The 47,236-nt window shown below is 67.2% G+C and carries 41 protein-coding genes; 23 read left to right on the top strand and 18 right to left on the bottom strand.

Translation table 11 applies throughout. From position 1 onward, the window contains the following. Positions 1 to 186: 186 nt before the first annotated feature. Positions 187 to 1,014: an inositol monophosphatase family protein gene (locus tag ACI2JH_RS17270; protein ID WP_042615229.1), complete on the bottom strand. Its 828-nt coding sequence runs from the start codon at positions 1,012 to 1,014 to the stop codon at positions 187 to 189. A gap of 115 nt (positions 1,015 to 1,129) precedes the next feature. Here ACI2JH_RS17270 and ACI2JH_RS17265 point away from each other — a divergent pair, with 115 nt between their 5' ends. From ACI2JH_RS17265 to ACI2JH_RS17255, 3 genes are all read left to right on the top strand, one after another. Beyond that, a complete protein-coding gene (locus ACI2JH_RS17265; protein WP_042615228.1) occupies positions 1,130 to 1,894 on the top strand; it encodes an RNA methyltransferase in 765 nt (254 codons plus the stop codon). A 78-nt stretch (positions 1,895 to 1,972) separates the two neighbouring features. Beyond that, complete coding sequence (locus ACI2JH_RS17260; RefSeq protein WP_182656814.1) at positions 1,973 to 2,905, top strand: phosphate/phosphite/phosphonate ABC transporter substrate-binding protein; 933 nt, start codon at positions 1,973 to 1,975, stop codon at positions 2,903 to 2,905. Next, positions 2,902 to 5,034 (top strand): bifunctional diguanylate cyclase/phosphodiesterase, encoded by a 2,133-nt coding sequence (locus ACI2JH_RS17255; protein WP_101098524.1) that lies wholly within the window; start codon positions 2,902 to 2,904, stop codon positions 5,032 to 5,034. The genes ACI2JH_RS17260 and ACI2JH_RS17255 overlap by 4 nt, the downstream gene beginning before the upstream one ends. Positions 5,035 to 5,041: 7 nt before the next feature. Here ACI2JH_RS17255 and epmB read toward each other — a convergent pair whose 3' ends face one another. Continuing rightward, a complete protein-coding gene (epmB, locus tag ACI2JH_RS17250) occupies positions 5,042 to 6,046 on the bottom strand; it encodes an EF-P beta-lysylation protein EpmB (RefSeq protein WP_198551436.1) in 1,005 nt (334 codons plus the stop codon). Between the two features lie 120 nt (positions 6,047 to 6,166). On the opposite strand from epmB, the gene efp reads away from it, so the two are divergent. From efp to ACI2JH_RS17225, 5 genes are all read left to right on the top strand, one after another. Next, positions 6,167 to 6,733: an elongation factor P gene (efp, locus tag ACI2JH_RS17245; RefSeq protein WP_101098522.1), complete on the top strand. Its 567-nt coding sequence runs from the start codon at positions 6,167 to 6,169 to the stop codon at positions 6,731 to 6,733. Positions 6,734 to 6,850: 117 nt separating this feature from the next. Then, positions 6,851 to 8,194, top strand: a complete 1,344-nt coding sequence (locus ACI2JH_RS17240; protein WP_101098521.1) for a TRZ/ATZ family hydrolase — start codon at positions 6,851 to 6,853, stop codon at positions 8,192 to 8,194. A 42-nt stretch (positions 8,195 to 8,236) separates the two neighbouring features. Continuing rightward, positions 8,237 to 8,953, top strand: coding sequence for a bifunctional 2-polyprenyl-6-hydroxyphenol methylase/3-demethylubiquinol 3-O-methyltransferase UbiG (gene ubiG, locus ACI2JH_RS17235; RefSeq protein WP_349999884.1), 717 nt, complete (start codon positions 8,237 to 8,239; stop codon positions 8,951 to 8,953). Continuing rightward, the gene (locus tag ACI2JH_RS17230) at positions 8,950 to 9,645 is read left to right on the top strand and encodes a phosphoglycolate phosphatase (RefSeq protein WP_404736793.1); all 696 of its coding nucleotides are present in this window, start codon (positions 8,950 to 8,952) and stop codon (positions 9,643 to 9,645) included. Before ubiG ends, ACI2JH_RS17230 begins: the two co-directional genes overlap by 4 nt. 10 nt (positions 9,646 to 9,655) lie before the next feature. Beyond that, a complete protein-coding gene (locus tag ACI2JH_RS17225; RefSeq protein WP_404736792.1) occupies positions 9,656 to 10,360 on the top strand; it encodes a phytoene/squalene synthase family protein in 705 nt (234 codons plus the stop codon). Positions 10,361 to 10,526: 166 nt separating this feature from the next. On the opposite strand, the gene ACI2JH_RS17220 is transcribed toward ACI2JH_RS17225, so the two are convergent. From ACI2JH_RS17220 to yidD, 3 genes are read right to left on the bottom strand one after another with little or no spacing between them, the layout of a single operon-like run. After that, positions 10,527 to 11,366, bottom strand: coding sequence for a peptidoglycan DD-metalloendopeptidase family protein (locus ACI2JH_RS17220; RefSeq protein ID WP_404736791.1), 840 nt, complete (start codon positions 11,364 to 11,366; stop codon positions 10,527 to 10,529). Continuing rightward, a complete protein-coding gene (locus ACI2JH_RS17215; RefSeq protein ID WP_404736790.1) occupies positions 11,366 to 12,712 on the bottom strand; it encodes a dihydroorotase in 1,347 nt (448 codons plus the stop codon). The genes ACI2JH_RS17220 and ACI2JH_RS17215 overlap by 1 nt, the downstream gene beginning before the upstream one ends. Position 12,713: 1 nt before the next feature. After that, positions 12,714 to 12,968, bottom strand: a complete 255-nt coding sequence (gene yidD, locus ACI2JH_RS17210) for a membrane protein insertion efficiency factor YidD (protein ID WP_042615209.1) — start codon at positions 12,966 to 12,968, stop codon at positions 12,714 to 12,716. Between the two features lie 370 nt (positions 12,969 to 13,338). On the opposite strand from yidD, the gene dksA reads away from it, so the two are divergent. Continuing rightward, positions 13,339 to 14,619, top strand: a complete 1,281-nt coding sequence (gene dksA / locus ACI2JH_RS17205; protein ID WP_404736789.1) for an RNA polymerase-binding protein DksA — start codon at positions 13,339 to 13,341, stop codon at positions 14,617 to 14,619. 122 nt (positions 14,620 to 14,741) lie between these two features. On the opposite strand, the gene ACI2JH_RS17200 is transcribed toward dksA, so the two are convergent. Genes ACI2JH_RS17200 through ccmA form a run of 9 tightly spaced genes read right to left on the bottom strand, consistent with a single transcriptional unit; the run spans position 14,742 to position 21,517 of the window. Continuing rightward, positions 14,742 to 15,746: a tetratricopeptide repeat protein gene (locus ACI2JH_RS17200; protein WP_404736788.1), complete on the bottom strand. Its 1,005-nt coding sequence runs from the start codon at positions 15,744 to 15,746 to the stop codon at positions 14,742 to 14,744. Beyond that, on the bottom strand, positions 15,743 to 16,174 hold the full coding sequence (locus ACI2JH_RS17195) for a cytochrome c-type biogenesis protein (protein WP_101098529.1): 432 nt from the start codon (positions 16,172 to 16,174) through the stop codon (positions 15,743 to 15,745). The genes ACI2JH_RS17200 and ACI2JH_RS17195 overlap by 4 nt, the downstream gene beginning before the upstream one ends. A gap of 37 nt (positions 16,175 to 16,211) precedes the next feature. Further along, a complete protein-coding gene (locus tag ACI2JH_RS17190) occupies positions 16,212 to 16,829 on the bottom strand; it encodes a DsbE family thiol:disulfide interchange protein (RefSeq protein WP_042615204.1) in 618 nt (205 codons plus the stop codon). 14 nt (positions 16,830 to 16,843) lie between these two features. After that, positions 16,844 to 18,763, bottom strand: coding sequence for a heme lyase CcmF/NrfE family subunit (locus ACI2JH_RS17185; protein WP_101098513.1), 1,920 nt, complete (start codon positions 18,761 to 18,763; stop codon positions 16,844 to 16,846). Next, positions 18,764 to 19,225 carry a cytochrome c maturation protein CcmE gene (ccmE, locus tag ACI2JH_RS17180; RefSeq protein WP_101098512.1) on the bottom strand — a complete coding sequence of 154 codons (462 nt, stop codon included), beginning with the start codon at positions 19,223 to 19,225 and terminating at the stop codon, positions 18,764 to 18,766. After that, entirely contained in the window at positions 19,222 to 19,407 is a 186-nt protein-coding gene (gene ccmD / locus ACI2JH_RS17175; protein WP_101098511.1) for a heme exporter protein CcmD, read from the bottom strand. Before ccmD ends, ccmE begins: the two co-directional genes overlap by 4 nt. After that, a complete protein-coding gene (locus ACI2JH_RS17170) occupies positions 19,404 to 20,153 on the bottom strand; it encodes a heme ABC transporter permease (protein WP_182656726.1) in 750 nt (249 codons plus the stop codon). Before ACI2JH_RS17170 ends, ccmD begins: the two co-directional genes overlap by 4 nt. Before the next feature lie 33 nt (positions 20,154 to 20,186). Then, a complete protein-coding gene (gene ccmB, locus ACI2JH_RS17165) occupies positions 20,187 to 20,882 on the bottom strand; it encodes a heme exporter protein CcmB (RefSeq protein ID WP_101098509.1) in 696 nt (231 codons plus the stop codon). After that, a complete protein-coding gene (ccmA, locus tag ACI2JH_RS17160; RefSeq protein ID WP_101098508.1) occupies positions 20,879 to 21,517 on the bottom strand; it encodes a heme ABC exporter ATP-binding protein CcmA in 639 nt (212 codons plus the stop codon). Before ccmA ends, ccmB begins: the two co-directional genes overlap by 4 nt. Positions 21,518 to 21,766: 249 nt before the next feature. Between ccmA and ACI2JH_RS17155 the strand changes: the two genes are divergently transcribed. The 3 genes from ACI2JH_RS17155 to ACI2JH_RS17145 all read left to right on the top strand — a co-directional run bounded on the left by ACI2JH_RS17155 (position 21,767) and on the right by ACI2JH_RS17145 (position 24,267). Beyond that, the gene (locus tag ACI2JH_RS17155) at positions 21,767 to 22,915 is read left to right on the top strand and encodes a pyridoxal phosphate-dependent aminotransferase (RefSeq protein ID WP_404736787.1); all 1,149 of its coding nucleotides are present in this window, start codon (positions 21,767 to 21,769) and stop codon (positions 22,913 to 22,915) included. Beyond that, positions 22,912 to 23,739 (top strand): amidohydrolase, encoded by an 828-nt coding sequence (locus ACI2JH_RS17150; RefSeq protein WP_101098506.1) that lies wholly within the window; start codon positions 22,912 to 22,914, stop codon positions 23,737 to 23,739. Before ACI2JH_RS17155 ends, ACI2JH_RS17150 begins: the two co-directional genes overlap by 4 nt. Positions 23,740 to 23,829: 90 nt before the next feature. Continuing rightward, the gene (locus tag ACI2JH_RS17145; RefSeq protein WP_182656729.1) at positions 23,830 to 24,267 is read left to right on the top strand and encodes a hypothetical protein; all 438 of its coding nucleotides are present in this window, start codon (positions 23,830 to 23,832) and stop codon (positions 24,265 to 24,267) included. Positions 24,268 to 24,382: 115 nt separating this feature from the next. On the opposite strand, the gene ACI2JH_RS17140 is transcribed toward ACI2JH_RS17145, so the two are convergent. Genes ACI2JH_RS17140 through ACI2JH_RS17130 form a run of 3 tightly spaced genes read right to left on the bottom strand, consistent with a single transcriptional unit; the run spans position 24,383 to position 27,882 of the window. Continuing rightward, a complete protein-coding gene (locus ACI2JH_RS17140; protein WP_404736786.1) occupies positions 24,383 to 26,062 on the bottom strand; it encodes a pseudouridine synthase in 1,680 nt (559 codons plus the stop codon). Continuing rightward, a complete protein-coding gene (gene scpB / locus ACI2JH_RS17135) occupies positions 26,055 to 26,963 on the bottom strand; it encodes an SMC-Scp complex subunit ScpB (RefSeq protein WP_101098503.1) in 909 nt (302 codons plus the stop codon). The genes ACI2JH_RS17140 and scpB overlap by 8 nt, the downstream gene beginning before the upstream one ends. Positions 26,964 to 26,976: 13 nt before the next feature. After that, positions 26,977 to 27,882 carry a segregation and condensation protein A gene (locus ACI2JH_RS17130; protein ID WP_404736785.1) on the bottom strand — a complete coding sequence of 302 codons (906 nt, stop codon included), beginning with the start codon at positions 27,880 to 27,882 and terminating at the stop codon, positions 26,977 to 26,979. Between the two features lie 369 nt (positions 27,883 to 28,251). Here ACI2JH_RS17130 and ACI2JH_RS17125 point away from each other — a divergent pair, with 369 nt between their 5' ends. The 10 genes from ACI2JH_RS17125 to ACI2JH_RS17080 all read left to right on the top strand — a co-directional run bounded on the left by ACI2JH_RS17125 (position 28,252) and on the right by ACI2JH_RS17080 (position 42,194). Beyond that, positions 28,252 to 28,551 (top strand): YciI family protein, encoded by a 300-nt coding sequence (locus ACI2JH_RS17125; protein ID WP_404736784.1) that lies wholly within the window; start codon positions 28,252 to 28,254, stop codon positions 28,549 to 28,551. Continuing rightward, a complete protein-coding gene (locus ACI2JH_RS17120; RefSeq protein ID WP_042615190.1) occupies positions 28,548 to 28,826 on the top strand; it encodes a BolA family transcriptional regulator in 279 nt (92 codons plus the stop codon). Before ACI2JH_RS17125 ends, ACI2JH_RS17120 begins: the two co-directional genes overlap by 4 nt. A gap of 147 nt (positions 28,827 to 28,973) precedes the next feature. Continuing rightward, positions 28,974 to 30,038: a LacI family DNA-binding transcriptional regulator gene (locus ACI2JH_RS17115; protein WP_042615189.1), complete on the top strand. Its 1,065-nt coding sequence runs from the start codon at positions 28,974 to 28,976 to the stop codon at positions 30,036 to 30,038. A 76-nt stretch (positions 30,039 to 30,114) separates the two neighbouring features. Then, the gene (locus ACI2JH_RS17110) at positions 30,115 to 33,177 is read left to right on the top strand and encodes a TonB-dependent receptor domain-containing protein (protein WP_404736783.1); all 3,063 of its coding nucleotides are present in this window, start codon (positions 30,115 to 30,117) and stop codon (positions 33,175 to 33,177) included. Positions 33,178 to 33,413: 236 nt separating this feature from the next. Then, positions 33,414 to 35,018 (top strand): glucoamylase family protein, encoded by a 1,605-nt coding sequence (locus tag ACI2JH_RS17105; protein ID WP_404736782.1) that lies wholly within the window; start codon positions 33,414 to 33,416, stop codon positions 35,016 to 35,018. 40 nt (positions 35,019 to 35,058) lie between these two features. Continuing rightward, positions 35,059 to 36,357: a sugar ABC transporter substrate-binding protein gene (locus tag ACI2JH_RS17100; protein ID WP_404736795.1), complete on the top strand. Its 1,299-nt coding sequence runs from the start codon at positions 35,059 to 35,061 to the stop codon at positions 36,355 to 36,357. After that, on the top strand, positions 36,354 to 37,235 hold the full coding sequence (locus ACI2JH_RS17095) for a carbohydrate ABC transporter permease (RefSeq protein WP_057506835.1): 882 nt from the start codon (positions 36,354 to 36,356) through the stop codon (positions 37,233 to 37,235). Before ACI2JH_RS17100 ends, ACI2JH_RS17095 begins: the two co-directional genes overlap by 4 nt. Beyond that, positions 37,232 to 38,068, top strand: a complete 837-nt coding sequence (locus ACI2JH_RS17090; RefSeq protein WP_042615044.1) for a carbohydrate ABC transporter permease — start codon at positions 37,232 to 37,234, stop codon at positions 38,066 to 38,068. Before ACI2JH_RS17095 ends, ACI2JH_RS17090 begins: the two co-directional genes overlap by 4 nt. Before the next feature lie 26 nt (positions 38,069 to 38,094). Further along, positions 38,095 to 41,232 (top strand): discoidin domain-containing protein, encoded by a 3,138-nt coding sequence (locus tag ACI2JH_RS17085; protein WP_404736794.1) that lies wholly within the window; start codon positions 38,095 to 38,097, stop codon positions 41,230 to 41,232. Positions 41,233 to 41,279: 47 nt separating this feature from the next. Then, positions 41,280 to 42,194: an endonuclease/exonuclease/phosphatase family protein gene (locus ACI2JH_RS17080; protein ID WP_372487503.1), complete on the top strand. Its 915-nt coding sequence runs from the start codon at positions 41,280 to 41,282 to the stop codon at positions 42,192 to 42,194. 156 nt (positions 42,195 to 42,350) lie between these two features. Here ACI2JH_RS17080 and ACI2JH_RS17075 read toward each other — a convergent pair whose 3' ends face one another. Then, complete coding sequence (locus ACI2JH_RS17075) at positions 42,351 to 45,719, bottom strand: ribonuclease E/G (RefSeq protein ID WP_404736781.1); 3,369 nt, start codon at positions 45,717 to 45,719, stop codon at positions 42,351 to 42,353. A gap of 407 nt (positions 45,720 to 46,126) precedes the next feature. Here ACI2JH_RS17075 and ACI2JH_RS17070 point away from each other — a divergent pair, with 407 nt between their 5' ends. Beyond that, positions 46,127 to 47,101, top strand: a complete 975-nt coding sequence (locus ACI2JH_RS17070) for an RluA family pseudouridine synthase (protein WP_404736780.1) — start codon at positions 46,127 to 46,129, stop codon at positions 47,099 to 47,101. The last annotated feature ends 135 nt before the right edge of the window (positions 47,102 to 47,236 follow it).

Here is a 47,236-nt window from a genome sequence, read left to right as displayed (position 1 = left end):
GGCTGTGCAGGACCGTCTTTTCGCATGGATGCGAAAAGCGAGCCTACAGGGACGTACTTGCGGCGTGTCCTGCACAGCCACCCCGCCCCGCCAACACGCAGCCCTGCACGCTTTTGACGTTGACGTTGCTCCAGAAAGCAGAACGGCGCCCGCAGGCGCCGTCCGATCAACCGGGTTCAAGCGAAATCAGAACTTCGCGTCGAACTCGGCGGCGTAGCCGGTGTTGACCAGTACCTTCTGCAGTGACTCGGCCACCTTCAGGTTGCCCGCCACCACTTGATGGTTTTCCGGGCCGCGGTTGTCCATCCGGCCCAGCGTGGCGCCCTTGTAATCGCAGACCTTGCCGCCGGCTTCGCGCACCAGCAGGATGCCAGCGGCGATGTCCCAGGACTTCACCCCGGCCTCGAAGTAGGCGTCGGCGCGGCCACAGGCCACGTAGGCCAGGTCCAGCGCCGCCGAGCCGGTGCGACGCACGTCTTCAGCCTGCACCAGCAGCGTATCCACCGCCTTCAGCTGGGCGCTGGCGCGGGCGCGCTCGCGCGGGGCGAAGCCGGTGTGGATCATCGTGCCTTCCAGATCCTTGCGGTCCGACACGCGGATGCGGCGGTCGTTGAACACTGCGCCAGCACCACGGCTGGCGGTGAACAGTTCATTGCGCAGCGGATCGAAGATCACCGCATCGGTCGGCTCGCCGTTCTCCACCAGCGCGATGGATACGCAGTAGTGCGGGAAACCGCGCAGGTAGTTGCTGGTGCCGTCCAGCGGATCGATCACCCACATGTAGCGGTTGGCACCCTGGGTGCCACCTTCTTCGCCGATCACCCCGTATTCCGGGTAGGCGCGCTTGAGTTCCTTGACGATGACCTTTTCCGCATCCGCATCGACCTCGCTCGCATAGTCCATGCGGCCTTTCTGCACCACGTTGAGCGCCTCGAGCTTGTTGATGTTGCGCAACAACACATTGCCGGCGAGGCGGGCGGCCTTGACCATGACGGTGACGGCGGGTTTCTGCATGGCGGTAGCTCCCGGGAGGGCAGAGGGGGGATCGGCGGGGGAAAAGAGCAGGTCCGGCGCAGTGGCCGGCCGCACAGTTTACCATTGCAGGCCGTCCAGCTCGACTACCGCGTTCATGTCCGATCCATCCATAGCTTCCCGTATCCGTTTCGTCCTGGTCGGAACCCAGCATCCCGGCAACATGGGCGCCGCCGCGCGTGCCATGAAAACCATGGGCCTGGCCCGGCTGGTGCTGGTTGCCCCGGAAAAGCCGCTGGACGAAGATGCCTTCCGGCGTTCGGCCGGCGCCGAAGACGTGCTGGGCGACGCGCCGGTAGTGGCGACCCTGGCCGATGCCGTGGCCGACTGCACCCTCGTGCTGGGCTGCACCGCGCGTGCGCGCCGGGTGCAGCTGGAAGAACTGCTGCCCACCGTGGCCGCCGCCCGGGTCGCGGCCAAGGCGGCCGAAGGCGCCGAAGTGGCGATCGTGTTCGGTCGTGAGCGCACCGGCCTGACCAACGAAGAGCTGCAGCTGTGCCATGCCGCGGTGCATATCCCGTCCGATCCGGCGTTCAGCTCGTTGAACCTGGCCGCAGCGGTGCAGGTGCTGGCTTACGAAGTGCGCATGCGCCTGCTGGGCGATGCCGCCACGCCGGTGGCCGAGCCGGGGCTGCGTGAACAGCCGGCCAGCCATGAGCAGATGGAAAGCTTCTTCGGCCAGCTGGGCGAGACCCTGGACGAGATAGAATTCCACAAGGGCCGGGCGCCGGAATCGGCGATGCGCAAACTGCGCCGCCTGTTCCTGCGCAGCGAACCCAGCGAGCAGGAAGTGCGGCTGCTGCGTGGGATCCTGGCCGACGCCCAGCGGATGGCCAGGATTGCGCACGGCGACAAAAAATAGCCTGACGCAGTTCTCACTTTTTCGGGTAGTCTTTCCCTTACATGACGGGGGAACATCGTGAACGCTTGGCTGGGACGCATGCAGTGGGGACTGCTGGGCCTGGCGTGCCTGCTGATGGCAGGTGCGTGCATGGCGGCGTCGCCGGCGTCCAGCAGTGGGCGCGCCGACCAGCGTCACGTGCTGGTGCTCGGCCGCATCAGCGATGACCCCAGGGCCCACTACGCGCAGCTGCAGCCGTTGCTGGACTATGTCGTGGCCCACATGCACGACCTGGGGATCACCGAAGGCCGCGTATTGATGGCGCGCGATGCGCAGCAGATGGCCAGCTACCTGCGTCGCGGGCGCGTTGACTGGGTCACCGAAACGGCCAGCACCGCAGTGGCGCTGGGCCAGCGCGCCGATGCGCGTCCGCTGCTGCTGACCGAGCGCAGCGGGGTGCGCGAGTACCACAGCGTGTTCTTCGTGCGCCGGCAGAGCCAGCTGCACCAGTTGGCCGACCTGCGCGGGCATACCCTGGCCCTGCAGAATTCGGCCTCCACCAGCGCCTATCTGGTGCCGGCCATGACCCTGCTGGAGAACGGCCTGGTGCCGCAGATCCTGCAGGAGCCCGATGACACGCCGACCGCCGATGCGGTCGGTTACGTGTTCGCGCGCACCGAACTGAACATCGCCACCTTCGTGCAGAAGGGCATGGTCGATGCGGGCGCGGTGAGCAGCGTGGACTGGGACGACGAACGCCGGGTGCCTCCTTCCTTCAAGCATGATCTGCGGGTCATCCATCGCACTGCGCCGTATCCGCGTGCAGTGGAGGTGGTGCGCGCGGACCTGGATCGGCGCGTGCGCGATCGCCTGCAGCAGGTGTTGCTGGACGCCGCGCAGGATCCGCAGGCGAAGGATGCGTTGGCACGCTTTTTTGGTACATCCGGCTTCCATCGCGTTGATGCGCGGATGCTGCAGCGGCTGGATGATTTGAAACGAGGACTGGTACGCGTGCGGATGGAAGTGGAATGAAGCGCCTGGGCTTGGGATCGGGAATGCAGGCGCGCTTCGTGCTGGCGATGGGCGGGGCGATGCTGGTGGTGGTGGCCATCCTGGCAGTGCTGCTGGGACGGCAGGCGGCGACGCAGCGGGAAGTGACCCGGCTCAGTGGCACGGTGATCCACGAACTGTTCGACCGCAGCATGCGCAGCCGCGGTGAAACGATGGCCCGTGAACTGGCCGATGCGCTGTCCAATCCGCTGTACTACAACGACCTGGAGCAGGTCGGGTCGCTGGTGCGCAACGTCTCGCGGCAACGTGCGGTGGGTTACGTGCTGGTGTTCGATGCCAAGGGCCGCCTGCTGCACGACGGGTCGGTCGGGGTGCCGGACTATGGGCGTGCGATGACCGATCCGCTCGCTGCCAGGGCGGTGGCCGCCAAGGGTGCGCTGGTGCAGGAATCGCCCAAGGTGCTTGAGAACAGCATGCCGATCCTGGTCGGCAACCAGCGCCTGGGCGGGGTGCGCGTGGGCATTTCGTTGAAGGACGTGCAGGTGCTGGAGGCGCAGGCCAGCCAGACCCTGGCGCAGCGGCTGGAACAGGTCGGCACCCGCCATCTTGGCTGGTTGCTGCTGATGCTGGCCTTGCTGGTGGCGATCGGGGTGGCGGTGGTGCTGTACGTGCAGCGCACCCTGGTCACGCCGATCCGTGGGCTGGCGATGGCGGCGCGGCAGATCGAGGCCGGTGACTACCAGGTGCCACTGCGCGAGAACCATCGCGATGACGAAGTCGGCGAGCTGGTGCGTGCCTTCGCGCGGATGCGCGATGCCATCGCCCGGCATGACCGCGAAGTGCGGCACATGGCCTATACCGATGCACTGACCGGCTTGACCAATCGGCTGGCGTTCCGCGAGGCGCTCGACCATCGGCTGATGGCGGCGCGCGCTTCGGGCCACCAGTTGGCGTTGCTGTTTGCCGACATGGATGATTTCAAGCGGGTCAACGACACGCTGGGCCACGAAGCCGGCGATGAGGCGCTGCTGCAGTTCGTGCAGCGCATCAGCGAGGCGGTGGCCACGGCGGGCGGCGACGAGGCCCTGCTGGCGCGTTTCGGCGGCGACGAATTCGTGATCCTGCTGGCTGAAGGCGATGTCGCCGCGCAGGCGCGCGAGCTGGCCGACCTGCTGGTGCGCGAGCTGGGCAAGCCGCTGCGCGTCCAGGGCCGCGAGCTGTTCCTCGGGGCTTCGATTGGCGTCACCCTGTTCCCCGATGATGCCGCCGATGCGACCACCCTGTTGAAGAACGGCGACATCGCCATGTACCAGGCCAAGATGGCCGGCAAGAACTGCCATCGTTACTACAGCCGGGCCATGGACCACGCGGTGGAGCGCCGCGTGCACATGGAGCAGGAGCTGCGCGGTGCCTGGGAACGCGGCGAGCTGCGGCTGGCCTACCAGCCGATCTTCCGCACCCGCGACCGGCGCATGGTCGGGGTGGAAGTGCTGTTGCGCTGGCAGCACCCCACGCTGGGCACGATCCCGCCGTCGGTGTTCATCGAAGTGGCCGAGCAGAGTGGGTTGATCGAAGTGATAGGCCCCAAGGTGCTGCGCGCGGCCTGCATGGAGGCCGCGCAGTGGCCGCGCAATATCGACGGCGAGGGCCTGTTCGTGTCGGTCAACGTGTCATCCCGGCAGCTGCGCGGCGGCGAACTGCCGGACCTGGTGGCGCAGTGCCTGCACGAGTCCGGGCTACCGGCTTCGCGCCTGCACCTGGAGCTGACCGAAACCGCAGTGATCGGCGATGAGATGCTGGCCGCGCAGCTGCTGGACAAGCTGCACCGCACCGGCGTGAAGGTCTGGCTGGATGACTTCGGTACCGGGTTCTCCGGGCTCAGCCACCTGCGCCAGGTGCCGGTGGACGGGGTGAAGATCGACAAGAGTTTCGTCGCTGACATGCAACGCGACCCGGATGACCTGGCACTGACCACCGCGATCATCGCCATGGCCCACGCGCTGGGCATCACCGTGGTGGCTGAAGGCATCGAACAGGAAGTGCAGTTCGACCTGCTCAGCCAGCGCGGCTGTGACCTGGCCCAGGGCTACTGGCTGAGCCACCCGGTCACCGCCACCGCGGTGGTGCAGATGATCGAATCCGGCGCCTGATTTCCCGCTACACAGGGCGCTTGCTGGGGTCGCCGGGAAGTTCGCGGACCAGTTTGGGGACCAGGTAGCCGGACAGGCGCGCGGTCAGTGCGGCGATCAGGGCCTTGGCCGTTGCATCGTCCACTTCGAAGTGGGCCACGCCCTCCACGCGATCCAGCTGGTAGAGGTAGTAGGGCATCACGCCGGCGGCGAAGCTGCGTTCGCTCAGCGCCGCCAGGGCGTCTTCGCTGTCGTTGACCCCGCGCAGCAGCACTGCCTGGTTCAGCAGCTGCGCGCCGGCCGCGCGCAGCCGCGCCAATGCAGCATCCACGCTGGCATCGAACTCATTGGCATGGTTGGCGTGGATCACGAAGGCCAGCGGCCACGGCAGGCTGCCCAGCCAGGCCACGAGGTCTTCGTCAACGCGCTCGGGCAGCACCACCGGAAGGCGGCTGTGGATGCGCAGTCGGCGCAGGTGCGGGATGGCGCGCAGGGCATCGGTCAGCTCCACCAGCTTGTGCGTGGCCAGTGACAGCGGATCCCCACCGGACAGGATCACTTCGTCGATGCCCGGGTCTTCGGCGATGGCCCGCACCGCGTCCTGCCAGCCCCCCTTGGCGGCGTTTTCGGTGCCGTAGTCGAAGTGGCGGCGGAAGCAGTAACGGCAGTTGATCGCGCAGCTGCCGGTGGTCACCAGCAGCGCGCGGCCACGGTACTTCTGGATGACCCCGGTGGCCTTCTTTGCCGCGCCGTCGCCGACCGCATCCAGGCTGAAACCAGGCACCTGGCGCATTTCGGCGTCGATCGGGAGCACCTGGCGCAGCAGCGGATCGTGCGGGTCGCCATGCCGCATGCGGGCCACGAACCCTTCCGGGACGCGCTGTGCGAACTGCTGCAGGGCCGCCTCCGAAACGCCCAGCGCCGCAGGCTCCAGCCCGAGCCGTGACAGCAGTTCGGCCGGGTCGCGTATCGCCTGGCGCCAGAGCTGCTGCCAGCGGGCGGAAACGGGGCGGTGAGCGGCGGAGAGCTGCATGGACAGGGGGCCTGCGGTTATCATGGGGGCATAAATCAGTGCCCACCGTCCTGCGGTGGGCTTTCCATTCTATCCGGCTCGCCGCGCATGCGGCGGTTTCGCCATTTGAGGAGCTTGAGCATGGCCACTGCGGGCATGAACGATGTCAAGAACGGGATGAAGATCCTGGTCAACAATGAACCGGCCGTCATCTCGGAAACCGAGTTCATCAAGCCGGGCAAGGGCCAGGCCTTCACCCGCGTGCGCTACCGCTTCATCAAGTCCGGCCGTACCGTGGAAATGACCATGAAGGCCACCGATGACGTCGAAGTGGCCGACGTTGTCGATACCAACATGAACTACATGTACAGCGACGGCGAGTACTGGCACTTCATGGACCCCGAATCCTTCGAGCAGGTGCAGGCCGACAAGGCCGGCATGGGCGGCGCGGAGAAGTGGCTGAAGGGCGAGGAGTCCTGCATCGTGACCCTGTGGAACGGCTCGCCGATCTTCGTGCAGCCGCCGAACTTCGTTGAGCTGAAGATCACCGAAACCGATCCGGGCGTGCGCGGTGACACCTCCGGCGGCGGCGGCAAGCCGGCCACGCTGGAAACCGGCGCGGTGGTCCGCGTTCCGCTGTTCGTGAACCAGGACGAGATCATCAAGGTCGACACCCGCTCGGGCGAATACTCCGCGCGCGTAAAGTAATCCGGCGCAGCCGGATTACGGTAGGGACGGCCGCTGGCCGTCCGCTCCCGGCGTTACGTGGGGCCGGCCGATGGCCGTCTCCACGGCCGACCCGCCGCCCCCGCCAAGTGAGTCCGCATGACCGACACCGCACGCACCCCCGAAGCCTGTGACCTGCTGATCGAAGCCGGTTACGTGGTCCCGATAGAGCCGCATGCGGTGGTGCTGGAAGACCATGCCGTGGCCGTGCGCAATGGCGAGATCATCGCGGTCCTGCCGCGCAGCCAGGCGCGCGAGCGCTTCAATGCCGCACAGGTGGTCAGCCGACCCGAGGCCGCGCTGATGCCGGGCCTGGTCAATGCCCACACCCACAACCCGATGACCCTGCTGCGCGGGGTGGCCGACGACCTGCCGCTGATGACGTGGCTGCAGCAGCATATCTGGCCGGTGGAAGCGGCGGTGATCGGGCCCGAATTCGTGGCCGACGGCACCACACTGGCGATCGCCGAGATGCTGCGTGGCGGCACTACCTGCGCCAACGAAAACTACTTCTTCGGCGACGTGCAGGCAGCGGTCTACAAGAAGCACGGCTTCCGCGCGCTGGTCGGCGCGGTGATCATCGATTTCCCCACCGCCTGGGCGAAGAGTGATGACGAGTACTTCGCCAAGGCCGGCGAGCTGCACGACCAGTGGCGCAACGATCCGCTGATCGGCACCGCGTTCGCTCCGCATGCGCCGTATACGGTCAACGATGCGAACTTCGAGCGCGTGCGCATGCTGTCCGACCAGCTGGACATGCAGGTGCACCTGCACACGCACGAGACCGCGCAGGAGATCAGCGATTCGATCACCCTGCACGGGCAGCGTCCGCTGGCTCGGCTGGATCGCCTCGGCCTGGTCAACGACCGCCTGATCGCCGTGCACATGACCCAGCTGACCGAGGCGGAGATCCACCTGTGCGCCGAGCGCGGCGTCAGCGTGGTGCATTGCCCGGAATCCAACCTCAAGCTGGCGTCCGGCTTCTGCCCGGCCTGCGCGCTGCAGCGCGCCGGGGTGAACCTGGCCATCGGTACCGATGGCTGCGCCAGCAACAACGACCTGGACATGTTCAGCGAAAACCGCACTGCGGCGATCCTGGCCAAGGCCGTGGCCAATGATGCGACCGCACTGGATGCGGCCAGCACGCTGCGCGCGTCCACGCTGGGCGGCGCACGCGCGCTCGGCTTCGGCGAGCGCATCGGTTCGATCGAAGTCGGCAAGCAGGCCGACCTGGTCTGCGTGGACCTGTCCGCGCTGGAGACCCAGCCGCTGCACAACGTGCTGTCGCAGCTGGTATATGCCACCGGTCGCCAGCAGGTGAGCGATGTGTGGATCGCCGGCCAGCCCAAGCTGGTGCAGCGCGAACTGGTCGGCATGGACCTGCCGGGCATCATCGCCAACGCGCGCCAGTGGCGCGAGCGCATCCGTCACGTGCGTGCCTGATCCATCCCATCCGCGCGCCCCCCGGCGCCGCAAGGACACCCCATGAACGCCCCGAATGTTTCTTCCAATTTCGACCAGGCCGAGCTGGACAAGTTCGCCGCCCTGGCCAACCGCTGGTGGGATGCCGACGGTCCGCAGAAGCCGCTGCATGCGCTCAACCCGGTACGCCTGAAGTATGTCGCCGACCGGGCACCACTGCGCGGGCTGCGCGTGCTGGACATCGGCTGCGGTGGCGGCCTGCTCAGCGAGGCGCTGGCCCAGGCCGGTGCCGAAGTAACCGCCATCGACCTGGCGCCGGAGCTGGTCAAGGTGGCGCGCCTGCACGCGCTGGAAAGCGGCGTGAGCGTGGACTACCGGGTACAGGCTGCCGAGGACCTGGCCGCTGAGCAGCCGGAAAGCTACGACGTGGTGACCTGCATGGAGATGCTGGAACACGTGCCGGACCCCGGTGCGATCATCGAGGCCTGCAAGCGGCTGCTCAAGCCCGGCGGCCAACTGTTCCTGTCCACCATCAACCGCACCGCCGCCGCCTTCGCGGTGGCGATCGTGGGCGCCGAGTACGTGGCGCGGCTGCTGCCCAAGGGCACCCACCACTACCAGGAATTCATCACCCCGGCCGAGCTGTCGCGCTGGCTGCGCGAGGCTGACCTGCAGCTGCAGGACGTCAGTGGCATGGCCTACGAGCCATGGCGCAACCGCGCCCGGTTGTCCAGCCGGACGGACATCAACTACCTCGCCCACGCGACCAGGCCGGCATGACCGCAGTGCGCTTCCCGCCCGCGGTGCTGTTCGACCTGGACGGTACCCTGCTGGACAGCGCGCCGGATTTCGTCGCCACCGCCGGCGACATGCTGGCCGCCCGCGGTCGGCCGCCGGTGTCTCTGGAAGTGCTTCGCCCGGTGGTGTCCAAGGGCTCGCGCGCGATGCTGGCCGCTGCCTTCCCGGACCTGCCCGGCGACCAGCGCGATGCGCTGGTTCCGGAGTTCCTGCAGCGCTACGAAGCGCTGATCGGCCGGCATGCAACGCTGTTCGACGGCGTGGCGGGCATGCTCGCCGCGCTGGATGCCGCCGACGTGCGCTGGGGCATCGTCACCAACAAGCCCGAATACCTGGCGCGGCTGATCCTGCCGCAGCACGGCTGGCAGGCACGCTGTGCGGTGCTGGTTGGCGGCGATTCGCTGCCCGAGCGCAAGCCGCACCCGATGCCGCTGCTGCATGCCGCGCAGGCGATCGGCATTGCACCGTGGCAGTGTGTGTACGTCGGCGATGACGAGCGTGACATCATCGCCGCGCGCGCTGCCGGAATGCCTTCGGTTGCCGCATTGTGGGGCTATCGCCTGGCCGAAGACGACCCGGCCAGCTGGAACGCCGATGTCGTGCTGGACGATGCGCACGCGCTGCAGCAGCCCAGCCGCTGGCCGACCCTCCCGGCACCGCCGGTCAAGAATTGAAGGATACGTAGTGAACAGCAGTGCGTTGGACAGCTTCCTGGACAAATGGCGTGCGCGTTGGCCGGAATGGTCGGTGGCCGAGCCGTTCGTGGCGCCGGAGCAGCGTGCGCGCGCGGTGGCGTGGTTTTCGCTGCTGCAGGAATTCGATGACATGCTCAACACCAGCGGCGATCCGCTGCCGGCCGATGCCAAGCTGGCCTGGTGGGGCGAAGAGCTGCGCAGCTGGGCGGGCCAGCGCTCACGCCATCCGCTGGGCCGCGTACTGGAGCCGATCCGCGCGCCGTGGGCGGCACTGGCCGATGCGCTGCCGACGCTGGTGGAGGCGCGTGCGGTGGCCGTGGATGCGGCAGCCGCGCAGCGTGCGTTGACGGTGTTCGCCGAAGCGGTGGCGGCGGTGGAGGCCGTGCTGTTCGATGACAAGCCGCGCACCGGTGGCGGCCGTGCCGTGCTGCTGCAGACGCTGGCGCAGCGGCTTTACGACGCAGGCGTGGCCGGCGTGCCGCGTACGCTGCTGGAGCAGGAGGCCGATGGCGCCTCGCAGCGCTGGGCCGGCGAACTGCTGAAGGACTGGAAGCTGCGCGTTGCCGGCCCCCGCCCGCGACGGATATGGGCGGTGCTGGCGCGTGCACGGCTGCAGGCGCAGGCCAGCGGCAAGCCGATCGAAGCAACGCCGGTGCGCACCTTGTTGCGTGTGTGGTGGGCCGCGCGCGGCTGACGCCCTGGCAGCGCCGACCTATGGTCGGCGAGCGCAGCGGGCCGTGGCCTGATCGATTCCGCCGAGCATGGCTCGGCGCTACCCGCTGGTCCGGGTTGTCGGTAGCGCCGACCCATGGTCGGCGAGCGCAGCGGGTGGTGGGGGACGACCGTTGGTCGTCACCTCCTCACTTCCGTTCCAGCACCAGCAGCGGGTCGATGCGGGTGTCGAACCAGTTCATGCCCCAGTGCAGGTGGGGCCCGGTCGCACGCCCGGTGGCCCCCACCGCGGCAATCACCTGGCCCTGTTCGACCCGATCACCGACCTTGACGTCGATGCGCGACAGGTGCAGGAAGTTCGAGCTCACCCCGAAGCCATGGTCCAGCAGCAGCGTGCCACCGGTGAGATACAGGTCCGGCGCGGCGAAGGTCACCACGCCAGCCGCCGGCGCCTTGACCGGCGTGCCGGTGGGCACGGCGATGTCCATTCCGGAATGGCCCGATCCAGGCTGTCCGTTGTAGACACGGGCATTGCCGAAGCGTCCGCTGATGCGACCCTGCACCGGCCACATGAACGGCTGGGCGAAGTCGGCGCGGTCGTCATCGCGCGCCCGCGCCGCCGTCACCCGGGCCTGTTCGCGCTTTATCCGCTCGGCGATCGCCGGCGGCGGGTTGACCGTCTTCGGCGGCACGCCGTTGACCCGTTCCACCGGCCAGTCACGCGGCGTCACCGCGATCGCGACGCGCTCGCTGCCGCCGTCGGGACGCTGCACTTCAACCTGCAGCGGACCCTTCTCATCGCGACCGATGCCGAACACCACGCTGCCGTAGCCACTCACCCGCAGCGTGCGGCCGCCGTAGCGGACCGTGCTGCCCGCCGGCACCTTGCCGATCACCATCGCGCCCTGCGAGGCGCTGGCGGGGAACACGACGCGGCTGTCGGTGGCCTGTGCGGCGGCCGGGTTCACCGCGCACAGCAGAACGGGCAGGGCGCCGGCGAGGACCGAGGCCAGCAACAGCGCCCGCATCAGCGGTTGAACGCCAGGCGCTGGCCGTTGGCCGCCCCCACGATCTGCGTGCCGTCCCAGGCCAGCTGGCCGTTGATCCAGGTCGATGCGATGCGCGACTGGAACGTAGTGCCTTCGAAGGGCGACCAGCCACACTTGGACAGCACGTCTTCGCGCTTGACGGTGAACGGCTTGTCCTCCACCAGTACCAGGTCGGCGAAGTAGCCCTCGCGCAGGTAGCCGCGTTCGGCCACGTCGAACAACTGCGCCGGCGCGTGGGCGAATTTCTGCACCACCCGGGCGATGTCCAGCTTGCCTTCGTGCACCAGCTCCAGCGCAGCGGTCAGCGCGTACTGCACCAGCGGCAGGCCGGACGGGGCCTGTGCGTACGGCTTCTGCTTTTCTTCCCAGGTGTGCGGGGCATGGTCGGTGGCGAGCACGTCGATGATGTCTTCCACCAGCGCGGCGGTCAGCGCCTCGCGGTCAGCCACGTCCTTGATCGCCGGATTGCACTTGATCAGGTTGCCCAGGCGCGCGTAATCGGTCCGATCAAAGCGCAGGAAATGGATGCAGGTTTCAGCGGTGATCTGCTTGCGGCTGCCATCGGCACGGATCAACGGGCCGCGCTCGAACAGGGCCAGTTCGTCGGCGGTGGAAATGTGCAGCACGTGCAGGCGGGTGCCGTGCCTGCGCGCCAGCGAAACCGCAAGTTCCGACGACTTCAGGCACGCCTGGCGCGAGCGGATGTCCGGATGTTGCTCCGCGCTCAGCGTGTCGCCGTATTGCGCCTGGTACTGCTTCATCAGCGCGTCGATCATCGGCGTGTCTTCGCAGTGCGTGATGATGGGAGTTGGCGCGTCGCGGAAGATCGCGTCCAGCGTTTGCGGGTTGTCGACCAGCATGTTGCCGGTGGAGGCACCCATGAACACCTTGATGCCAGGCGCGGCCTTCGGATCAAGGCGCTGGATGTGTTCGAGGTTGTCGTTGCTGGCGCCCATGTAGAAGCCGTAATTCGCACGCGCGCGGCCAGCAGCGGAATCGTACTTGGCCTGCAGGGCGTCGGCGTTCAGCGTCGGCGGATTGGTGTTGGGCATGTCCATGAAGGTGGTCAGGCCCCCGGCCACGGCGGCCGCCGATTCGGTGGCGATGTCGCCCTTCTGGGTCAGGCCGGGCTCGCGGAAGTGCACCTGGTCATCGATCATGCCGGGCAACAGCCAGCGCCCTGCGGCATCGACCACCTGCTCGCCATCGCGCGCGGCCAGGCCGCTTTCGATGCGGGCGATGCGGCCGTTCTCGATGCGCAGGTCGGCATCGAAGACGCGTCCTTCGTTGACCAAGCGGGCGTTGGTAATCAGCGTGGAAGGCATGTCAGTGGTTTCCTTTGCAGCGGCAGGCGGGATCTTCGGTGCGCTCGGGCACTGGATCGAATCCGCCAGGATGGAAGGGATGGCAGCGGCCGATACGGCGCACGGCGAGCCAGCTGCCACGCAGCGGACCGTGGCCGGCGATGGCCTGCATGGCATATTCGGAACAGCTGGGGACAAAGCGGCAGCGCGGCCCGAGCAGCGGGCTGATGAAGCGCTTGTAGAAGCGCAGCAGGGCGATGAGCAGGTGGGAGATCACTCGTTCATAGTAGAACGAGTGCCCGCTGTTGGGGTGAATCGCGGCGGCATGGCAGCGCTGCCCGTAAAACCCGACGGAACGGCCGTCGCCCATTCAGTGGGAGCCCGTGGGCTACATGGTTGGCAGCGGCGCATATTTGTCGCAGGATGGGGCGTTGGCTGCCGCACGCGTCCTGCGCCGCAGCCATGTCGGCGGCATGGCTGCCGACCAGGTTCCGTGCCGCGCAGCAGGTGATGCGGGTCCCGGGCAAGCCACGGCCTTGTTTTACAACGGTTGTGTGTGCGTCCTGTCACGCGGTTGCTGCAGTCGGCCGGGTAGGCTATAAAGGCCCGCTTTCCCGGGCCCCGGGGAATCCAAGGAAGAGCGTTTCGTGGCTGCTAAAAAATCTGCAAAAAAGGCCGTCAAGGCCGCCAAGAAGTCCGCCAGCCCTGTTGCGAAGAAGACGGCGGCCAAGTCTGTAGCCAGCAAGCCGGCCAAGCCGGTGGCCAAGGCAACGGGGAAGACAACGGCCAGGACGGCCACGGCGAAGAAGGCGCCGGCAGCGAAAGCGCCCGCGAAGAAAGCGCCGGTGAAGAAGGTCGCGGCCAAGAAGGTCGCGGTGACCAGGGCACCGGCGAAGAAGGTCGTCGCCAAGAAGACGGCGGTCACCAAGGCAGCGGCGAAGAAAGCGCCGGCCAAGGTCGCCAGCAAGCCGGCCAAGGCCGCTGCGAAGCCGGCCAAGCCGGTTGCCAAACCGGCTGGCAAGGTCGCAAAGAAGCCCGTGGCCAAGCCGGCCCCGGCAAAGAAGGTTTCCACGGTCGCCAAGGCGGCCAAGGCCGCCAAGCCGGTTTCCGGCAAGGCGTCCGCAAGCAAGCCGTCGGCCAGTCCGGCGGTGAACAAGACCGCCACGGCAAAGCCCGCGGTCGGCAAAGCCACCGGCAAGCCGGTGGCGGCGCCCGCAGTGAAGTCCGTACCGAAGCCGGCCCCGCCGGTTCCGGCCACGTCTGTCCCGGCCAGCAACGCCGGTACCAAGGCACCTGAAAAGGTGGCCAAGGCGCCAGCCAAGCAGGCCCCGCAAATCAAGAATCCCGTGCCCGTTTCGAAATCGTCCGCGAAAACCCCTGTGAAATCCGATGCCGCCCCGAAGACCGTCGCCCGCCCGGTGGGCAAGGTCGCCGTGGCAGTGACCGCACGCTCGACCGCTCCGGCGCCGCGCAGCAAATACAAGGTGGTCGAGTACAAGACCGACGAAGCCACCGGCCGTCCGATCCTGCCTGCCGGCTACAAGCCGGGCGCAGAAGAGGAATACATGAGCCCGCTGCAGCAGGAGTACTTCCGCAAGCGCCTGCAGGACTGGCGCGCCGATCTGGTGGAAGAATCCAAGCAGACCATCGAGAACCTGCGCGAGGAAGTGCGTGATATCGGCGATGAAGCCGAGCGTGCGACCCGCGAAACCGAGAACTCGCTGGAACTGCGCACCCGCGATCGTTACCGCAAGCTGATCGGCAAGATCGACAGCACGCTCAAGCGCCTGGAAGCAGGTGATTACGGCTACTGCGTCGATACCGGCGAAGAGATCGGCCTGGATCGCCTCGAAGCGCGCTTGACCGCCGAGCGCACCATCGATGCGCAGGAGCGCTGGGAACACATGCAGAAGCAGCAGGGCGACTGAGCCGTACGCTGCCGCATGACGAAAAAGCCCGGCTCGCGCCGGGCTTTTTCGTTTGTGCGTCCACCGGGGACGGCAGCGCCGACCCATGGTCGGCGAGCGCAGCGGGCCGCGGGCTGACGGCGCTACCGCAGCTGCAGCTCCAGCTCGCTGCGCTGCGGCATCTGCACCGTCACCGGCGCGCTTTGCAGATCGCCCTCGGCGTGCGACGCCGTGCCGGTGCGTGACAGTCGCGCCAGCACCTCCACCTGTGCGTGGGAAGACAGCGGCTGGGTCGGCATCGGGCTGTCGGCGTCGCTGAGGGTGGCGCTCGCAGGCAGCGCCTGCAGCGGATAGCGGCGCACCGCCACCGGCATCGGCGGGCCTCCCGGTGCACGTGCCAGCACGAACAGCGCCGCGCCCTGTGGCCACTGCGCGGGATCGAAACCGGGCGGTAGCGCGATGCGGATGCTCAGCAGGGGCGCCGCGTTTTCCTGCAACGCCCCGGAGGAAGCGGCGGGCGCTTCGGCACCTGCCGCAGCGCGTGCGATGACCAGCTGTTGCTGCAGTGCCGCCGCCGCGCCGGGCTGCAGGCGCGGCAGCAGCGCGGACCACACGGCCACCGCTTCCGCATCGCGGCCGCGCTGGCGCAGCGCGATGCCCAGCAGCCAGGCAGCGCGTTCGGCATCGGGCTGAACCTGCAGCGCATGCTGCAGCCAGCCCAGCGCCCGGTCATCGAAATGTTTTTCCGGATCGGCCTGGGCACGCGCCTGGGCGGCTTCCACCAGCACGCCGGCATCGTCCGGTGCCAGCGCTGCAGCCCGGCTGTACGCGGCAGCAGCGGCATCAAGCTGGCCGAGTTCGCCGCGCGAGCGGCCCAGCAGCACCCAGCCATCGGCGCGCTGCGGTTCCTGCTCAAGTGCCTGTTCCAGCGCCTGCACGCCATCGCGCAGCTCCGCCAGCGAGGGCGCGGCCGGTTCCTGCGCGGCGCGCGGATCGCCCACCAGCAGGTACAGGCTGGCGCTGGCCAGGCCGATGCTCAGGCAGGCAACGAGGAATCCCGCCCGCCCGCGCGCGCGCAGCGGCCACAGCACCGCCAGCGCCAGCAGCAGGCCCGCAATCCCCGCCAGTACGGCCAAGCCGGCCGTCACCAGCCATCACCGCGGGTTTCCTCGACCACCACCGTGCCACCGCGGCGGCGCACCAGCCGCCACACCAGCAGCGCGCCGGCCAGCAGGAACAGCAACGGTCCGCCCCACAGCAGCCACGTACCGGGTTGCAACGTGGGCTGGTACAGCACGAACTCGCCATAGCGCTGCACCAGGAAGCGCTTCACCTCGGCATCGTCATGGCCCTGTTGGATCAGCTGCAACACTTCGCGGCGCAGGTCCTGGGCGATCTGGGCATTGGAATCGGCCAGTGACTGGTTCTGGCATTGAACGCAGCGCAGCTGCGCGGCCAGCGCATGGAAGCGGGCTTCTTCGGCATGGTCGGTGAACTGCAGCGGCCGCGCATCATGCACCGGCTGCTGCGCGCGCGCGACGCTGCAGAACAGCGAGGCCAGCAGCAGCACGGCCATCAGCAGGCCGCCTGCCAGCCGGCTGGCCGCGTGGCGATCAGGGCGTGGCGTGCAGTGCATTGCCGGCATCGGCCTGGGACTTCTCGACCTGTTCCAGCGCCGGGATCAACTTCTGCTCGATCACCGCCTGGGTCATCGCGCCGCTGTACTTCCAGCGCACCACGCCGCTGCCGTCCACCAGGAAGGTTTCCGGTGCGGCGGTGATGCCCCAGTCGATCGCGGTGCGGCCTTCGATATCACTCAACACCACCATGAAGGGATTGCCGAGCTGTTCCAGCCAGCGCAGGGCATCGGCCGGTTCATCCTTCCAGTTGTAGCCGATCACCCGCACGCGCTTGGTTTCGGCAAAGCGGGTCAGCACCGGATGTTCTTCGCGGCAGGCCGCGCACCAGCTGCCCCAGACGTTGAGCAGGTACGGCGCGCCGCGCAGCTCTTCGCTGCGGACCTGGATGTGCGGATCGTGCAGCACCGGCAGTTCGAAAGCCGGCGCCTGCTTGCCGATCAGCGGCGACGGAAGGACATCGCGCTGCGGATCGCCGCTCTTCATCACCCCATACACCATCAGCCCGAGCAGGCCGAAGAAGAACAGTACGCCGATCACGATGGCCACCGGCGGCAGCGGACGGGAAGGGCGGGGGGCGGGGGATTCGGACATGGAAAACAGGACTCCTACGGACGGCGGAAACGACGGTCAACGGCAGCGACCAGGCCACCGAGCGCCATCAGCAGCGCCCCGAGCCAGATCCAGCGCACGAATGGCTTGATATGCACGCGTACGGCCCATGCATTGTTGCCCAGTGGCTCGCCCATTGCCACGTAGACATCGCCGGAAAGGCGCGCATCGATGCCGGCTTCGGTCATCACCTGGCCACCGCTGGCATACAGGCGTTTTTCCGGATGCAGCAGGGCGCGTTCGCGGCCATCGCGGAACACCCGCAGGTGGCCGCGGTCGGCGCTGAAGTTCGGGCCCTCGCGATGGTCGACGCCTTCGAAGCGGATTTCATGGCGGCCCACCACCACGGCCTGCCCGGGTGACAGGGCGACTTCGCGCTGCACGTTCAGCGCTTCCACCAGCAGCGCGCCGGCCAGGAACACCGCCATGCCCACGTGGCCCAGCAGCATGCCGGTCATTTCCGCGGTGAAGCGCCCATTGCCGCGCAGCCGCTGCCAGATGAAGCGTGCCGTGCCCAATCCGACCCATGCGGCCGCGCCGACGCCGAGCCCGACCTTCCAGCCGTTCTGCGGTGCCCGCCACCACGCCAGCGCGGCCAACAGCACTGCCAGCACCAGCCACGGCAACAGCAGCGCCAGCGCGCGCGAGGGTTGGTCGCGCTGCCAGTTGACCAGCGGGCCGAACGGCAGCAGCAGCACCAGCGGCGCCATCAGCAGCAGGAACAGGCTGCCGAAGTAGGGCGGCCCGACGGAGATCTTGCCCAGCCCCATCGCATCGGCCAGCAACGGATACAGGGTGCCCAGCAGCACCATCGCACAGGCACTGGCCAGCAGCAGGTTGTTGGCCAGTAGCAGGGTCTCGCGCGAGGTGGCGGTGAAGCCGCGGCGCGGATCGCTGCTGTCCACGCCCAGGCTGCCGGCGCGCAGCGCGAACAGCAACAGTGCGCCGCCGACCAGGATCGCCAGGAACAGCAGGATGAACATGCCGCGCGAGGGATCGGCAGCGAAGGAATGCACGCTGGTCAGCACGCCCGAACGCACCAGGAAGGTGCCAAGCAGGGACAGCGCGAAGGCGGCGATCGCCAGCAGCAGGGTCCAGCTGGCGAAGGTGCCGCGCTTTTCGGTGACCGCCTGCGAGTGGATCAGCGCGGCGCCGGCCAACCATGGCATGAAGCTCGCATTTTCCACCGGATCCCAGAACCACCAGCCGCCCCAGCCCAGTTCGTAGTAGGCCCACCAGCTGCCCAGCGCGATGCCCAGGGTGAGGAAGGCCCAGGCCACGTTGGTCCACGGCCGTGTCCAGCGCACCCAGCGCGTATCGACCCGGCCATCCAGCAGCGCGGCGACCGCGAACGCGAACGGCACCGAGAAGCCGACGTAGCCCAGGTACAGCATCGGCGGGTGGATGATCAGTCCCGGGTCCTGCAGCAGGGGATTGAGATCACGGCCTTCCAACGGTGCGGGGATCAGGCGCGCGAACGGATTGGAGGTGAAGATCAGGAACGCCAGGAAGCCGATGCTGACCAGGCCCATTACCGCCAGCACGCGCGCCTGCACCGTAGCGGGCAGCGCGCGCGAGCCCAGCGCCACCGCGCCGGTCCACGCGGCCAGCACCAGGGCCCACAGCAGCAGCGAGCCTTCGTGCGCGCCCCACACCGCTGACCAGCGGTACACCATCGGCAGCAGCGTGTTGGAGTTTTCGGCGACGTAGCGCACCGAGAAATCCTGCTGCACGAAGGCAGCGGTCAGCACCGCGAAGGCGGCCGCCACCAACAGCAGCTGCGCCAGCGCCGCCGGTCGCGCGACCTGCATCCAGCTGGCGATGCCGCGCTGCGCCCCGATCAGCGGCAGGCTGGCCTGCAGCAACGCGGCCAACAGCGCCAGCAGCAGCAGGATCTGTCCCAGTTCGGGCAGCACTCAGCGCACCTCGGGCGCAGGCACGGGCACATCGTGTTTGACGTGCGCCTTGCCCATCTTGTCGGCCAGTTCCTTCGGCATGTAGGTTTCATCGTGCTTGGCCAGCACTTCTTCGGCGATGAAGCGATCACCCTGCAGGCGTCCGGTCACCACTACCGCCTGGCCTTCGCGGAACAGGTCGGGCAGGATCTGGTCGCTGCGAACGGTGAGCTCGGCATCACCATCGGTCACGGTGAACAGCGCCACCAGCGAGCCGGGCTCACGTTCCAGCGAGCCCTTGGCCACCATCCCGCCCAGGCGGAAGCGTTCGGCGCTGCCGGCATCACCACGCAGCACTTCGGCCGGGGTGTACAGGTAGGCCACGTTGCGCTGCAGGGCCATCGCCACCAGCGCGGTGGCCAGGCCGGAAGCGGCCACCAGCAGCAGCACCCACAGCAGTCGACGCCGGCGCTGCGGGTTCATCGCTCCAGCTCCAGCGGCGCGCCGTTACCGGTGCTGGCCGAGCGCCGAGCCTGCTGCCGCTGCTGGCGCTGGCGGGCATCCTGGCGTGCGCGGCGCAGGCGCAGGTGCGAGCCGATCGCATCGATAGCCAGCAGCCCGACGAACACTGCGTAGGCGGCCACCACGTAGCCCAGGTAATTCATGCTTCCCCCTGCAGCTGGCGCTGCACCCAGTCCTTGCCGGCTTCGCGCTGCAGGTTGTCCGCGCGCGCCTTGGCCAGCAGTGAGCCGACGAACCACAACTTGGTGCCGATCACCATCAGCCACAGCGGCAGCTGCATGCTGGCATCCAGCGTGGTCGGCCCGAACAGGCGGATGGTCTGGCCCTGGTGCAGGCTGCCCCACCAGTCCACCGAATAGCGGATGACCGGCAGCAACGCGACCCCGACGATGGCCAGCAGGCCCGCCGCGCGCGCGGCATTGCGCCGGTCCTCGATGGCCATGTACAGCCCGATCACCCCGAAGTACAGGAACAGCAGGATCAGTTCGGTGGTCAGGCGCGGGTCCCAGTCCCACCATGTGCCCCACATCGGCCGGCCCCAGATGCTGCCGGTGAGCAGGGTGACGAGGGTGAAGCCTGCGCCGATGGGTGCGCACGCCATCGCCAGCACCTCGCAGATCTTGATCTTCCACACCAGTGCGATGGCTGCGTAAAGCGCCATCAGCGCGAACACGAACAGGCTCATCCACGCGCTGGGCACGTGCACGAACAGGATGCGGAAACTGTCGCCCTGCTGGTAGTCGGCCGGCACCACGAACAACGCCTGCCACAGCCCGAAGGCCAGCACCGGCAGGGCAGCGAGGTGGAAGACACGGGACCAGCGACGGGCGAAACGGTCGAAGGCGGGCGGTGAGCCGAGTTGGTGGAACCAGCGGACGATCGGTTGCATGCGGTAGCGGCTATCCCGGTTGGTCGGTGTGGCTCAGCTCAAGGAAATGCGGATGGCGGCAGCGGTGGCCAGTGGCGCCAGCACCAGTGCCACCACCAGCCCGGCGGCGAGCATCAGCAGCGCGCCATACGGATCCTGATCGCGTGCAGCAGCGGCGACACTGCCTGCGCCGAACACCAGCACCGGCACGTACAGCGGCAACGACAGCAACGCCACGAGGATACCAGAGCGCCGGATGCCGACCGTCAGTGCCGCCACCATGCCGCCGATCAGGCTCAACAGCGGCGTGCCCAGCAGCAACGATGCCAGCAACATCGGCAGTTGGTCATGTGGCAGATGCAGCATTTCCGCCAGCAGGGGGCTGAGCACGATCAGCGGCAGGGCCGTCGTCAGCCAGTGCATCAGCACGCGCACCAGCACCAGCCACGCCAGCGGCACCGGCGCCAGCAGCCATTGTTCCAGCGAGCCGTCTTCGGCATCGGAACGGAACAGCGAATCCAGCGCCAGTTGCCCGGCCAGCAGCACCGCCAGCCACAGCACCGCAACCGCGTTGGCGGCCAGCTGCTGCGGATCGCGGCCGGACGCCAGTGCGAACAGCACCACCACCAGCAACGCGAACAGCACCGGTTGCAGCGCATCGCCACGGCGGCGCCAGACCAGTCGCAGGTCGCGCGTGGCCAGCGCACGTGCGGTCTGCCACAGGCCGGGTTCGGTACCGGGCGCGATCATGCGGCTACCTGCGGCAGCGCCAACTGCAACTGACGCGTGCGCACTGGCGGGGCGGCATACGCGCCGTGGGTGGTGACCAGTGCCGCGCCACCGCCGCGCAGGTGCGCGGAAATCATCCGGTTGACCAGGTTGATGCCCTCCAGGTCGAGGTTGGCATAGGGTTCGTCCAGCAGCCACAGCGGTGCCGGCGACAACCACATCCGCGCCAGCGCCAGGCGGCGCTTCTGTCCCGCCGAAAGATGCCGCACCAGGGTGTCTTCGTGGCCGGCCAGCCCGACCACGGCCAGCGCGCTGCCGGGCATCTGGCGCGCGCGACGGCCATGCAGCCCGCACAGGAAATGCAGGTTCTGCAGCGTATCGAGGTCCGGCTTCATGGCAGGCAGGTGGCCGAGGTAGGCGACGAAGCGCGCGCGCTCGGCGGTGCTGGCGGCGCGGCCATCGATCTCCACGCGGCCGGCTGACGGCCGCAGCAGGCCTGCCAGCACGCGCAGCAGGGTGGTCTTGCCGGCGCCGTTGTCCCCCTGCACCAGCAGCGCTTCGCCGGTATCGACATGGAACTCGAGCGGCCCGAACACGCGTTCGTCATCTCGTGAGAAGCAAAGACCATGTGCGGCCAGCAGCGCAGGGGTATTCAAGGGACACGATCTCTGCACGGCGGACGGGCCCTGATTCTAGCCGCCCGCGCCGGCTTGCGGAGCGCGCGCGCAGCTGCCGGTGGGCGGCGACCCCAGCCCCCGGTGGCGGCGACCCCAGCCCCCGGTGGGTGACGACCACAGCACCCCGTGGGTGATGACCCCAGCACCCGGTGGGTGAGGACCGTTGGTCGTCACGCTTCACCCCCCGCAGTACACTCCACGCCTGTCTTCCGCTCCCCGCACAGGCCGATGCAACCGCAGACCAAGCTGCCCAAGGTGGGCACCACCATCTTCACCGTGATGTCCCAGCTGGCCGCCGAACACGGCGCCGTCAACCTCGGCCAGGGCTTCCCCGATTTCAGCGCGCCTCAGCGCCTGATCGATGCCACCACCCGCGCGATGGCCGAAGGACTCAACCAGTATCCGCCGATGACCGGGGTGGCGCCGCTGCGCCAGGCCATCGCGCAGAAATCGCTGGACCTGTACGGCGCACAGGTCGACCCGGATACCGAAGTCACCGTCACCAGCGGCGCCACCGAAGCGATCTTCAACGCCATCCACGCCGTCGTGCGTGCAGGCGAGGAGGTGATCGTGCTCGACCCGGCGTACGACTGCTATGAACCGGCGATCGACCTGGCCGGCGCACGTGCGGTGCACGTGCCACTGGACCCGCAGACCTTCGCGGTGGACTGGGACCGCGTGCGCGCGGCGATCACCCCGCGCACCCGCCTGCTGATGGTCAACACCCCGCACAATCCGTCCGGTGCGATGCTGGCCGAGGCCGACCTGCAGGCGCTGGCCGACCTGCTGCGTGGCACGGACATCTACCTGATCTCCGATGAGGTATACGAACACATCATCTACGACGGCCGTCGCCACGAATCAGCGCTGCGCCACCCGGAACTGCGCGCACGCGCGTTCGTGATTTCCAGCTTCGGCAAGACCTACCACTGCACCGGCTGGAAGATCGGCTATGCGATCGCGCCGCCAGCGCTGAGCGCGGAATTCCGCAAGGTCCACCAGTACAACACCTTCACCAGTTTCGGGCCGGCGCAGTATGGTTTCGCCGCGATGATCCGTGACGAGCCGCAGCACCACCTGGAACTGGGGGCGTTCTACCAGGCCAAGCGCGACCGCTTCGGCGAGCAGCTGGCGCAGACCCGGCTGATGCCGCTGGCGGTGCCTGGCGGTTACTTCCAGCTGGTCGATTATTCGGCCATCAGCGACCTGCCGGACCATGAATTCGTGAAGTGGCTGACCATCGAAAAGGGCGTGGCGGCGATCCCGCTGTCGCCGTTCTACGAGACGCCGCCGGCCGGCCAGCGCATCGTGCGGCTGTGTTTTGCCAAGAACGAAGCCACGCTGGATGCGGCCATTGAACGGTTGGAGCAGCTGTGAGCGCCGCCGCCCAGGATCTGCGCATCAGCCTGGTGCAGGGCGATACGCGCTGGCACGATCCGGCCGGCAACCGCGCACATTACGCCGCGCTGCTGGCGCCGCTGGTCGGCACGACCGATCTGGTGGTGCTGCCGGAAACCTTCACCAGTGGTTTTTCCAACGCGGCGATCAGCCAGGCCGAAGACATGCACGGCCCTACCGTGGCATGGATCGTCGAGCAGGCGGTGAAACTGGGCGCAGCGGTCACCGGCAGCGTGCAGCTGCGCGAAGGCGATGCGGTCTACAACCGGCTGCTGTTTGCCACTCCGGATGGCGTTCTGCAGCAGTACGACAAGCGCCACCTGTTCCGTTACGGGGGCGAGCACGAACGCTATGCCGCCGGGCGCGAGCGCCTGAGCGTGGAGTGGAAGGGCTGGCGGATCAATCCGCAGGTCTGCTACGACCTGCGTTTCCCGGTGTTCTGCCGCAACCGTTTCGACGTGGAGCGGGCAGGGCAGCTGGATTTCGACCTGCAGATATTCGTCGCCAACTGGCCCTCTGCACGGGCGTATGCGTGGAAGACGCTGCTGCGTGCGCGCGCGATCGAAAACCTGTGTTTCGTGGCGGCGGTGAACCGGGTGGGCGTGGATGGCAACGACCTGCACTACGCCGGTGACAGCGCGGTCATTGACTACCTGGGCCAGCCGCAGGTGGAGGTGCGCGAGGTAGAGCAGGTGGTGACCACCACGTTGTCGGGGCAGGCGTTGGCCGCCCATCGCGCGCGCTTCCCGGCGATGCTGGACGCAGACCGTTTCGAACTGGACCCGCCGCCGCGCGCAGGCTGAACCGCGCAGCGGACTGGCGCGGCTGGCCCTGTCCTGACGGGGCGGCGCGCTGCTAGATTCGGCGCATCACGCATCCGGAGTATTCCCACGATGAAGAACACTGTTTCGCTGATGGCTGTTCTGTTGGCATCAGCGTTTGCCGCTCCGGCTGCGCAGGCGGCCGGCAACCTCGAATGCAGCCTGCGCTACGACCTGTCCGGCTGGTCGGCGTTCTACAAGACCGCCTCCGGCAATGGGACGATCACCTGCGACAACGGCATGCGCGTGCCGGTCACGCTGAAGGTCAGGGGCGGTGGCCTGACCGTGGGCAAATCGAAGATCGTCGATGGCACGGGCCGTTTCACCGGGGCGTATTCCCCCGATGACCTGTTCGGTACCTATGCGGCGGTCAGCGCGCATGCCGGGGCGGTCCGCTCCAGTGGCGCGGTGGCGATGACCAAGGGCGATATCTCGCTGGCGTTGGCCGGCACCGGCAAGGGCTGGGGCCTGGGGGTCGACGGCACGGCGTTCACCATCGAACGGCGCTGAGCGAGGAGGGTGTAGGTGACGACCAACGGTCGTCACCTACCAGCCATCCAAGTCGTCACCCCATCCGACAAAAAACCCGGCCGAGGCCGGGTTTTTGTTGGATCACAGGCCAGGATCAGCCGCCGCGCGGGCCACCGCGACCACGGTTGCCGCCCGGGCCGCCCGGGCCCCGATTGCCACCCGGGCCCCCCGGACCGCGGTTGCCGCCGGGACCACCCGGACCGCGATTGCCGCCTGGGCCACCGGCCGAACGGTTACCGCCCGGGCCGCGATTGCCGTTGGCCGCACGCGGGGTGCTGCCGTACGGGCTGAAGCCCGGGTTGGCGTGGTCGGACGGGAACGACGGTGCGTTGCCCGGATGACCATACGGATGCTTGTTGCCCTGGCCGCCCTGGCCACCGCGGTTGCCACCGGCGCCCGGTGACTTCGGCTTGGCGTAACCGCCACGACCGCCTTCACCCTGGCCCTGGCCGTAACCACCGCCCTGGCCGGGACCGCGTGCGCCGGGGCCGCGAGCGCCCGGACCACCCGGACCACGGGCACCGGGGCCGCCGGGGCCACGTGCGCCCGGGCCACGCGCCGCGCCGGGACCGGCGTTGCGATGGCCACTCGGACCGGTGCTGACGCCGTCCGGCACGTACCAGCTGCGGAACGCGGCCGGGTTGCCTTCCGGCAGGCCACGGTCATTCTTCTGCGGGCGCGCCTTGAACGGACGCTGCGACTGCTTGGCCGCGGCTTCACCGCTGACCGTCAGGCCGCCCTTGAAGCCGCCGCCGCCCTTGCCACCGCGACCGCGGCCGCGCTCTTCGCGGACGTTGTCGAAGCGACGCAGCTCGCGGCCTTCATCGGCGGTGTTGTGGCCGTTGACATAGGCCGTGCCACGGCCGCCATCGCGGCCCATGCGCACGGTGGTCTTGGCCGCGCGACGCTGGCCGATCACCGGCTGCAGGGTCAGCGCGGACGGTGCGCCTTCTTCCAGGTTCAACTTGGCGCGCAGCGCTTCGACCTGGGCGGTCGACAGTTCCACCGAATGGCCACGGGTGAGTTCGCGCGGCAGGCTGACGGTGCCGTAGCGGGTACGCTTCAGGCGGCTGACCTGGCAGCCCTGCGATTCCCACAGGCGACGGACTTCGCGGTTGCGGCCTTCCTTCACCACCACGCGGAACCAGTCATGCGAATCGGTGCCGCCAATGCGCTCGACTTCATCGAACTTGGCCGGGCCGTCTTCCAGCGCGACGCCACGCTGCAGGCGCAGGATGGTGTTGTCGTCGACCTTTTCCTGGCCTTCCGGGGCGCGCACGCGCACCACGTATTCGCGTTCGACTTCGAAGGACGGGTGCATCATCGCGTTGGCGAGTTCACCATCGGTGGTGGCCAGCAGCAGGCCGGTGGTGTTGATGTCCAGGCGGCCGACGGCGATCCAGCGCGCGCCCTTCAGCGCCGGCAGCGACTCGAACACGGTCGGGCGGCCTTCGGGATCTTCGCGGGTGGTCACTTCGCCTTCCGGCTTGTTGTAGACCAGTACGCGCGAGGGTTCGGCCAGGGCGGTGGCGACGAAGCCACGGCCGTCCAGCTCGATGCGGTCGCCGCTGCGCACCGACATGCCGGTCTGCGCGACTTCACCGTTGACCTTGACCAGGCCCTCGGCGATGCGCTGCTCCAGCGCCCGGCGCGAACCGAGCCCGGCCTGTGCCAGCACCTTGTGCAGGCGTTCTTCCAGCTTGAACTGTTCGGAGGTGGCTTCGCGCTTCAGCGACAGCTTGTTCAACGACAGCTTGCGGGGGGTATCACTCATTAACTTTGGCTCCGGCCGGCGTTTGGTCGTCGGCCTCTGGTTCGGAATCGGCTAGGTCAACAGCCACGGTCGTCTTCGCGACGGCGTTGTCTTCGCTCTCGTTCACTGGCGCCGCGCGCGTGCCCGGCGCGGTGTCGGGGTGCCCGTTGTCGCTGGGCGAAGGTGCTTGCTCATCAGGGTCTACCGCGACGGGCGCGGCAGGGGATCGGGGTGCGGCATCGGCGCCTGCGGCGGCCGGGATGCCTTCTTCATCGGTGCCACCGGCGGCCGGGGCATCGTCATCATTGGCTGCTGCGCCCGGGCTGGCGGCCGTGGCGGGCTGCGGTGCGTCGGGCTGGCCATCCGGACCCAGCGGCAGCTGCGGTTCCAGTTCAGCCAGGTCTTTCAGCTCGGACAGCGGCGGCAGTTCATCCAGACGCTTGAGGCCGAAATAATCCAGGAAACCCTTGGTGGTGCCGAACAGCGCCGGCCTGCCGGGCACGTCGCGGTGGCCGATCACCCGGATCCACTCACGTTCTTCCAGGGCCTGGATGATGTTGCTGCTCACCGCCACGCCACGTACCTGTTCGATCTCGCCACGGGTGATCGGCTGCCGATAGGCGATCAGCGCCAGGGTTTCCAGCGTGGCGCGGGTGTAGCGCGTCTTGCGCTCGGTCCACAGCCGGCTGATATGCCCATGCACTTCGGCGGTGACCTGGTAACGGAAGCCGGAGGCCACCTCCACCAGTTCCACGCCACGCTCGCTGCAGGCCTCGCGCAGGGTTTCCAACGCGCGTTCCACGCTGCCTGCCGGCGCCGGCTCGTCTTCCGGGAACAGCTCCTTGAGCTGCACCAGGGTCAGCGGCTGCGGCGATGCCAGCAGTGCGCCTTCGACGATTCGGTTGATCAGCGGTTGATCCATCGGCAATTCGCGCTCACTCGGTCGGGTTGGCTGCGTCGTTGTCATCGAATTCGCTGCTGAAAGACAGCGGCTCATTGGTGTTTCCCGCCGCCAGCGACTTGACGTAGATCGCCGCCAGCGGGGCTTCCTGCACGATATCCAGCAGCTGTTCCTTGGCCAGTTCCAGCATTGCCAGGAAGGTGACCAGTACGCCGAGCTTTCCTTCTTCGGCGGTGAACAGCGATTCGAAACGGTAGAACACGCCTTCTTCCATGCGGCCCAGCAGGTCGCCCATGCGCTGGCGGACACTCAGGGCCTCGCGCTTGATCGCGTGCCCGGTGAACAGCTCGGCGCGCTTGAGCACGTCGTGCAGGGCCACCAGCATTTCCTTCAGTTCCACCGGCGGCGGCAGCCGGATCGCCGCGCGGTCGGGGACGAAGGCATGCACCACGGTGGTGTCGCGGTCCTGCCGGGGCAGGCTGTCGATATCCTCGGCGGCCTGCTTGAAACGTTCGTACTCCTGCAGCCGGCGGACCAGTTCGGCGCGCGGATCGGCTTCATCGCCGTTCTCGCTGACCGGCCGCGGCAGCAGCATCCGCGACTTCACTTCGGCCAGGATCGCGGCCATCACCAGGTATTCGGCGGCGAGCTCGAAACGCAGTTCGCGCATCACCGTGATGTATTCCACGTACTGCCGGGTGATCTCGGCGACGGGAATGTCCAGGACATCCAGGTTCTGGCGGCGGATCAGGTACAGCAGCAGGTCCAGCGGTCCCTCGAAGGCGTCGAGGATGACTTCCAGTGCATCCGGTGGGATGTACAGGTCCTGCGGGATCTGCAGGACCGGTTGTCCATGCACCACGGCCAGCGGCATTTCCTGCTGCTGTGGGGTGGGCGGCCGGATTGACGGGGTCGCGTCTAGCGCGGTTTCAGAGGTCATCAAAGGACATCAGGATTGCAACGGACCGGTCGCGGCACCGGCCATTCCCTTCAGGCAACTGCCTGACAGGCCATGGCGGAAACCAGGACACGCCGGAATCGGCGCGATTCCACACATCAATAAAGCAGGACGCACCGCACTGGCGGCAGCGACGAAACTACGGGGAGGTCGTCTACGCGGTCTGGTCGGGGGCAGCGGTTCGATCATCGGTGGCCTGCGGGGCCATGGGACCGACGGGACGCTGCGTCCAGTCACGTGCAATGCAAACAGGTTACGGCTTTGCAGTGCTGGTGTCCAGTCAGGCGCGGCGCAGGGCCGGGCAGCGGCTAGAATCAGCGCCAGTTCCCGCAGGACAACAGGAGACAATCGATGTGGTACGTAATTGAAGGCTACGACGGCCAGGACGTGCTCGCGGCCCGGATCGCGGCCCGCCCGACCCACCTGGCACGGCTGCAGGCCCTGCAGGAACAGGGCAGGTTGCTGCTGGCCGGGCCGTGTCCGGCGATCGACAGCGAGGATCCGGGTCCGGCGGGTTTCAGCGGCAGCGTGGTGATCGCCGCGTTCGACTCGCTGGCCGCCGCCCGCGAGTGGGCCGATGCCGACCCGTACGTGGCGGCCGGTGTCTACATGCGCACCGAGGTGCGCCCGTTCCGCAAGGTCTTGCCATGAGCAATGCGGAGCGGATCGAGCGAATTCGTGATGCATTGCAGCATTCGCTGGCCCCCGTGCAGCTGCAGATAGAAGACGACAGCCACCGTCATGCCGGGCATGCGGGGGCGCGCGATGGGCGCGGCCATTTCAACGTCAGGGTGGTCAGCGAGGCATTTGCTGGTTTAGGTCAGTTGGCCCGACATCGCGCCATTTACGCTGCACTTGGCGACATGATGCAGACCGATATCCATGCGCTGTCGATCCAGGCGCATACCCCGGCCGAGGCTGGCTGACCCGGTGTCCCCTCCTGTCCTGTGACGTCCCGGGGACGTCCCGCCACGGACAGCGGGCGGACGCCCCACGACCTATAGGACTAACGAAGTGTTTACATCGGACATTGGAAACGCTTACATTCCGCGCCAAGCCGTAAGGCTGGAGTCGTGGAGGGCGACTTTGTGAACAAGGCAGCGATCACCATCAAGGATGTTGCGCGGGAAGCCAAGGTCTCCGTGGCCACGGTTTCGCGCGCGCTCAATGGACACGAAAATGTCGCCGAGCCGGTTCGCCAACTGGTGCTGGAGGTGGCTGCGCGCCTGCGCTACACCCCGCACGCCGCCGCCCGCAGCCTGAGCAGCCGGCGCACCAATACCGTCGGGGTGGTGCTGCCTGATCTGTATGGCGAGTTCTTCTCCGAACTGATGCGCGGCATCGACCAGATCGCCCGCATCCGCCGCCAGCACCTGCTGGTGTCCAGTTACCACGGCGACCAGGAGCAGCAGGGCGCTGCCCTGCGTGCCATGCGCGGCCGCGTCGACGGCCTGCTGGTGCTGTCCCCGTATGCGGAAAGCCCGGGTTTCCTGACCGACAACCTGCCGCAGTCGCTGCCCACGGTACTGATCAATACCTATCTGCCCGACCAGGACCATCCTGTGTTGAGCATCGATGACCACGCCGGCGCGGTGGCGATGACCCGCCACCTGCTCGACGTTGGCCACCGCCGCATTGCCTTCATTTCAGGCCCGGACTCCAACTACGATGCGCGCGAACGCCTGCGGGGCTTCCGCGATGCGCTGGCTGCCTTTGGCAGTGATGCGCAGGGCATCGAGCTGCCCGGCGATTTCGACGAAGCTTCCGGCCATCGTGCCGGTCAGGAGTTGCTGGCAGCCGGAACGCTGCCCGATGCGGTATTCGCGGCCAACGACATGATGGCGCTGGGCTGTCTGTATGCGTTTGCCCAGGCCGGACTGAAGGTTCCCGATGACGTGGCCCTGGCCGGTTTCGATGACATTCCGCTGGCCCGTTTCGTTCACCCGTCGTTGACGACGATGCAGGTGAGTATCGCCGAACTCGGTGACATGGCGATGACGCGCCTGATGCAGTTGATGGATTCAAAAAGCACGGAAGGCGCGGGTGACAAGCAGACGCTTGTGCCGAAGCTGATCGTGCGTGATTCAAGCAAGAGTGTTGCCCGCAGGACCCAAACCCACACGCCATCCGGCCGTTGAAGCCAGAGGCGATTCCATTTTTTGTTTGACATGAAAGGGGCGGCCATCGCGGTCGCCACCACCCCCGGAGATTTTCATGACGCAGTTCAATCACCATCGTCGGATGCCGGCTCGCCGTCTGTTGACGTGCGCCCTGGTCAGCTGCCTGGCCATCGCTGCAGCACCGGACGTGATGGCCCAGTCGGCCAACGCGAGCCTGCGCGGCAACGTCGCTTCGGCCCAGGCCGGCAGCGAAGTGGTCGCCACCAACGTCGCCACCGGTTCGGTGCGACGTTCCACCGTGCGCGCCGATGGCAGCTATTCGCTGCAGGGCCTCGACCCGGGCACCTACAACGTGGTGGCCAATGGCCAGACCCAGAAGGTCACCGTGACCGTGGCTTCGGCCGCCACGCTGAACTTCTCCGGTGAAGCCGCCGCCCCGGCCGCTGCCGGCGATGCCAAGAACCTGGACACCGTCACTGTCATCGCCCCGACCCTGCTGCAGGAAGTGCGTACGTCGGAAGTCGGCAAGACCGTCAGCCTGCAGCAGATCCAGACCACGCCGCAGGTGTCGCGCAACTTCCTGGAGTTCGCCGATGCCGTGCCGGGCCTGATCTTCACCCGTGACGCCAAGGGCAACACCTCGCTGCGCGGCGGTGCGACCAACGCCGACGGCACCAACGTGTACATCGACGGCGTGGGCCAGAAGAGCTACGTCAAGGGCGGCGGCGTGGCCGGCCAGTCCGGCAGCGCCGGCAACCCGTTCCCGCAGCTGGCGATCGGCGAATACAAGGTCATCAGTGGCAACTACAAGGCCGAATACGGCCAGGTCTCCAGCGCCGCGGTGACGGCGGCGACCAAGTCCGGTACCAACGAGTTCAAGGGTGAAACCTTCTACCGTTATACCAACGAAGACATGCGTGCCAAAACCCCGGCGGAGCGCCAGGCCGGCCAGGACAAGATGGCCTCGGCCGAGAAGGAATACGGCTTCGCGCTCGGCGGTCCGATCGTCCAGGACAAGGCGCACTTCTTCGTGACCTACGAAGCCAAGCGCTTCGACCTGCCGGTCACCATCGCACCCGACGGCGCGGTCGGCGGTGCGGCCAGCCTGCTGCCGGCCGATGCCGCCGCCGGCCTCGGCCCGGCCAGCCAGCCGTTCGAGCAGGACCTGATCTTCGCCAAGATCGACTTCGAGCCGACCGACAACGATCGCATCGAGCTGACCTTCCAGGACCGCGACGAGACCCAGCAGCAGTTCAGCGGCCAGACCGCACCGGAAGCGGGCCGTGAAGTGGTCAACACCGACCGTCGTTACGCCCTGCGCTGGAACCACAGCGGCGAGCGTTACTACAACGAAGTGCTGCTCACCCACGAAGATTCGTTCAACAACCCGACCCCGCTGACCCTGGCCAACGGCGTCACCTACACCGCACCGGACGGCACCGAAGACCGCACCGTGGTGAAGGTCGGTGGCGCCTCGGCACTGGATTCGCAGGTGAAGGGCCAGAAGGGCTGGTCGATCGAAGACAACCTGACGCTGGACGGCCTGCAGTGGGCCGGCGACCACACCGTCAAGATGGGCGTGAAGTACAAGGAAATCGACCTGTACGCATCCGATGCGGCGCAGATCAACCCGACCTTCACCTACAGCCTGGGCGATGCGGACTTCCCCGATTCCATTCCGTACAAGGCGCAGTTCGTCAAGCCGGTGACCGGCGTGTCGGGCGTGTCCGGCGAAGTGCGCTCCAAGTCCAAGCAGATCGGCCTGTTCATCCAGGACGACTGGCAGGTCAACGACCACCTGCAGCTCAACCTGGGCCTGCGTTGGGACTACGAAAAGACCCCGTCCTACCTGGACTTCGTGACGCCGCGGGAAGTGGTCGACGCGATCTATTCGCAGGATCCGCGCGCTGCCGCCGGCCAGACCTACGCCGATTCGCTGGCGCTGGGCGGGCTGGACATCAGCGATTACATCAGCACCGGCAAGAACCGCAAGGCGTTCAAGGATGCCTGGCAGCCGCGCCTGGGCTTCTCGTATGACATCAACGCCGACGAGCAGCACGTGATCCACGGTGGTGCGGGCCGTTCCTACGATCGTGACCTGTTCGACAACCTGCAGCTGGAAACCACCAAGCTGGCCCTGCCGCAGCCGACCATCTACTTCCGCAACCCGGCCACCGGCAGCTGCATCAACGGCCAGGCCGCCTGCTATGACTGGAACCCGAACCTGCTCAACGGCATCGGCAACCTGCAGACGCTGGTCGGTTCGACCAGCAATGCCGGTCTGGAAGTGGACCTGCTGAACAACAACCTCAAGGCGCCGTACTCCGATCAGTTCAGCCTGGGCATGAGCAACCAGGTCGGTGAATGGCTGACCGATGCCACCATCGCCCGCACCCTGAGCTATGACGGCTTCGCCTTCACCCTGGGCAACCGCTACCCGACCGGCCAGTTCTTCGATGACCCGCAGCTGTGCGGCGGTTCCGCGCCGGGCCTGAGCCAGGCCTGGAGCTGCAACGTGCCGGGCTTCGGCAGCCTGATCATCGGCCAGCAGGGCATCAAGACCCGGGCGACCCAGGTCCTGCTGTCGGCGCAGAAGCCGTTCACCAAGGAAAGCGGCTGGGGCACCTCGGTCGCCTACACCTGGACCACCGCACGCCACAACCGCGACATCAACGAGAAGTACGCCTTCGACCGCGGCCTGATCGAGGATTACCCGACCATCCGCTCCAACGGCGCACCGCGCCACCGCCTGGTGGTCACCGGTTCGTATGCGGGCTTCTGGGGCATCACCTTCGGCGGCAAGGTCACCCTGGCCACGCCGACCGCGGTGAACGACTGGTACAACGTGCTGCAGGCCAGCGGTTACAACCTGCCGACGCCGGGAGCCGCGGTGCCCAACGGCAACGGCAAGTTCCTGCTGGGTGGCAAGATCTTCGGCTACCGTTCGGTCGATCTGCAGGCGACGAAGACGTTCAAGATGGCGCACGACACCGAGCTGTACGCTCGCATCGACATCATCAACGTGTTCAACTTCGACAACTTCTCCACCTACAACTACACCAAGCCCGATGGCAAGCTGCTGGCCAGCTACAACGAGACCGGCGAAATCATCGGTACGCCGCGCCAGGTGAAGGCGGAGGTCGGCTTCCGGTTCTGATCCGGAACGCCTGATGCACGACGCGGTACCGCCTCCGGGCGGTACCGTGGAAGCAATGGCGGGTCTTCGGACCCGTCCATTGCCCAGCCCACTGCCCTGGAGGGGGCAGTGGGCTGGGCAATGACCGTCGGCGTCGAACCACTACGGTGGTTTTTTTTCGAGACGCGTTTGTAAACGATTTCAGGTCATTGGACGTTATGCTCTCCATTCTTGAACAGCACAAAAGGAAGGGGCCGATGCGGGTTAGCCACCTGTTGACCATCGCCGCGATCACCTTGGCCGCCGCCGGCTGCAAGCCGCAGGCCGCGCCCGAGCCGGCCAAACCGGCCCCGCAGGTGATCCTGGTCGAAGCCGACCTGCCACCGCGTCCGATGAAGCCGGAGCTGCCGCCACTGTTCGATGACATCGAACGCCGCACCTTCCAGTTTTTCTGGGACACCAGCAATGAGATCAACGGACTGACCCCGGACCGCTATCCCTCGCGGCCGTTCGCCAGCATCGCCTCGGTCGGTTTCGCGCTGACCGCTTATCCGATCGGCATCGAGAACGGCTGGGTCAGCCGCAACCAGGCGGTGGACCGCACCCTGACCACGCTGCGCTTCCTGCGCGATGTGCCGATGGGCCCGCAGCGCACCGGCAAGGGCGGTTACAAGGGCTTCTATTACCACTTCCTGGACATGCAGCAAGGCCACCGCTACGACAGCTGGGTAGAACTGTCTTCGGTGGATACCGCGCTGCTGATGATGGGCGTGCTGTTCGCGCAGTCGTACTACGACGGCGGCGATTCGCGCGAGAAGGAAATCCGGGACATCGCCGAGACGCTGTACAAGCGCGTTGACTGGCCGTGGCTGCAGGAGCGTTCGCCGCTGATCTCGATGGGCTGGTTCCCGGAAAGCGGCACCATCGAACACGACTGGATGGGCTACAACGAGGCGATGATCGTCTACATCCTGGCGCTCGGTTCGCCGACCCATCCGGTCAGCCCGGATGCGTGGACGGTGTGGACGCGTACCTACGACAACGACTGGGGTGTCTACCAGGGCCAGGAATACCTGTCCTTCGGCCCGCTGTTCGGCCATCAGTACAGCCATGTCTGGATCGACTTCCGCGATATCCAGGACGCCTACATGCGCGAACGCGGCAGCACGTATTTCCTCAACAGCCGTTCGGCTGCGTTGGCCCAGCGCGAGTACGCGATCAGCAACCCGATGGAATGGAAGGGATACGGCCAGAACGTCTGGGGCCTGACCGCCAGTGACGGTCCGCAGAACACCACCCAGGAATACCGTGGCGAGCAGCGCCAGTTCCGCCATTACTCTTCGCGCGGCGCCGGCCTGCGCGAGAATTTCGACGACGGCACCATCGCCCCGACCGCGGCCATTTCCTCGATCGTGTTCGCTCCGGAAGAAGTGATCCCGGCGACCCAGGAAATGCACAAGCGCTTCGGTGATTACATCTATTCCAGCTACGGCTTCCTGGATTCGTTCAACCCGAGTTTCAACTACGACATCCCGATCAAGACCGGGCGCATGGTGCCTGATCGCGGCTGGGTGGCGAGTGACTACATCGGCATCGACCAGGGCCCGATCCTGACCATGATCGCCAACTACCGCAATGATTTCGTGTGGGAGGTGATGAAGAAGAACCCGCACATCCGCAAGGGGCTGGAGCGCGCTGGTTTCAGCGGCGGCTGGCTGACCCCGGAAGGTGAGCAGCAGCCGCTGCAGCTGGAAAAAGACGAGAAGGCCGCCGACGCACGCGCGGTCGGCATTGCAGAATCACGCGCCGCCGCGGCACAGGAACAGAAGAATGCATCGCGCAACAACAACCCGGGCAAGTAAGCCTGCGCTGGCAACGAAGAAGAAGTCCCCGGGCCGTCGCCTGCGCTGGGTCGCCGCGCTGGTGGCCGGCCTGGTGCTGGCGGGCTGCGCGCGCAAGGAAGAGGGCACCACGGTGCGCTTCTGGGCGATGGGACGCGAGGCCGAAGTGGTGGCCGAGCTGATCCATGAGTTCGAGGCCGAGAATCCCGGCATCCGCGTGGACGTGCAGAACATCCCGTGGACGGCCGCGCACGAAAAGCTGCTGACCGCGTTCGCCGCAGACGGGCTGCCCGATGTCTGCCAGCTTGGTAATACGTGGATCCCGGAATTCGCCGAGCTCGATACGCTGGAGCCGCTGCAGCCGTACATCGACCGTTCCACGGTGGTCGAGCCTGCCGATTATTTCCCGGGCATCTGGGACACCAACGTGATCCACGGTGAAGTGGTCGGCGTGCCGTGGTACGTCGATACCCGCCTGCTGTACTACCGCAAGGACCTGCTGGCGCAGGCCGGCCACGATGCGCCGCCGCGCACCTGGGCCGAGTTCGAACAGCAGATGGCCGACATCAAGAAGATGCAGGGCCCGAACCGCTATGCGGTGCTGATGCCGATCAACGAGTTCGAGCAGCAGCTGTCCTTTGCCCTGCAGCAGCCGGACCCGCTGCTGCGCGATGACGATACCCGCGGCAATTTCCGCAGCCCCGGTTTCCGCAGGACGCTGGGTTTCTACGCCAACATGTTCGAGAAGGGCTGGGCGCCGAAGATGTCCGAAACCCAGATCTCCAACGTCTGGGATGAGTTCTTCCGGGGCTTCAATGTGTTCTACATTTCCGGCCCCTGGAACATCCGCGAGTTCAAGAAGCTGGAGCCGAAGGAACTCGCCGGCAAGTGGGGCACCGCCGCGCTGCCCGGGCCGGATGGCCCCGGTGCCGGCATCGCCGGTGGCACCAGCCTGGTGATCTTCCGCAAGGCGCAGCAGAAGGAAGCGTCGTGGAAGCTGATCGAGTTCCTGTCGCGCCCGGAGATCCAGCAACGCTTCCATTCCATCATCGGCGACCTGCCGCCGCGTCGCAGCACCTGGCAGGCCCCGTCGCTGGCGGATGATCCGCTGGCGGCTGCGTTCCGTGACCAGCTCGAGCGCGTCAAGCCGACCCCGAAGGTGCTGGAATGGGAGCGCATCGTGCAGGAAATGCGCATCGTCACCGAAAAGGTGGTACGTGGTGGGCAGGCGCAGGATGCAGCCGTGACCGAGCTGGACGACCGCGTGGACAAGGTGCTGGCCAAGCGTCGCTGGATGCATGAGCAGGCCACCGGACAACCGGGCGATGCTGCGCCTGCGGCCACGGGAGGCCAGCCATGAACCGTTCTTCGCTTGCCGGCTGGATCTTCGCTGCCCCGGCGGTGATCGTGCTGGGCGTGTTCTTCGGCCTGCCGGTAGCCTCGGCGCTGGCGCTCAGCGTGACCGACTTCGACCTGTACTCGCTGGCCGACGGCGCCAACCTGCGCTTCGTCGGACTGGGCAACTACATCGACCTGCTGCAGACCCCGATGTTCTGGAAGTCGCTGTGGAACACCACCTACTTCGTGGTGATCGGGGTGCCGCTGTCCATCGCGGTGTCGCTGGGTGCGGCGATCCTGCTCAATGCACCGGCGGCCCGCTTCAAGGCCCTGTTCCGTACCGCGCTGTTCGCCCCGGTGGTGACCACGCTGGTGGCGGTGGCGGTGATCTGGCGCTACCTGTTCCACACCAGCTATGGCCTGGTGAACTACGGGCTGGGGCACATCGGCATCAGCCCGATCGACTGGCTGGGCGATCCGGACTGGGCCATGCCGACGATCATGCTGTTCGCGGTGTGGAAGAACTTCGGCTACAACATGGTGATCTTCCTGGCTGGCCTGCAGGCGATCCCGCATGACCTGTACGAGGCCGCGCGCATCGATGGCGCATCGCGCTGGAAGCAGTTCCTGCACATCACCCTGCCGATGCTCGGCCCGGTGCTGCTGGTGGTCGGGGTGATCACCGTGTCCGGCTATTTCCAGCTGTTCGCCGAACCCTACGTGATGACCCGCGGCGACCCGCTGCAGAGCACCGTGAGCGTGCTGTACTTCATGTTCGAAGAAGGCTTCAAGTGGTGGAACCTCGGCCGGGCATCGGCGGTGGCGTTCCTGTTGTTCCTGATCATCCTGGCGGTGACCTCGGTGATGCTGCGCTTCGGGCGCAAAAGGCAGATGGTATGAGTCGCGAAATCGGCCAGTCACGCTGGCACGGGTGGTGGATCAACGGTGGATTGCTGGTGCTGGCGCTGGTCAGCCTGGCGCCGCTGTTGTGGATGGTGTCGGTGTCGGTGATGCCGGCCGGCGAGGCGACCACGTTCCCGCCGCCACTGACGCCCTCGCACGTCACCTTCGCCAACTACCACGAGCTGTTCGCGCGGACCGGCATGGGCGTCAACTTCGCCAACAGCCTGCTGGTGTCGGTGGCGATCACGCTGGGGTCGCTGCTGCTCAACACGATGGCCGGCTATGCCTTCGCCAAGCTGCGCTTCGTTGGCCGTGACCGCCTGTTCCAGGTGCTGATGGCCGCGCTGGTGATCCCGGCGCAGGTGGCGATGCTGCCGCTGTTCCTGCTGATGAAGCAGCTGGGCCTGGTCAACAGCTTCGGCGGGGTGATCGTGCCGGCGCTGGCCACCGTGTTCGGCATCTTCCTGGTGCGCCAGTACGCGCGATCCATCCCGGACGAACTGCTGGAAGCGGCGCGCATGGACGGGGCAGGGGAGATGCGGATCTTCTTCCAGATCGTGCTGCCGATGCTCAAGCCGGTGCTGGTCACCCTGTCCATTTTCACCTTCATGGGCGCGTGGAACGACTTCATGTGGCCGTTGATCGTGCTGACCGACCAGGAGCACTACACCCTGCCGGTGGCGCTTGCCACGCTGTCACGCGAACACATCATGGACGTTGAGATGATGATGGCCGGCGCGGTGGTCACGGTGATCCCGGTGCTGGCGTTGTTCCTGCTGCTGCAGCGCTATTACATTCAAGGTCTCATGTTGGGGAGTGTCAAAGGGTGAACCGGAAAATCATCGCTGGCCTGGCGTTGTTGTGGTCCTGCGTGGCAGTTGCTGCCCCGCCTCCTGCCGCACCTGCACCGAAGGTCATCGATGATTTCGACGACATGGGCCAGTGGACACTGGTGCTGTCCGACCAGGTCAGCGGCTCGCTGCGCAACGTCGCCGGTGCCGGCGGCGGCCGCGCGATGTGCCTGGATTACGACTTCCACGAGGTATCCGGCTATGTCGGCGTGCGTCGCGCGCTGAGCATCGACTACCCGGCCAACTACCGCTTTGGGTTCCAGCTGCGCGGCGACTCGCCGTCCAACGACCTGCAGTTCAAGTTGATCGATGCCAGCGGCGACAACGTGTGGTGGGTCAACCGCCCCGGCTACGCCTTCCCCAAGGCCTGGACGCCGGTGGAGTTCCGCAAGCGCCACATCGACAAGGCCTGGGGCCCGTCGCCGGAGAAGGAACTCAAGCGCAGCGCGTCGATGGAGTTCACGATATACAGCAAGGTTGGCGGGCGCGGCACGGTCTGCTTCGACAAGCTGACCCTGCAGGGCCTGCCCGCGCAGGATGATTCGCCGCTGCAGCCGGACGTGCTGGCCGACACGGCCACCGCGCTGCAGGACCGCATGATCGACGGCAAGGCCGATACGTTCTGGGTCAGCGGCGGGGTCAAGCAACAGACCATCAGCCTGGACCTGGGCAAACCGCGTGAAGTGGGTGGGGCGGTGATCGACTGGCTGCCCGGCCTGGAGGCCACGCGTTACACCGTGCGCGCCTCGCAGGATGGGCGCGACTGGCGCACCGTGCGCGAGGTCACTGCCGGCAGTGGCGGCCGTGACTGGCTGGCGCTGCCGGAGACCGATGCGCGCTACCTGCGCTTCGACCTGCAGGGTGGCCCCAACTGGCGCTATGGCATCCGCGATATCGCGCTGAAGCCGCTGGCGTTCGCCGCCACCCCGAATGCGTTTCTTTCTTCGGTGGCGGCCGACCTGCCGCGCGGTTCGTTGCCGCGTGCGTACGTAGGCGAGCAGCCGAGCTGGACCCTGCTGGGCCTGGATGGCGGCCGCGAGCAGGCGCTGATCAGCGAAGACGGCGCGCTGGAAATGGCGCGTGGCAGCTTCAGCGTGGAGCCGTTCCTGAAGCTGGACGGAAAGCTGGTCAGCTGGGCCGATGTCAGCCCGATCCAGTCGCTGCAGGACAGTTACCTGCCGATCGCGAGCGTGGACTGGCAGCACGACAAGGCGTCGCTGTCGGTGACCGGATTCGTGCAGGGCACCCCGGAAAAATCCCAGCTGGTGGCCCGTTACTCACTGAAGAATCCGGACAAGGTCGCCCACGAGTACACCCTGGCGCTGGCGATCCGCCCGTGGCAGGTCAATCCGCCGACCCAGTTCCTCAATACCATCGGGGGCTTCAGCCGCATCGACAGCCTGGACATGGAAGAAGGGCTGGTGAAGGTCAATGGCGAACCGCGGCTGTATCCGGTGCAGGCGCCGGACGCGCGCTTTGCCACCGCCTTCGACGGCAAGCTGGAGGTGATGCACCTGGCTGGCGGCGCGCTGCCGACCACCACCTCGGTGAAGGATCCCACCGGCATGGCCTCCGGTGCGCTGCTGTATACGTTCAAGCTGGAACCGGGGCAGAGCCGCGAAGTGGCGCTGGTGCTGCCGCAGATGGGCAGTTTCAACCCGCGCGGTTTCGATGCCGGCAAGGCGCAGGCGCAGGTCGCGGCGATGTGGCGGCAGAAGCTGGACGGCCTGCAGCTGCAGCTGCCGCGCGAAGGCCAGCCGCTTGCCGACACGCTGCGCACGGCGCTCGCGCACATGTTGATTTCCCGCGTGGGCCCACGCCTGCAGCCCGGCACGCGCTCCTACGGGCGCAGCTGGATCCGCGATGGCGCGATGATTTCCGAGGGCCTGCTGCGCATGGGCCGCAGCGATGCGGTGCGCGATTACGTGCAGTGGTATGCCCCGTTCCAGTTCGACAACGGCAAGGTGCCCTGCTGCGTGGATGACCGCGGCAGTGACCCTGTGCCGGAGAACGACAGCCACGGCGAGCTGATCTACAACATCGCCGAATACTGGCGCTACACCGGTGACGACGCCTTCTTGGAGGCGATGTGGCCGCATGTGGTCGGCGCCTTCCACTACATGGAGCGCCTGCGCGCCAGCGAGCGGACCGAAGAAAACCGCGCGCGCAACCCGGCCTTCTACGGGATGATGCCGGCCTCGATCAGCCACGAAGGCTATTCGGCCAAGCCGATGCATTCGTACTGGGACAACTTCTGGGCGCTGCGGGGTTACAAGGACGCCGGGATCATCGCCGAGCGCCTGCAGAAGATGGAAGTGCTGGCGATCACCGGCGCGCGCGATGAGTTCCGCGCCGATCTGCAGGCATCGCTGTATGCGGCGATGGATCAGCACCGCATCGACTTCCTGCCGGGATCGGCGGAGCTGGGCGACTTCGATGCGACCTCCACGACCATCGCGCTGGCGCCGGGCGGTGAGCAGGGGCGTCTGCCGCAACCGCAACTGGACAACACCTTCCAGCGTTACTGGACCGAGTTCGTGGCACGCCGCGACGGCAAGCGCGAGTGGAAGGATTACACCCCCTACGAATGGCGCAACGTCGCTGCGTTCGTGCGCCTGGGTTGGCGTGACCGCGCCTGGCAGGCGACCGAATTCTTCTTCAAGGACCGCTCGCCGCAGGCCTGGAACCAGTGGGCCGAAGTGGTGTCGCGCACGCCGCGCAAGCCGTTCTTCGTCGGCGACCTGCCGCATGCCTGGGTGGCGTCGGATTTCGTGCGCTCGGCGCTGGACATGTTTGCCTACAACCGTGACGTGGACCAGTCGCTGGTGCTGGCCGCCGGCGTGCCGGTGCGTTGGTTCGAGGGGCAGGGCGTCGCGGTGAAGGGCCTGCGCACACCGCAGGGCCAGCTGGATTACCGGCTGCAGCGCAGCGACAAGCAACTGGTGCTGGAGGTCGCAGCCGGTGTACTGCCACCGGCCGGCGGCCTGGTGCTGCCTTGGCCGTATCCGGGCGAGCCCGGCGCGACCACGATCAATGGCGAGCCGGTGGAATGGATTGGCGGTGAACTGCACGTGCACCAGGTACCGGCGAAGATCGAGATCGAGGTCCCGGCCGCCGTGCGCCGGGCCGAACGCAAGGGGTGAGCAGCATGCGGGTGAGGGGCGGGAAGTGCGCGCGTGGTGTCGTGCGGATGATGCTTGGCTGTGCGGTGGGCGCGGCATTGCTGTTGCCCGGTGGGGGCATGGCGGCGGATCTGCGGTCGGGTGCAGCGGTCGCGGCAACGAACGGCGCTTCGCCGGGGATGACGCGCGAAGCGGGCATGAGCATGGTGACCTTCAACCTGCACCATGATCGCGAGGACTGGCCGGAGCGGCGCAAGACCATCCTGGCCGAGCTGCAGCGGCTGCAGCCGGATGCGATCGCCCTGCAGGAAGTGATCCAGAAGCGCAACGTGCGCAACCAGGCCGAGTGGCTGGCGAACCGGCTGGGCTATTCGTACCTGTTCGTTTCGACCGATCCGGCCGGGGCGAGCAAACGCTATGGCAATGCGCTGCTGACCCGCCGGCCGGTCCTCGCTCGCGGCCAGCACCTGCTGCAGCCGCTGGGCGACTACCGCACCGTGGGCCACCTGCGCATCGAAGTGGATGGGAGGCCGATCAATGTCTACGCCACCCACCTCAACGAGCGTTCCGATGAGCAGGGCGTCCAGACCCGGCGGGCGCAGGTGGAGGACCTGCTGCGCTTCATCAGCAGCACCTCGGCCGGCGCGCCGGTGGTGATCGCCGGCGACTTCAACGCGATGGTCGATGCAGGGGATCTGAGCGAGCTGCGCAGTCATTACGGTGACAGCTACGGCAGCGTGCACGTCAACAATGACCTGAGTGGCGTCAGCACCCTCAACCGTCATTATTTCCAGGCGCCGTCGCGCATCGACCATATCTTCTTCCAGCAGGACCAGCTGCTGGCGCGTGAGGCGAAGATCCTGTTCGACCAGCCCGACGCGGGCGGCCGCTGGGCGTCGGACCATTATGGTGTATGGACGCGCCTGCAGTTCGCGCCGGATACGGCGGCGGAGCAGCGCCAAGGCGCCGCCGCCGGGCACTGACGGCCGCCGGCCGCCGGCCGTCAGCCTGTGCCCTGGTGGGTGACGACCGTTGGTCGTCACGCCCTAGCCGTTGCACTCGCCGGGCACGGCTCAGCCATCAGGTACAAAAAAACAGCGGCCCGAAGGCCGCTGTTTCGTTTTCACCACGGCAGCGGATCAGCCCTGCGGCAGGTTGCCCGGCTTGGCCTTGTTTTCCTCGGCATCCGTCTCGCTGGTCACCGTTTCGGTGGCCTTCGATGCGGCGGCCGGTTCCGGCTGGGCCACGACGGCGGCCTGGGCGGCGGCATCAGTGCCGCCGGCCAGGATCGCCGGCTCGGCGGCTTCCACCGCCTCGACCACTGCCGGTGCGGCAACCGCAGCCGGCAACGGAGCGGCAACCGGAGCCACCACCGGGGCCGGCTTCGGCGCTTCGGCTTCGGCCGGGACGGCCTCCACCTTGGGCGCTGCCGGCGGCACGGGCTGCCAGGACGGTGCCTGCTCGACCGCTGCGACAGGGGCTGCCGCGACCGGCGCTTCGGCCTTCGGCACTTCTGCCTGCACCGGAGTGGCGGCGTCGTGCTGCGGGCGGGCAACGTCGGCGCTGACGGTCGGCTTCACCGCTTCCACATCGGCGACGCCTTCGGCGGGGGTGTCGACCCGGGGCGATGCCACGAATGCGGGCGCTGCTTCAATCTTCGGCGCCTCGACCTTCGGTGCTTCCACCTTGGGCGCTTCCGCCTTCGGTGCTTCAACCACTGGAGCCCGCGCGGCAGTCACTGCGCTGGCCGCGGCCGGCACGATGGCGGCGGTCGCCAGCACCGCGGCTGCACGCTTCTCGCGCTCGATCGGAGCCGGAGCATCGCCTTCGTCGTCGAAGTCGAACTCCGGCTGCGGACGGCTCGAGGCCGGCTGGCGCTTTTCGGTGTCACCCACTTCAGAGGGAGCCGAAACCGCGGTCGCGTCCTGCTCTTCGGCGTCGTTGTCGTCTTCGTCGGAATCGTCATGACCCAGCGAATCCGATGCGGTGCCTTCTGCATTGCCACGACGACGACGACGACCGCCACGGCGACCACGTCGACGACGCGAGCCGCCTTCACTGCTGCCGTCATCCGTGGCCGGCGTTTCGGTGCCTTCGGCGCCTTCAACATTGACCGCGCTGGTTTCTTCGATGTCGGTGTCGACAACCGGCATGCGTGCCGTGGCCGGTGCTGCCTCGGTGGCCTGCGGTGTTGCCGGGGATGCCGCGGTCGTGGTGTGGCTGTCGACCTCTTCGCCACGCAGCTGCTGGTTGGCCAGGCGCGATGCGGCTTCGGCAGCGTCCAGGCCCATCGGCGTGATCGCCGTGACAGTTGCCGCGGCGGCAATGTCACTGCCGTCGCGCTGCGGCTTGTCGCCATCCTGCACACGCGGCTGGCGCGGCTGCTTCACCTTCGGCTGCTGCTGGCCCTGTGCCGGCGCCTGTCCCTGGGCCTGCTCGGCGCGCTCGCCGCGCTCATTGCGCTGCTTGCCACCCTGCTGGCCCTGTTCCTGGCGCTGCTTCGGCTGCTGCTGGCCATTGCCGTTGCCGGCCTGTGCGTTGGCGGTGGCAGCGACCTGTGCGTTGCCGCCCTGTGCATTGCCCTGGCGGCGCTCACCACGCTCACCACGCTCACCGCGTTCCTTGCGGCCCTGGCCCTGTGCCTGCGGGGCGCCGTTGCCGGCGCTGCGGCTGTCGTCACGGCGGTCCTTGCGGTCCTTGCCGGTGCGATCCTTGCCGTTGCGGTCCTTGCGGCCATTCTCACCGCCGTTGGCACGCGCGGCCGGTGCCGGTGCCGGTGCGGCTGCCGGTTCACCACCGAAGATGCGCTTGAACCAACCGACCACGCCGCCGGTGGCAGCCGGAGCGGCGACCGGAGCGGCCACCGGGACCGGAGCCGGCTGCGGCGCGGCTTCTTCGCGGATCGGGGCTGGCGAGTTGTGCTGGACCTGGGTCACGGCCGGCGGCGGAATGTTCAGCTGACCCTTGGTCAGGGCATGCACCGGCAGCTTGCGCGGGGTGCCGCGCTGGTAGCTCGGCTTGCCACTTTCCTCGCCCAGCTCGTTTTCGCGCAGGCGGGTCACGGTGTAATGCGGGGTGTGCAGCTGCTCGTCGGCCACGATCACGATCGGGGCTTCGTGGCGCGCTTCGATCTCGCGCAGCGCGCTGCGCTTTTCGTTGAGCAGGTAGTTGGCGATCTCGACCGGGGCCTGGACCAGCACCTGCCCGGTGTTTTCCTTCATCGCATGCTCTTCGGCGACGCGGATGATCGAGAGCGACAGCGATTCCACGCTGCGCATGCGGCCGTGGCCGTCGCAGTGCGGGCAGACCAGCTGGCTGGATTCGCCCAGGCTCGGACGCAGGCGCTGGCGGCTCATTTCCAGCAGGCCGAAGCGCGAGATGCGGCCGACCTGTACGCGGGCGCGGTCGTACTTCAGCGCCTGGGCGAGGCGGTTCTCGACCTCACGCTGGTGCTTGTTGGAGGACATGTCGATGAAATCGATCACCACCAGGCCGCCGAGGTCGCGCAGGCGCAGCTGGCGGGCCGCTTCTTCTGCCGCTTCCAGGTTGGTCTGGAACGCGGTGTCCTCGATGTCGCTGCCCTTGGTGGCGCGCGAGGAGTTCACGTCGATGGCGGTCAGCGCTTCGGTCTGGTCGACCACGATCGAGCCGCCCGACGGCAGGCGCACGTTGCGCTCGTAGGCGCCTTCGATCTGCGACTCGATCTGGAAGCGGTTGAACAGCGGGATGTCATCGGTGTAGTGCTTGAGCTTGCGCAGGGTCTGCGGCATCACCTGCTGCATGAACTCGCGGGCGTGCTGATACATCTCTTCGGTATCGACCAGGATCTCGCCGATGTCCGCGCGCAGGTAGTCGCGCAGGGCACGCACGATCAGCCGCGATTCCTGGTAGATCAGGAACGGGGCGGGCTTGCTCAGCGCCGCTTCGGCGATGGCGCGCCACACGTTCAGCAGGTAATCCAGGTCCCACTGCAGCTCTTCGGCATCGCGGCCGACGCCGGCGGTGCGGATGATCACGCCCATTTCGTCGGGAATGTTCAGCTTGTCCAGCGCGTCCTTCAGGGCGGCGCGGTCTTCGCCTTCGATCCGGCGCGAGACGCCACCGGCGCTCGGCGAATTCGGCATCAGCACCATGTAGCGGCCGGCCAGCGAGATGAACGTGGTCAGGGCAGCGCCCTTGTTGCCGCGTTCATCCTTGTCGATCTGCACCACGATTTCCTGGCCTTCGCGCAGGAGCTCCTTGATGCCGGCCTTGTTGTGGTCCACGCCGGCCTGGAAGTAATCGCGGGAGATTTCCTTCAGCGGCAGGAAGCCATGGCGGCCACCGCCGTATTCGACGAAGGCGGCTTCCAGCGAGGGCTCGATGCGGAAGATCCGGCCCTTGTAGATGTTGGACTTCTTCTGTTCCTTGGCCGGCTGCTCGATGTCGATGTCATACAACGACTGGCCATCCACGATGGCTACACGCAGTTCTTCGGCCTGCGTGGCGTTGATCAGCATTCGCTTCATTGTTGCGTTCCTCGCAAGCGGCTACCGCGCGGAACGCCATGGAGTTTCGCCTCTGGATACGGCTGGCCGCCCATTCGCGCAGGCGCGGGGAGGGTGGCCCGGGTTTCCAGCGCTACGACACCACGGCAGGCCGCGGGAGCGCTCTTGTTATCTGGTTTTGGGTGTTACGGGACCGGCGGCAGCTGTCAGCCAAAACTGGAGCGCCACGCGGGACATGTTCAGCGCGACTGCGTGTCAGGCAATCGGCGATGGCCGGGAGCGCCGGTGAGCCGCTAACATGGCCGCCCCGGGGGCGGTGGTCGCGCACTGTGCCGGATTCGTTGGAAGACAGGCTTCTGGCCCGGAGTAACTTCCAACGAAATCAATCCCTTATCTCGCCGCCCGAGTGTAACAGAATAAACAGGCTGATGACTGCTCAAGACCCCGCAAACCCCAACTCCGACAAGCCTTCCGTGCGCATGATCACCGTTCCCGACGACCGGGCGGGACAGCGGCTGGACAATTTCCTGCTCGGACAACTGAAAGGGGCGCCGCGCAGCCTGGTCTACAAGCTGGTGCGCAGCGGCCAGGTCCGGGTCAATGGCGGGCGCGCCAAGGCCGAGCGCAAGCTGGAAGGCGGGGAAGTGATCCGGATTCCGCCGGTCCATCTCAGCGAGGAAGGCGACAGGACCGGTCCGCCGGAATCATTCGTGCGCCGGCTGGAACAGGCCATCGTGTATGAAGACGAGCGCCTGCTGGCCCTGAACAAGCCGTCCGGCGTGGCCAGCCATGGCGGCAGCGGCATCAGTTTCGGCGCCATCGAGACTCTGCGGGCGCTGCGTCCGGGCAAGACGCTGGAGCTGGTGCACCGGCTGGACCGGGACACCTCCGGCCTGCTGATCGTGGCCAAGAAGCGCTCTGCACTGAGCGAGCTGCAGGCGCTGCTCCGCGAGGACCACGGCGCCGGCATCCGCAAGAAATACCTGACCCTGCTGGCCGGGCGCATGCCCGACGGCACCATGACCGTGGACGCGCCGCTGCACGTCGGCCTGCGCCAGGGCGGAGAGCGCCACGTGCAGGTGAATGCGATCGGCAAGCCGTCGATCAGCCACTTCAAGGTGCTGGAGCGCCGCGGTGGCCATTCCTACTGCGAGGTGCGGATCGAAACCGGGCGCACCCACCAGATCCGCGTGCACGCCCAGCATCTGGGCAATCCGGTGGCGGGTGACGACAAATACGGCGATCCTGTCGTCAACAAGCGCTTTCGTGAGCAGATCGGGCTGAAGCGGCTGTTCCTGCATGCCGCCTCGCTGGAGTTCGCGCTGGACGCGGGAAAGACCCCTTACGTGTTGAACGCGCCGCTGGCCGAGGAACTGGTCGAGGCCCTGGATCGGCTGAAGTAGCTAGCAGCGAACGGCGGAGCCCCTCGCGGCGGGGGGGCAAGCTGCATCCGGGGCGGTGCGGGGCCGGGCGGGGGGGGGGTTTGGGGGCCCCGGAAGTTAATACGATTTGGGCCTAGGGGGGGGCGGGCGGACAGT

The organism is Stenotrophomonas sp. NPDC078853 (assembly GCF_044901215.1).
In the GTDB taxonomy this organism is placed as follows: Bacteria; Pseudomonadota; Gammaproteobacteria; order Xanthomonadales; family Xanthomonadaceae; genus Stenotrophomonas; species Stenotrophomonas lacuserhaii.
Note: the sequence above shows the minus strand (reverse complement) of the source record. Positions and strands in the feature narration are given on the sequence as shown.

What these genes read in the sequence shown, in the direction of transcription:
- ACI2JH_RS17110 (WP_404736783.1), top strand. Translation starts at nt 30,115, where the DNA reads ATGACGCAGTTCAATCACCATCGTCGGATGCCGGCTCGCCGTCTGTTG.
- ACI2JH_RS17145 (WP_182656729.1), top strand. Translation starts at nt 23,830, where the DNA reads ATGAAGAACACTGTTTCGCTGATGGCTGTTCTGTTGGCATCAGCGTTT.
- scpB (WP_101098503.1), bottom strand. Translation starts at nt 26,963, where the DNA reads ATGGATCAACCGCTGATCAACCGAATCGTCGAAGGCGCACTGCTGGCA.
- ACI2JH_RS17220 (WP_404736791.1), bottom strand. Translation starts at nt 11,366, where the DNA reads ATGCGGGCGCTGTTGCTGGCCTCGGTCCTCGCCGGCGCCCTGCCCGTT.
- epmB (WP_198551436.1), bottom strand. Translation starts at nt 6,046, where the DNA reads ATGCAGCTCTCCGCCGCTCACCGCCCCGTTTCCGCCCGCTGGCAGCAG.
- ACI2JH_RS17265 (WP_042615228.1), top strand. Translation starts at nt 1,130, where the DNA reads ATGTCCGATCCATCCATAGCTTCCCGTATCCGTTTCGTCCTGGTCGGA.
- ACI2JH_RS17130 (WP_404736785.1), bottom strand. Translation starts at nt 27,882, where the DNA reads ATGACCTCTGAAACCGCGCTAGACGCGACCCCGTCAATCCGGCCGCCC.
- ACI2JH_RS17105 (WP_404736782.1), top strand. Translation starts at nt 33,414, where the DNA reads ATGCGGGTTAGCCACCTGTTGACCATCGCCGCGATCACCTTGGCCGCC.
- ACI2JH_RS17070 (WP_404736780.1), top strand. Translation starts at nt 46,127, where the DNA reads ATGACTGCTCAAGACCCCGCAAACCCCAACTCCGACAAGCCTTCCGTG.
- ACI2JH_RS17090 (WP_042615044.1), top strand. Translation starts at nt 37,232, where the DNA reads ATGAGTCGCGAAATCGGCCAGTCACGCTGGCACGGGTGGTGGATCAAC.
- ACI2JH_RS17075 (WP_404736781.1), bottom strand. Translation starts at nt 45,719, where the DNA reads ATGAAGCGAATGCTGATCAACGCCACGCAGGCCGAAGAACTGCGTGTA.
- ACI2JH_RS17240 (WP_101098521.1), top strand. Translation starts at nt 6,851, where the DNA reads ATGACCGACACCGCACGCACCCCCGAAGCCTGTGACCTGCTGATCGAA.
- ccmE (WP_101098512.1), bottom strand. Translation starts at nt 19,225, where the DNA reads ATGAACCCGCAGCGCCGGCGTCGACTGCTGTGGGTGCTGCTGCTGGTG.
- ACI2JH_RS17095 (WP_057506835.1), top strand. Translation starts at nt 36,354, where the DNA reads ATGAACCGTTCTTCGCTTGCCGGCTGGATCTTCGCTGCCCCGGCGGTG.
- efp (WP_101098522.1), top strand. Translation starts at nt 6,167, where the DNA reads ATGGCCACTGCGGGCATGAACGATGTCAAGAACGGGATGAAGATCCTG.
- ccmD (WP_101098511.1), bottom strand. Translation starts at nt 19,407, where the DNA reads ATGAATTACCTGGGCTACGTGGTGGCCGCCTACGCAGTGTTCGTCGGG.
- ACI2JH_RS17190 (WP_042615204.1), bottom strand. Translation starts at nt 16,829, where the DNA reads ATGTCCGAATCCCCCGCCCCCCGCCCTTCCCGTCCGCTGCCGCCGGTG.
- ACI2JH_RS17270 (WP_042615229.1), bottom strand. Translation starts at nt 1,014, where the DNA reads ATGCAGAAACCCGCCGTCACCGTCATGGTCAAGGCCGCCCGCCTCGCC.
- ACI2JH_RS17255 (WP_101098524.1), top strand. Translation starts at nt 2,902, where the DNA reads ATGAAGCGCCTGGGCTTGGGATCGGGAATGCAGGCGCGCTTCGTGCTG.
- ACI2JH_RS17125 (WP_404736784.1), top strand. Translation starts at nt 28,252, where the DNA reads ATGTGGTACGTAATTGAAGGCTACGACGGCCAGGACGTGCTCGCGGCC.
- ACI2JH_RS17140 (WP_404736786.1), bottom strand. Translation starts at nt 26,062, where the DNA reads ATGAGTGATACCCCCCGCAAGCTGTCGTTGAACAAGCTGTCGCTGAAG.
- ccmB (WP_101098509.1), bottom strand. Translation starts at nt 20,882, where the DNA reads ATGATCGCGCCCGGTACCGAACCCGGCCTGTGGCAGACCGCACGTGCG.
- ACI2JH_RS17260 (WP_182656814.1), top strand. Translation starts at nt 1,973, where the DNA reads ATGCAGTGGGGACTGCTGGGCCTGGCGTGCCTGCTGATGGCAGGTGCG.
- ACI2JH_RS17080 (WP_372487503.1), top strand. Translation starts at nt 41,280, where the DNA reads ATGATGCTTGGCTGTGCGGTGGGCGCGGCATTGCTGTTGCCCGGTGGG.
- ubiG (WP_349999884.1), top strand. Translation starts at nt 8,237, where the DNA reads ATGAACGCCCCGAATGTTTCTTCCAATTTCGACCAGGCCGAGCTGGAC.
- ACI2JH_RS17170 (WP_182656726.1), bottom strand. Translation starts at nt 20,153, where the DNA reads ATGCAACCGATCGTCCGCTGGTTCCACCAACTCGGCTCACCGCCCGCC.
- ACI2JH_RS17155 (WP_404736787.1), top strand. Translation starts at nt 21,767, where the DNA reads ATGCAACCGCAGACCAAGCTGCCCAAGGTGGGCACCACCATCTTCACC.
- ACI2JH_RS17120 (WP_042615190.1), top strand. Translation starts at nt 28,548, where the DNA reads ATGAGCAATGCGGAGCGGATCGAGCGAATTCGTGATGCATTGCAGCAT.
- ACI2JH_RS17230 (WP_404736793.1), top strand. Translation starts at nt 8,950, where the DNA reads ATGACCGCAGTGCGCTTCCCGCCCGCGGTGCTGTTCGACCTGGACGGT.
- ACI2JH_RS17215 (WP_404736790.1), bottom strand. Translation starts at nt 12,712, where the DNA reads ATGCCTTCCACGCTGATTACCAACGCCCGCTTGGTCAACGAAGGACGC.
- ACI2JH_RS17195 (WP_101098529.1), bottom strand. Translation starts at nt 16,174, where the DNA reads ATGGCCGTGCTGCTGCTGGCCTCGCTGTTCTGCAGCGTCGCGCGCGCG.